At 68.9% G+C, this 57671-nt stretch carries 45 protein-coding genes (2 of these 45 cut by a window edge); 19 read left to right on the forward strand and 26 right to left on the reverse strand.

Annotated features, from left to right (window positions below; all coding sequences use genetic code 11):
• Positions 1-334 carry the 5' portion of an MBL fold metallo-hydrolase gene (locus D187_RS22830; protein ID WP_002625774.1) on the reverse strand. It extends 617 nt beyond the left edge of the window, so 334 of the gene's 951 nt are visible here — the first part of the coding sequence; it begins with the start codon at positions 332-334; the stop codon falls past the left edge of the window.
• 123 nt (positions 335-457) lie between these two features.
• On the opposite strand from D187_RS22830, the gene sthA reads away from it, so the two are divergent.
• Complete coding sequence (sthA, locus tag D187_RS22835) at positions 458-1861, forward strand: Si-specific NAD(P)(+) transhydrogenase (RefSeq protein WP_043431237.1); 1404 nt, start codon at positions 458-460, stop codon at positions 1859-1861.
• 169 nt (positions 1862-2030) lie between these two features.
• The gene (locus D187_RS22840; RefSeq protein WP_162159676.1) at positions 2031-3470 is read left to right on the forward strand and encodes a vWA domain-containing protein; all 1440 of its coding nucleotides are present in this window, start codon (positions 2031-2033) and stop codon (positions 3468-3470) included.
• 4 nt (positions 3471-3474) lie between these two features.
• On the opposite strand, the gene D187_RS22845 is transcribed toward D187_RS22840, so the two are convergent.
• From D187_RS22845 to D187_RS22865, 5 genes are all read right to left on the reverse strand, one after another.
• Positions 3475-4905, reverse strand: a complete 1431-nt coding sequence (locus tag D187_RS22845; protein WP_043431239.1) for an MATE family efflux transporter — start codon at positions 4903-4905, stop codon at positions 3475-3477.
• A 130-nt stretch (positions 4906-5035) separates the two neighbouring features.
• Entirely contained in the window at positions 5036-6259 is a 1224-nt protein-coding gene (locus D187_RS22850; protein WP_020918213.1) for a copper amine oxidase, read from the reverse strand.
• A 151-nt stretch (positions 6260-6410) separates the two neighbouring features.
• The gene (locus D187_RS22855) at positions 6411-8351 is read right to left on the reverse strand and encodes an ATP-binding response regulator (protein ID WP_002625769.1); all 1941 of its coding nucleotides are present in this window, start codon (positions 8349-8351) and stop codon (positions 6411-6413) included.
• Positions 8348-8806, reverse strand: a complete 459-nt coding sequence (locus D187_RS22860) for a response regulator (protein WP_002625768.1) — start codon at positions 8804-8806, stop codon at positions 8348-8350. Before D187_RS22860 ends, D187_RS22855 begins: the two co-directional genes overlap by 4 nt.
• Before the next feature lie 8 nt (positions 8807-8814).
• On the reverse strand, positions 8815-8997 hold the full coding sequence (locus tag D187_RS22865) for a hypothetical protein (RefSeq protein WP_002625767.1): 183 nt from the start codon (positions 8995-8997) through the stop codon (positions 8815-8817).
• A gap of 270 nt (positions 8998-9267) precedes the next feature.
• On the opposite strand from D187_RS22865, the gene D187_RS22870 reads away from it, so the two are divergent.
• Complete coding sequence (locus tag D187_RS22870) at positions 9268-10179, forward strand: hypothetical protein (RefSeq protein ID WP_002625766.1); 912 nt, start codon at positions 9268-9270, stop codon at positions 10177-10179.
• Positions 10180-10185: 6 nt separating this feature from the next.
• On the opposite strand, the gene D187_RS22875 is transcribed toward D187_RS22870, so the two are convergent.
• Complete coding sequence (locus D187_RS22875) at positions 10186-11004, reverse strand: SAM hydrolase/SAM-dependent halogenase family protein (RefSeq protein WP_162159678.1); 819 nt, start codon at positions 11002-11004, stop codon at positions 10186-10188.
• A 105-nt stretch (positions 11005-11109) separates the two neighbouring features.
• Here D187_RS22875 and D187_RS50240 point away from each other — a divergent pair, with 105 nt between their 5' ends.
• Complete coding sequence (locus D187_RS50240; protein ID WP_002625764.1) at positions 11110-12360, forward strand: glycoside hydrolase family 16 protein; 1251 nt, start codon at positions 11110-11112, stop codon at positions 12358-12360.
• 121 nt (positions 12361-12481) lie between these two features.
• Positions 12482-13060 (forward strand): hypothetical protein, encoded by a 579-nt coding sequence (locus tag D187_RS22885; RefSeq protein WP_155893521.1) that lies wholly within the window; start codon positions 12482-12484, stop codon positions 13058-13060.
• 51 nt (positions 13061-13111) lie between these two features.
• Here D187_RS22885 and D187_RS22890 read toward each other — a convergent pair whose 3' ends face one another.
• The 3 genes from D187_RS22890 to D187_RS22900 all read right to left on the reverse strand — a co-directional run bounded on the left by D187_RS22890 (position 13112) and on the right by D187_RS22900 (position 19725).
• Complete coding sequence (locus D187_RS22890) at positions 13112-15697, reverse strand: putative metal-binding motif-containing protein (protein ID WP_002625762.1); 2586 nt, start codon at positions 15695-15697, stop codon at positions 13112-13114.
• Between the two features lie 73 nt (positions 15698-15770).
• Complete coding sequence (locus D187_RS22895; RefSeq protein ID WP_155893522.1) at positions 15771-18362, reverse strand: putative metal-binding motif-containing protein; 2592 nt, start codon at positions 18360-18362, stop codon at positions 15771-15773.
• A 37-nt stretch (positions 18363-18399) separates the two neighbouring features.
• Positions 18400-19725, reverse strand: a complete 1326-nt coding sequence (locus D187_RS22900; protein WP_002625760.1) for an erythromycin esterase family protein — start codon at positions 19723-19725, stop codon at positions 18400-18402.
• Between the two features lie 291 nt (positions 19726-20016).
• Between D187_RS22900 and D187_RS22905 the strand changes: the two genes are divergently transcribed.
• Genes D187_RS22905 through D187_RS50245 form a run of 4 tightly spaced genes read left to right on the forward strand, consistent with a single transcriptional unit; the run spans position 20017 to position 23946 of the window.
• Positions 20017-21360, forward strand: a complete 1344-nt coding sequence (locus D187_RS22905; protein WP_081713813.1) for a B12-binding domain-containing radical SAM protein — start codon at positions 20017-20019, stop codon at positions 21358-21360.
• A complete protein-coding gene (locus tag D187_RS22910) occupies positions 21357-22409 on the forward strand; it encodes an arginase family protein (RefSeq protein ID WP_002625758.1) in 1053 nt (350 codons plus the stop codon). The genes D187_RS22905 and D187_RS22910 overlap by 4 nt, the downstream gene beginning before the upstream one ends.
• Positions 22406-23317, forward strand: a complete 912-nt coding sequence (locus D187_RS22915; protein WP_002625757.1) for a phosphotransferase family protein — start codon at positions 22406-22408, stop codon at positions 23315-23317. The genes D187_RS22910 and D187_RS22915 overlap by 4 nt, the downstream gene beginning before the upstream one ends.
• Positions 23314-23946 carry a histidine phosphatase family protein gene (locus tag D187_RS50245; RefSeq protein WP_002625756.1) on the forward strand — a complete coding sequence of 211 codons (633 nt, stop codon included), beginning with the start codon at positions 23314-23316 and terminating at the stop codon, positions 23944-23946. The genes D187_RS22915 and D187_RS50245 overlap by 4 nt, the downstream gene beginning before the upstream one ends.
• Positions 23947-23959: 13 nt before the next feature.
• Here D187_RS50245 and D187_RS22925 read toward each other — a convergent pair whose 3' ends face one another.
• A complete protein-coding gene (locus tag D187_RS22925) occupies positions 23960-24808 on the reverse strand; it encodes an SDR family NAD(P)-dependent oxidoreductase (RefSeq protein ID WP_081713814.1) in 849 nt (282 codons plus the stop codon).
• 57 nt (positions 24809-24865) lie between these two features.
• Between D187_RS22925 and D187_RS22930 the strand changes: the two genes are divergently transcribed.
• The 5 genes from D187_RS22930 (at position 24866) to D187_RS22950 (ending at position 31351) form a co-directional block, all read left to right on the forward strand.
• Positions 24866-25768 (forward strand): GNAT family N-acetyltransferase, encoded by a 903-nt coding sequence (locus tag D187_RS22930; RefSeq protein ID WP_002625753.1) that lies wholly within the window; start codon positions 24866-24868, stop codon positions 25766-25768.
• A gap of 89 nt (positions 25769-25857) precedes the next feature.
• Positions 25858-27063 carry an aspartate aminotransferase family protein gene (locus tag D187_RS22935; protein ID WP_002625751.1) on the forward strand — a complete coding sequence of 402 codons (1206 nt, stop codon included), beginning with the start codon at positions 25858-25860 and terminating at the stop codon, positions 27061-27063.
• 17 nt (positions 27064-27080) lie between these two features.
• On the forward strand, positions 27081-29471 hold the full coding sequence (locus D187_RS22940) for a lantibiotic dehydratase (RefSeq protein WP_155893523.1): 2391 nt from the start codon (positions 27081-27083) through the stop codon (positions 29469-29471).
• A gap of 71 nt (positions 29472-29542) precedes the next feature.
• Positions 29543-30625, forward strand: a complete 1083-nt coding sequence (locus D187_RS22945) for a Rieske 2Fe-2S domain-containing protein (protein WP_043431245.1) — start codon at positions 29543-29545, stop codon at positions 30623-30625.
• Between the two features lie 123 nt (positions 30626-30748).
• Complete coding sequence (locus tag D187_RS22950; RefSeq protein ID WP_002625746.1) at positions 30749-31351, forward strand: DUF2378 family protein; 603 nt, start codon at positions 30749-30751, stop codon at positions 31349-31351.
• A gap of 57 nt (positions 31352-31408) precedes the next feature.
• Here the strand turns inward: D187_RS22950 and D187_RS22955 are convergent, their stop codons facing one another.
• The gene (locus D187_RS22955; RefSeq protein ID WP_002625744.1) at positions 31409-32134 is read right to left on the reverse strand and encodes a PAS domain-containing protein; all 726 of its coding nucleotides are present in this window, start codon (positions 32132-32134) and stop codon (positions 31409-31411) included.
• A gap of 212 nt (positions 32135-32346) precedes the next feature.
• Between D187_RS22955 and D187_RS22960 the strand changes: the two genes are divergently transcribed.
• On the forward strand, positions 32347-36669 hold the full coding sequence (locus D187_RS22960) for a DEAD/DEAH box helicase (protein WP_002625742.1): 4323 nt from the start codon (positions 32347-32349) through the stop codon (positions 36667-36669).
• Between the two features lie 8 nt (positions 36670-36677).
• Here D187_RS22960 and D187_RS22965 read toward each other — a convergent pair whose 3' ends face one another.
• The gene (locus D187_RS22965) at positions 36678-38057 is read right to left on the reverse strand and encodes a cytochrome P450 (protein ID WP_002625741.1); all 1380 of its coding nucleotides are present in this window, start codon (positions 38055-38057) and stop codon (positions 36678-36680) included.
• 160 nt (positions 38058-38217) lie between these two features.
• Between D187_RS22965 and D187_RS22970 the strand changes: the two genes are divergently transcribed.
• Positions 38218-39522, forward strand: a complete 1305-nt coding sequence (locus D187_RS22970) for a PQQ-dependent sugar dehydrogenase (protein WP_002625739.1) — start codon at positions 38218-38220, stop codon at positions 39520-39522.
• A gap of 9 nt (positions 39523-39531) precedes the next feature.
• Here the strand turns inward: D187_RS22970 and D187_RS22975 are convergent, their stop codons facing one another.
• Positions 39532-40305 (reverse strand): SDR family oxidoreductase, encoded by a 774-nt coding sequence (locus tag D187_RS22975; RefSeq protein ID WP_002625737.1) that lies wholly within the window; start codon positions 40303-40305, stop codon positions 39532-39534.
• Positions 40306-40431: 126 nt separating this feature from the next.
• Between D187_RS22975 and D187_RS22980 the strand changes: the two genes are divergently transcribed.
• Positions 40432-40875: a winged helix-turn-helix transcriptional regulator gene (locus tag D187_RS22980; RefSeq protein WP_002625735.1), complete on the forward strand. Its 444-nt coding sequence runs from the start codon at positions 40432-40434 to the stop codon at positions 40873-40875.
• A 73-nt stretch (positions 40876-40948) separates the two neighbouring features.
• A complete protein-coding gene (locus tag D187_RS22985) occupies positions 40949-41839 on the forward strand; it encodes an EamA family transporter (protein ID WP_002625733.1) in 891 nt (296 codons plus the stop codon).
• A 36-nt stretch (positions 41840-41875) separates the two neighbouring features.
• Here D187_RS22985 and D187_RS22990 read toward each other — a convergent pair whose 3' ends face one another.
• Positions 41876-43192, reverse strand: a complete 1317-nt coding sequence (locus D187_RS22990; RefSeq protein WP_002625731.1) for a PQQ-dependent sugar dehydrogenase — start codon at positions 43190-43192, stop codon at positions 41876-41878.
• A 127-nt stretch (positions 43193-43319) separates the two neighbouring features.
• Positions 43320-44102, reverse strand: coding sequence for a hypothetical protein (locus tag D187_RS22995; protein WP_002625729.1), 783 nt, complete (start codon positions 44100-44102; stop codon positions 43320-43322).
• A 104-nt stretch (positions 44103-44206) separates the two neighbouring features.
• On the opposite strand from D187_RS22995, the gene D187_RS23000 reads away from it, so the two are divergent.
• Positions 44207-44929 (forward strand): hypothetical protein, encoded by a 723-nt coding sequence (locus D187_RS23000; RefSeq protein WP_155893524.1) that lies wholly within the window; start codon positions 44207-44209, stop codon positions 44927-44929.
• A gap of 18 nt (positions 44930-44947) precedes the next feature.
• Here D187_RS23000 and D187_RS23005 read toward each other — a convergent pair whose 3' ends face one another.
• The 10 genes from D187_RS23005 to D187_RS23050 all read right to left on the reverse strand — a co-directional run.
• Positions 44948-46207 carry a hypothetical protein gene (locus D187_RS23005; RefSeq protein WP_155893525.1) on the reverse strand — a complete coding sequence of 420 codons (1260 nt, stop codon included), beginning with the start codon at positions 46205-46207 and terminating at the stop codon, positions 44948-44950.
• A gap of 61 nt (positions 46208-46268) precedes the next feature.
• Positions 46269-46754 (reverse strand): hypothetical protein, encoded by a 486-nt coding sequence (locus D187_RS23010; RefSeq protein WP_002625723.1) that lies wholly within the window; start codon positions 46752-46754, stop codon positions 46269-46271.
• A 50-nt stretch (positions 46755-46804) separates the two neighbouring features.
• On the reverse strand, positions 46805-47662 hold the full coding sequence (locus D187_RS23015; RefSeq protein WP_155893538.1) for a dioxygenase family protein: 858 nt from the start codon (positions 47660-47662) through the stop codon (positions 46805-46807).
• A gap of 114 nt (positions 47663-47776) precedes the next feature.
• A complete protein-coding gene (gene galE, locus D187_RS23020) occupies positions 47777-48748 on the reverse strand; it encodes a UDP-glucose 4-epimerase GalE (RefSeq protein ID WP_043431253.1) in 972 nt (323 codons plus the stop codon).
• Entirely contained in the window at positions 48675-51026 is a 2352-nt protein-coding gene (locus D187_RS23025; protein WP_002625717.1) for a family 1 glycosylhydrolase, read from the reverse strand. Before D187_RS23025 ends, galE begins: the two co-directional genes overlap by 74 nt.
• Positions 51023-52156, reverse strand: coding sequence for a UDP-galactopyranose mutase (gene glf / locus D187_RS23030; RefSeq protein ID WP_002625715.1), 1134 nt, complete (start codon positions 52154-52156; stop codon positions 51023-51025). Before glf ends, D187_RS23025 begins: the two co-directional genes overlap by 4 nt.
• Before the next feature lie 20 nt (positions 52157-52176).
• Positions 52177-53376 (reverse strand): glycosyltransferase family 1 protein, encoded by a 1200-nt coding sequence (locus D187_RS23035; RefSeq protein WP_002625713.1) that lies wholly within the window; start codon positions 53374-53376, stop codon positions 52177-52179.
• A 123-nt stretch (positions 53377-53499) separates the two neighbouring features.
• On the reverse strand, positions 53500-54630 hold the full coding sequence (galK, locus tag D187_RS23040; protein ID WP_002625711.1) for a galactokinase: 1131 nt from the start codon (positions 54628-54630) through the stop codon (positions 53500-53502).
• 19 nt (positions 54631-54649) lie between these two features.
• Entirely contained in the window at positions 54650-56386 is a 1737-nt protein-coding gene (locus D187_RS23045) for a glycoside hydrolase family 2 protein (protein ID WP_002625709.1), read from the reverse strand.
• Positions 56387-56727: 341 nt separating this feature from the next.
• Positions 56728-57671 carry the 3' portion of a tannase/feruloyl esterase family alpha/beta hydrolase gene (locus D187_RS23050; protein ID WP_002625705.1) on the reverse strand. The gene runs 583 nt beyond the window's last position, so only the last 944 of its 1527 coding nucleotides appear in the window; its start codon lies beyond the right edge, outside the window; its stop codon occupies positions 56728-56730.

Here is a 57671-nt window from a genome sequence, read left to right on the forward strand (position 1 = left end):
CCTGGATGGGGGGCAGCTGGCCGGTCGGCACCCCGGGGGGCACGTTGCGGCGGATGAAGCCGGGAATGCTGTCGCGCAGCACGGGATCGATGAGCAGCGACACGCCCTCGAGCTGGACGAGCCAGCTCGCGTGACCCAGCCAGGTCAGGCGCGCGCCCTCACCGGGGGCGGGGGGCACGGCCAGGACGGCGAGGTCCGGCTCCACGCGACGCATGGCGCAGGTGGCCGCGCTCTTGCGGCGCCTGCCGGCCACCTTGTCCGCCACCGCCCACTGGAAGACGGTGGACATGGGATGGGGGCCACTGCCATCCAGGTTCTTGAAGCGCAACGCCATGGGGAAGGGTTCCTCGTGGGTGGGTGGAATGGGCGCACGCCCCGTCCTGTTCCGCCCTCATCCTAGCAAGCACGGGAATGATTTCTTCCCGATGCGCCGGGGGTGGAGAAGTATCCAGCCAATATGAGCGTGCGGCATTTCGACATCGTGGTGATCGGCTCGGGCCCCGGCGGGGAGGGCGCGGCCATGAAGGCGGCCAAGTCCGGCAAGCGGGTGTGCGTGGTGGAGCAGCGTCCGCTGGTGGGCGGAGCCTGCACCCATACGGCCACCATTCCCTCCAAGGCGCTCCGGCACGCCATCCAACGCCTCGTGGACGTACAGATGGACCACCCGGAGCTGCGCGTGGAGCTGGGCCATCGCTGGAAGTTCAAGGACATGATGCGCTCGGCGTCCACGGTGGTGTCGCGCCAGGTGCAGCTGCGCACCACCTTCTACGAGCGCAACCGGGTGGAGCTGGTGGTGGGGCGGGCGCGCTTCCTGGACGCCCACACGCTCGAGGTGGACGAGCCCAGGGGCGCGAGCGAGCAGCTGTCCGCCAAGTCCTTCGTGCTGGCCACGGGCTCGCGGCCCTATCACCCGCCGGACCTGGACTTCCAGCACCCGCGCGTCTTCGACTCGGACACCATCTTCACCCTGCGCGAGACGCCGATGACGATGATCATCTACGGCGCGGGCGTCATCGGGTGCGAGTACGCGTCCATGTTCCGGCAGCTGGGCGTGAAGGTGGACCTGGTGAACACGCGCGAGCGGCTGCTGTCCTTCCTGGACGATGAGATCTCCGACGCGCTGTCCTACCACCTGCGCGAGCAGGGCGTGCTCATCCGCCACCAGGAGCAGATGGAGCGCGTGGAGACGCGGGACGATGGGGTGGTGCTGCACCTCAAGAGCGGCAAGCGCCTGCGCGCGGACGTCTTCCTGTGGGCCAACGGGCGCACCGGCAACACCCAGGACATCGGGCTGGAGGCGCTGGGCATCCAACTGGACTCGCGCGGCAACATCCAGGTGAACGACGCCTACCAGACGGTGGTGCCGCACATCTACGCGGTGGGCGACGTGGTGGGCATTCCCTCGCTGGCGAGCGCCTCGTATGACCAGGGCCGCTTCGCCGCCACGCACATCGTCGAGGGACGGCTGGAGCACAAGCTGGTGAAGGACATCCCCAGCGGCATCTACACCAGCCCGGAGATCAGCAGCCTGGGCCGCAACGAGCAGGAGCTCACGCGTCAGGGCGTGCCCTACGAAGTGGGCCACGCGTTCTTCAAGAGCCTGGCGCGCGCTCAAATCACCGGCCGCACGGTGGGCATGCTCAAGCTGCTCTTCCACCGCGACACGCGGGAGATCCTCGGCATCCACTGCTTCGGGGACAACGCCTCGGAGATCATCCACATCGGCCAGGCCATCATGTCCCAGGACGGGCCGGGTAACTCCATCGACTACTTCATCAACACCACTTTCAACTACCCCACCATGGCCGAGGCCTACCGCGTGGCGGCGCTCAACGGACTCAACCGCCTGTTCGAGCACTGAAGGACTGGCGCCGCCGTCTCCCCGCCCGCGTCGACGTTCCCCTGGGAGCATGACACGGGTGTCAGGGTGAGGTGAGGCCCGGGGAGGGGAAGCGCCGCCCTCCGTCGGGCTCGTCCCTGGAACATGTCTTGCTTCGCGCCCGGGTCACCCCTTCACCCGGAGTATGTGCATGCGCAAGACGAGGCGGTTGTGGATCGCAGGGCTGGCGGTACTGACACTGGTGGGTTGTTCCGGGATGGACATCGGAGGTGGTGTTGGCGCTCCCGGTGGGGACATGGGAGGGACGCCTGGCGGAATCCAGGACATCGCGCTGGCGCGGCGGAAGATCGACGCGGGGCAGATTCCCTTCGCGGAAGACTTCATCGCCGAGGGGCTCTACGCGGAGCATGATCTTCCCCTGGAGGGCCCGCCCTGTGCGCAGGTGTTGTGTCTGCGCACGGCCACGGGCATCGCGACGGCCATCGACACGGACCGCCAGGAGGTGTTCGTGCAGGTGGGGTTCTCGTCCAACGTGGATCCCTCCACCTTCCGCCGCCAGCCGCTCGACGCGGCGCTGGTCATCGATCACTCCGGCTCCATGCAGGGCGAGCCGATGGAGGCCGTGAAGGAAGCGGCGCGCCGGTTGGTGGCGAAGCTGGACGAGAACGACACCCTCTCGCTGGTCATCTTCGATCACACCTCCCAGGTGCTGGTGAAGCAGGCCCCCGTGCGCGACCGCGAGGCCCTGCTGCGCGCCATCGGCACCATCCAGGTGGCCGGCTCGACGTGCATCGAGTGCGGACTGCGCGATGGCTACCAACAACTCGCCACGCGCGGGCTGGACGCGTCACGCTCCCGCCGCGTCTTCCTCTTCACGGATGCGATGCCCAACGTGGGCCAGACGCAGCAGAGCGAATTCATGACGCTGCTGCGCGACCACTCCCGCGAGGGCCGGGACCTGACCCTCTTCGGGGTGAACCTCGCGTTCGATCAGGCCTTCGTCACGGCCATCACCTCCGTGCGGGGCGCCAATGCCTTCTACCTGAGCGGCGCCGAGCGCACCCGGGCGGTTTTCGACGAGGACTTCGACTACCTGGTGACGCCCATCGCGTATGACTTGAAGATGGTGCTCACGCCCGCCCAGGGCTTCCGGGTGGAGGCGGTGTATGGAATTCCCGGGGTGGCGCCCGGCGCGAGCCTGGCCTCGCTGGAGCTCCCCACGGTCTTCCTCTCCCGGCGGCGCGGCGCCATCCTCGCGCGCCTCTCCCGGGAGGCGGACATCCAGCCCGCGCAGCGGATGCTGTCGGAGGAGTTCTCCTTCACGCCCGCTCGCGGCGAGGCGAGCCCGCCCACGCTCCTGACGGCGAGCTACGAGGGCAGCGAGCCGCTCTCGTCCACCGGCACGTGGTACTCCGAGGACACGGTGCGCAAGACGGCGGCCCTGACGAACTTCATCCTCGGCGCCCGGGCGGCGTGCACGTCCTGGCACGCGGGGGACAAGGCGCGGGCCCGGGAGCTGGCGGACCGGACGGTGGAGTTGCTGCGCACCCATGCGGAGCAACTGGACGACGCCGCGCTGCGCGCCGAGGTGGAGCTGGCGTCCAAGCTCGCCGCGCTGATGGTTCCCTGAACCCTCAGGCCTCGCCGGCCTCATTGGCGAAGACCTCGGCGGGGTCCGGCTTGGCCTGCTCAAGGACGGTCGGCTTGTGGTGGGCCACCGCCTTCTTCCAGCGCCCGGAGAAGTAGTAGGCCATGCTGCAGCCGAGCGAGACGAAGAAGCTGATGGCGATGGCGTACCAGATGCCCTTCACGTCGTGCATCTGGCGCGACAGCGTGTAGGCCAGGGGCACCCGGACCACCCAGAGGCTGAGCAGGGAGATGAGGGTGGTGATCATCGTGGAGCCGGCTCCGTTGATGATGCCGTTGCTCACGAAGGTGAGGCCGAACAGGACGTAGCAGGCGCCCACGATGTGCAGGTACGAGGTCCCCAGCTCGACGACGACGGGATCCCTGATGAACACCTTCAGGAGCGCCTCCGGGAAGAGGACGGCCATCGCGGAGATGACGAGGGTGATGGCCCCGCTGAAGGCACACCCCCACGCGAAGATCTGCCGGACGCGGGGCAGGTGGCCCGCCCCCAGGTTCTGTCCGGCGAGCGTCGAGATGGCCATGCCGAAGTTGATGGCCGGCATGAAGGCGATCTGATCGATGCGCGAGGCCGCGCCGAAGGCCGCCGTGGAGATCTCCCCGAAGCCGTTCACGATGCCGGTCACCATCACCATGCCGAGTGACACCAGGGACTGCTGGATGGAGGCGGGCACACCAATCCGGAAGGTCTGCCAGGTGGCCGGACCGAGGTGGCTCAGGCGCGGCCAGCCGGGTGCGACGGGAGACTTCTGGCGATGCAGCCAGACCACCAGCACGGTCAGCACGAGCACCTGGGAGACGATGGTGGCCCAGGCGGTGCCGTTGAGCCCCAGGCGCGGCAGGCCCAGGTGGCCGAAGATGAGGAGCGGATCCAACACCGTGGTGAGCACGACGGAGATGAGCTGGAAGTACAGGGGCGTCTTCGAGTCCCCCATTCCCTGCAACATGCTGCGCAGCGCGAACATGGCGAAGCTGGTGGGCATCGACAGCAGGAAGATGCGCAGGTAGTCCACCGAGGGTTGGAAGATGTCCTCCGGCGTGTCCATGGCGCGCAGGATGTGGGGCGTGAAGAACTCGCCCAGCAGGGTCAGCAGGATGCCCAGGCCGAGGATCAACACGGTGGAGCTGTCCACCACCCGCCGCAGCTCGTCGAAGCGTTTGGCTCCATAGCTCTGCGACACGAGGATGTTCGTCGCGAGCGTCATGCCCATCCCGATGCCGAAGAGGGTGAAGACGACGGGAAAGCTCACCGTGACGGTGGCCAGGGCCCCGGTGCCGAGGAACTGTCCCACCCAGATGGCGTTGATGAAGCTGTAGGCCGTCTGCAGCAGGCTGCCGATGAGCATCGGCAGGGAGAAGGTCACGATGTGCCGGGGGATGCTGCCCGTGGTCAAATCTGTCCCGAACTTCGGTTTCATGAGTCTGCCTTCTGCCGTGAGGGCTTCTTCACGGTCAGGTGCGGTATGCACCCGCGAAGGCGGGCGCGCCAGTCCCCCAGGTGGGTTTTCTCACCGGGTGGAAGCCGGGACGTGTCACGCCGTGGACGGCTCAGGGCTCGAGTGGGTTCTTGTGGTGGAAGCTCCTCGGCCTGATCTCGAAGGACAGCCAGCTCATGGGCATGTTGTCCTGGTCCTCGTCCCGAGGGACGTGCAGGTGCCGGTTGACGTACCACACCACCACGTCCTGCCCATCCACGGATTGCCCGTCCACCATGGCGCTGACGTTCGTTGGCGCGCTGCTGCAACTCGAGGCGATGTGCGGAGGGAAGTTGCCCACCGCGAGCATCTCGCACCCGTTGTAGCGGGTGACCCAGAACTCGTGCGCGGACCAGGGCTCCGTGGTGGAGACCTGGCCGGTCCACAGCCCCTCGATGTGCGGGACGAGCTCATAGCCCACGTTCCGCCCGTCACCGTTGGTGCGCGTCTTGTCGTAGACGACCCACGACGTATAGCTCTCCGGGGCGAGGTCCTGGGCGGCCTCGAGTGGGATGGGCGTCCTCACGTTCACCCCGCAGGTGCCTGGCGTGGCGCAGGCGCTTTCGGGAGAAGGGGACGTGGACGGCTGGAAGGTCATCTGCTCGACCGCGTCGTCCGCCGCTCCATCGATGTCGAAGTCCAGCCGGTAATAGATGTTGTGCAGGTGGGAGATTCCATAGACCGGCGTCTCGTTCGTCTCGGAGTCCATGCGGCTGCCGTAGGGCGCATAGCCCACGCCCGAGCGGACTTGCTGGAGCCGGCCCGACAGCCCCATTCGTGGCTCGATGGTCCCGTCATCATGGAACTCCCACTGGTTGATGTACGTGTACTGGCCGAGCTGCGAGGCCATGCTCACCGAGACGCTCTCTCCCCGCTGGAAGTTGTCCCTGAACTTCCAGGCGTAGCCGCGATCGTCGATGTTCTGGCAGATCTGGTTGTTGGCCAGCAGCGTCCCTCCCGCGCACTCCGCCTCGGTGAGCGTGAGGGCACTGGACCCCAACCCCGCGTCGGTGACGTCGAGGGGGCGGGGGGTGCCCATGACGTAGGGGACGTGGAGCTCCGCGATGCTCCCCTGGCCGAGCACCAGTCGCGACGTGCCTCCCACGGGCATGTAGCTGGCCCTCTGGATGACCAGCCCCTCACACGGGCAATTCATGACATTGAAGTTCCACCTCGAGCCCGAGGCGAAGGTGTGATCCACCTGGGTGGTGCCGGTGCAGGCCGCGGGGGAGCACCCTTGTGCCTGCGCGACGTGCGCGAAGCCAAGTCCCATCCCGATGGCCACGACCCTCTGCATGACGCGCTCCCAAGACATGTTCGCTCCCGCGGACGAAGGAACTGCGGAAGCGGGGGAGTTAGGGCCGAGGCCGTCGCAGTGGCTACGTACCCAGGGGCACTCCGTCGCCTGCGCACCGGGCCTGGAGGGGCGATACACCCTCGCGCGTTCGCTAGGCGTCCAGTGCGCGCGCCAGCACCGACTGGACCATGTCCCGAAGTTCCCGGGCGGAGAAGGGCTTGTCCACCCGGCGGTTGCCCACCTGCGCGAGGAACTCGCGGGCCTTGGGCGTGAAGGCGCCACCGGACAGGAAGATGAGCTGCTCGGCCAGGGCGGGCAGGTGCTGCGCGAGCTGCTGGTGCAGGTCCACCCCGCTCATCTCCGGCATCATCACGTCACACAGGATGACGTCGAAGTGCTCTCCGCTCATGAGCCGCGCGAAGGCCTCGCGCGCGCTCGTCAGCGTCACCACCTCGTGCTCCCGCTGGAGCGTGCGGCGGATGGCCGTGCCAATCATCGGCTCGTCATCCACGACGAGCACGCGGCCCTTGCGCGCGGCGGGGGCCGCCTCGGCGGGCGCTGGGGAGGCCTCCACCCGGGCCTCGGGGCTGATGGCGTCGAGGAGGAGCCAGAAGGTGCTGCCGTGTCCCTCGCGGCTCTCCACCCCCATCTGCCCGCCGAAGCTCGTCACGATGTCGTGGCAGATGGACAGGCCGAGCCCGGTGCCCACGCCCACGGGCTTGGTGGTGAAGAACGGCTCGAACATCCGCCCGAGGTGCTCCGGGGAGATGCCCACGCCCGTGTCGCGCACCTCGATGCGCACGCGCGCCCCCTCGCGCCGCGTGACGACGCGCACCTCGTTGTCCGCCGCGTTCCCCTCGGGAATGGCATGGGCCGCGTTGACGAGCAGGTTGAGGAACACCTGCCCGAGCCGGCCTTCGTTCGCCTGGACCTGGACCGGCTCCCCGTAGTCGCGCACCAGCCGCGTGCGGTGCTTGAGCTCGTTCACCGCCATGTCGATGGAGGACTCGAGCACCCGGTGCACGTCCACGGGCGCCAGTACCCCGTCCTCGTCCCCGCGCGAGAACATCTTCAACTGCCGCGCGATGTCGCGCACCCGGGTGATGCCGAGCCGGGTATCCGCCAGCAGCTCCTGCACCTCGCGTCGCTCGGTGCCGCACAAGCCCAGCCGGGGCAGCACCTGGTTCTCCAGGTGGTCCAGGTTGGTCATCGTGTAGGCGAGCGGGTTGTTGATCTCATGCGCGACTCCCGCGGCGAGCAACCCGAGTGAGCCCATGCGGTCCGCGCGCAGCAGCCGTCCCTCCATCTGCTTGCGCTCGGTCAGGTCCCGGACGATCCACACATGGGAGGGCGAGCCGTCGAACATCAGGGGGAGATGGACGAGGTCCACGGGAACGCGGCCGCCCCCGCGTGCCAGCAGCAGGACTTCCCGGGGCGGGATGGGCTCGCCCGTGGACTCCGCGCGCTGGACATCCTCCTGGAGCGGGACCCAATCCTCCGGACGGAGGAACTTCTGTCCCAGCTCCAGCAGGGTCTTGCCCAACAGCTCCGTCTGGGACGAGTAGCCCAGCAGGCGGACGTAGGTGGGGTTCATGTAGACGAGCCGCGTGTCGTGCATCACGCAGACGCCGTCGGGCAGCCGCTCGATGAGCTCGCGGAAGCTCTCCTGGGAGCGGCGCAGGGCCTCCATCGTGCGCGTGTGCTGGAGCCCATAGCGGATGGAGCGCTCCAGGAGCGTGGGGGTGAGCTGGGACTTCTCGATGAAGTCGGTGGCCCCGGCCTGCTGGGCCTGATGGTCGATGTCGTCGTCCTCCTGTCCGGTCAACAGGATGAACGGGCCCTCCCAGCCCCTGCTCCGCGCCTGCTGGAGCAGCTCGAGCCCCGTCATGGCTCCGAGCCGGTAGTCCACCAGACACACGTCATGGTTGCCGGACTCCAGCTCCTCCAGGGCCCGCTCGCAGGTCGCCACCCACTCGAGCACCACCCGCCGCGGGCCCAATTGCCGCAGGCAGTCCCGGGTCAGGACGTAATCATCCTCGTCGTCCTCGACGAGCAGGACGCGGATGGCGTGTGCATCGGCCGCACGGCTCATTCGGAGCTTGTTTCGGGAGGCAGTTCGACGATCTGCAGCCAGTGCCGGTTGAGGACCTTCACGACCTCGACGAGCCCCTCGAAGGTCACCGGCTTGGTGATGAAGCAGTTGGCCCCGAGGTTGTAGCTGCGCAGGATGTCCTCCTCGGCCTTGGACGTGGTCAGCACGACGATGGGGATGTTCTTGAGCGCCGGGTCGGATTTGATCTCCCGGAGCGCCTCGCGGCCATCCTTGCGCGGCATGTTCAGGTCCAGGAGGATCAACCCCGGTCGCGGGGAGTCCTTGGGGTTGGCGTAGCGGCCGAGGCGGCGCAGGTAGTTGATGAGCTCCTCGCCGTCCTCGACGAAGCGCAGCTCGTTGGCGAGCCGGCTCTCCTGCATGGCCGAGCGGGCGAAGTCCCGGTCATCCGGGTCGTCATCCGCCATCAGGATGGTGACAGCTCGTTTGGGCTCCATGGCTCTTTCTACCCGTGCAAGGGCTGCCGCGGGGACAGCGTGATGTGGAAAGCCGGTTCTGCGAGAGCTGGCGCATCTGGGGGGGGAGCCGCGTCGAACACGGGCAGCGGCTCGAGCGACACCTCCGCACGGGTCTGCTCGAGGGGCGCCTCGAGGTCCTCGCGCAACTCCTCGACGGTGGTGTCACTCACTGCGAAGGTCCTCGCTCGAACGCTGGCTGGACGTGGTGCGGGCTCCCCTGGAAAGCCGCCTCGAAACAATATGCGACACAAAGGGGAGGGTTGTATAGCACTCGACAACGAGGGCACTGGGGCCTTGATCTCGAGGCATGGACGGCCGGGCGGAGGGGCGCCCCCGACGAGTGCCTGCTTGAAGTGGGCCCGGGGAGCAGGCGAGACCACACGTCCAACCCCTTCACTCCGTGCGCCACGAGCGCGGGCGCCGAACTATGGTCCCGCCGCATGAACGCCAGGCATCTCTCCTTCGCTCTCACCACCGCTGTCTGCCTCCTCTCCTCCTCCGCCGTGTTGGCCAAGCCCTACCGGGCCATGGTGACGCGCACCGCGTCGACGACCCGGCCGGGCAACCTGGAGCTCGGTTTGCGCTACCAGGGCTTCTTCTCGCTCGAGCAGGGCAAGTCGCTGCCCTACCACCAGGTTTCCCCGAGCATCCGCTGGGGCATCGTCGACAACGTGGAGGCCAACGTCTACTTCGAGGTCCTGGGCATCGGCACGCCCGGGGAGAACAACTTCCAGGTGGCCTTCGGTGACATCCCGCTCGGCCTGCAGTGGACCTTCCTGGAAGCGGGCCCCCTGGCGCTGGGCGCCTACGGCCGCGTCACCTTCCCCACCGGGCCGAGCGACCAGGACGCCATCCAGCCGCTGCTGTCGGACGGAACGTGGGACATCGAGGGCACGCTCATCGCCGAGCTGCGGGTGACCAAGGACCTGCGCTTCATGCTCAACCCGAGCTACCTCCACCATGGGACGCGCGATCGCGGCTCCCGGGCGGACTTCGACGTTCCGGACGCGCTGCAGCTCGCCGTGGCGGGGACGTACAACATCAACGACCAGACCCTCGTGGGCCTGGAGGTCATCGGCCGCCGCTACTTCGAGCCCGCCATCACCCCGACGTGGACGAACAACGCCAACCAGGTGGAGATCATCCCCGTGGTGCGCCGCGAGCTCTTCCCGGGGCTGGTGCTCGAGGCCGTGGCGGGCATCGCGGTGACGCCGGACCTCTCCGACATCTACAACTTCCGCGTCCTGCTCGGCGGCACCTACGAGTTCGACCTCGCCTCCGGCCCGAACCTGCCCACGAAGAATCCGGTGAAGAAGCCCACCCCGCCGAAGAAGAAGCCCACCAAGCGCTAGAGCGGGCTAGCCGCGCGCGGCGATGTGCACCCGGGTGCCCCGGCCCACGCCGAGCACCCGCGCCGCGTCGCCGTCCCGCACGGACACCTCCAGCAGTCCCGTGCTGCCTCCCAGGGACAGGAGCTCCCCGGGAGCGACGGCCTGATAGTGGGCGTGGGGCGCGTCCGGGATGAGGCGGTCGCCGACCTGGACGTCGAAGCGGGCCGGCAGCCGCGCCACGGGCAGATTGGTGATGAGGTTGCCGTAGGTATCCACGTGGAGCACCTCGCCCACGAGCGCGCCGCCTCCGCCTTCCACCTGGGGCTCGGGGAAGGTGAAGGGCGCCTCCAGTTGCTCCAGGCGCCGGCCGAGCTTCTCGAGTGGCACGCCGGCCGCGAGGTGGCCCACCACGGGGGCGAACAAATCCCTGCCATGAAAGGTCCGCGAGCGACGGGGTCCCCACCAGGCGGGGTCGTTCAGCTCGATGGCGTCGGCCAGTCCGCCGAGCAGTGAGAGCGCGGGGACCAGCAGGCCGTTGTCCGGGCCCACCAGCACGTCGCCCCGGTGGCTTCTCACGGCCACGGCCCGCCGCGCGGAGCCCACGCCGGGATCCACCACCGCGAGGTGCAGCGAGCCCTCGGCGAAGGCTTCCACCGCGCTCCACAGCAGGAAGGCGCCCGCCCTCACGTCCTGCGCGGGCACCGCGTGCGTGAGATCCACGAGGCGCGCGTGGGGAGCGATACGCAGGAGCGCCGCCTTCATCTGGCCCACGTAGGTGTCCGTCAGGCCGAAGTCGGTGAGCAGGCTGATCAGGGGCGGAGGCATGGTGCCGGGAATGATAGTCACCCTCCGCTCCGCCCGGAGCACGTGCACACTGGACCATTCTTCCCAGCTTGTTGGAAAAAACGTAGAAGGAGGCTTAAACAGTTTTTGCTGGGATGAGGTGTTTCGATGGAGCGAGGCTTCGTGGGACGAGGACAGGGGCGGCGTGGGTGGCTGGCCTGCGTGGTGGGCCTGAGCGGGGTGCTGGGGCTGGGCTGTGAACCGGAGCAGGTCCAGGAGGGTGCGCCGGACGAATTGCAGTCGAGCACGGCGGCCGCGACGGGCAATCTGTTCGCCAACGGCGGCTTCGAGACGGATCTGCAAGGCTGGAAGACGTGGCAGGCGAGCCTGTCGCGGGTCTCCCTGTCCACGGGCGCGCCCGAGGGTGGCCATGTGGTGAAGGTCACGCCCACGGCCGGGACGAGTGGAGGGTATTCACTCGAGGCCTCGTCGAGCGTGGCGTCTCCCGCCGCATTGGGCACGTACTCGGTGAGCGCCTCGGTCGCCGCCGCGAGCACGAGCGCGGTGGGCAAGACGGTGATCCTCGCGCTGCGCGAGACGGACGCCAACGGAGTCGTCCGGGTGTGGGAGCAGACGGCGACGCTGACGCAGGCCTTCCAGCGCATCACCGTCTCGGCCACGGTCGAGCAGACGGGCCGGAGCCTGGCCTTCTACATCTTCCAGACGGGCAGTGGGGCGAGCGATGCCTTCTACGCGGATGACCTTCTCGCCACCGCGCCGGGCACGCCCGCGGGCTGGCGGCTCGTCTTCCAGGATGACTTCTCGGGGAGCGCGGTCGATACCACGCAGTGGGGCATGTACGACTCGCCCGGGCATGACGGCAATGGCTTGCGCCGTCCGAGCGCGTTCAGCGTGGCCAACGGCCTGTTGACGGTCACCGCGCAGATGGTCAACGGCACGCTCGTGTCGGGTGGCATGGCGCACAGGTCGAACTACAAGTATGGCCGCTTCGAGTTCCGCGTGCGCACCGAGCCGGACCCCAGCGGCGCGACCAGTGGCGTGGTGCTCACCTGGCCCCAGACTGGCAACTGGCCCACGGATGGGGAGAACGACATCTACGAGACGGGCACCGGCACGAGCCGCGCCAGCTTCAGCACGTTCATCCACTACGGCGCGGACAATCGTCAGTACTATTACAAGCACGCCGTGGACGCGACCCAATGGCATATCGTCGCGATGGAGTGGGAGGCCAATGCCCTGCGCATCTACCGTGACGGGGCGCTGGTCTGGACGCTCACGGATGCCAATGCCATTCCCGACGTGGCGCATCACCTGTGCATCCAGCTCGACGCCTTCCGCACCACCATGGGGGCTCCGGTGAAGATGTACGTGGACTGGGCGAAGATCTACCAGCGCTGAGGCCCTCAGCCCGGGTGGAGACCTCCCGCCTCGGGAAATGAGCGCTGGTGTGGTATGACAATGAAAACGGGCTTCCAGCCGGTTGGCCAGGAACAGAACGCGTCGCACGGGAGAGGTGCACTTGAGAAGGTTGTTTGTCTTTTTCGCGGTGATGGGAGTCGTGGCGCTCGCGCGATGCGGGGGCATCTCTTCCAGGGGGCACGATGCGGGGCCCGTGGGCAACCAGACGGATGGCGGCGCGCCGGATGCGTCCGTGGATGGGGGGGACGTCGCGGACGCGGGCGGTGGCACGGAGGGGGACGGTGGTTCCCCGGATGCGTCCGTGGATGCGGGGGAGCCCGTGGACGCGGGGGCGCCCACGGATGGCGGTGACACGGTTCCCGATGCGGGCGTTCCGGGTGGCGGCTCGCGGAGCGCGTGCACGCTCAACAGCGACTGCCCGGCGGACGAGCGCTGCGAGTGCGACGAGTCGGAGGGTTGTCTGTGCCTCACCGGGCCGCGTGGGACCGGGCGCTCGGGGGTAGACGCCTGTGTGAGCGGCAATGACTGCGAGAGTTCGCTCTGCGCCGAGGGCTGGGGCGGCTTCTTCTGCTCGGGGCCGTGCGCTTCCGACTCGGACTGCGGGCCCCGGTTGCCGCTCTGTGCCTACATCACCTTCGTTGGCGACATGTGCATCCGCCAACCCGACGGGGGCCCCTGACCCGGGCCCCGGGCGGGGCGTCCGCCCCGCACCGGTGTGAGCCGTGGCGGCTCAGGGCTCGAACTGGATGGCGTAGGCCGTCCATCTCGTGCTCCCGTTGGGAGCATCCCTGGTCACCGAGAGCTGGTTGCCGGTGAGGGACAGTCTGCCGGTGGCCACGCCCAGGATGTCGTTCGCGCCGAACGAGGTCTCGCCAGCGCCCTGTCCGCCCGCCTGGGAACTGGTGAGCAGCAGCGTCCGGGTCGCATCCACTGGCGTGGCGAGGGGGGCGCTGTTGCTCGCCGCGCCATCATTCACCGTCAACACGTGCGTCTGGACGAGTGTGCCCGTGGGGAAGGTAATGCGTTCCCAGGAGATTTGGGGAATGTCGGCGGTGGTGATGGCGGTACCGTCCCCTCGACGGAAGAGCAACTGGGTGGTGTTCGATTGATCGATCTCCCCCCGGACCATCCGTTTGTAGATGTCCGCGCCCGCGCTGCTGACCTGCCAGGTGGACAGCAAGATGGAACGGGTGAGGTCCGTGGTGGGCAGACCTGTCACCGTCAGCGCTCCGCTATTGGCAGGCATCGCGTCCGTGAGGTCTCGCTGCACGTCGCTGCCGGTGAATTCGACCACTTGGAAGGTGAAGAGGTGGTTCGTGTTGCAGTCATCGGCTATCAATGCGCCGACATTGTTGTTGCCACCAGCGCTGGCGAGCCGGACCACAGGGAAGTCGTTAGAGTCCACCTCGGCCCCATCTTGGGAAGAACTGAAGAGCACGAAGTTCTTCGAGATGTCGACTGACGTGGAGAGGCGGGGAGGGGGCTGGGTGCACGCTATATTTTGCAGATGCTGGACAGCCAGGCCTTCGTGGAGCTCCACCACCTGCCAGTCGATAGTCGCTGCTCCCGTGTTGCCGTTCCGTTTGCAGGTGATGTTGGCGGTCCCCAGCGAGCACCGGACGAAGGAGTTGATGGGCTCCTCGTTGTTGGTGGTGGCCTGGAAGACGAGGAAGCTGCGAGACAGGTTGACGGGGACCGTCGTGTTGCTGGGGCTACTGATGGGGCAGTTCTCTTCCTTCTTACCCTCCGCCATCTGGCACGAGCCGCGCCTCACCACGGGGACGATGGTGTGGGTTTGCTTCGCCTCTCCCACCGCCGCCCCGCTCAGCTTGAGTTCCACCGGGCCACCCGTCTTGATCTTGAAAGACATGGACCCCTCCGCGGTTCCTCGAGGGTCGAACTCCTTGTCCAGTTTCTTTGAACCCTCACATCCCGCATCCCAGAACACCTCGAAGCTCGCGGCGGGAGTGGTGGACAAGGAGAGCAACTGGCCCGCGGGGAGGGACGAGAGGTTATCGTATTTGTCGGTGATGCGGAAGTTGACTGGGGCGGAGCATTGCCCGGCCAACAGGGTTTGTCCGCCCGAGGGCGACAAGGTGAGCTTCGAGGCGGGCAGGGGTTTCACGGTCCGGACCTCTTGCACTGGCTGGGACGTCCCGTTGAGCTTGGCCGCGAGGGTGAAGGTGGTCGCGCGGGTGCCTCGGAAATACAACGAGGAGATGGCTGGGAGCTGGGCGCCGAGGTTCAGGGCCTGGGTGCAGCCCGCATCCTGGTAGAGCGCGGCTTCCGCGGTGTTGGTGGGCGTCGGGCTGATGGAGAGGCTGAGGTTGGCGAGTGTTCCGGAAGTGAGGTTGTCGAACGCATCGCGCCACTCGAGGGAGACGGGAGAACAGTCCCCCGCCTGGTTGGTGGTGCTCGGGGTGGTGAAGGCGAGCTTCGTCGCAGGCCCGGGAAGTAGGGTATGGGTCAGGGTCGCCTGCCGCGGCAGTGCGGAAGAGCTGGCCCTCAGCTCTCCCGTGCCGATCGTGGTGCTGCGCACGAAGAAGGTGACGCTGCTTTTGCCCGCGGGAATGGAGGAGGGAGGCGACGAGGTGCAAGTGGGGTCCGAGTGGAAGGTCACGCCGGGGCCAAACGTGCTCGCCAGGGTGATGGGCGTGGAGAAGCCGGCTTGGGCGGGTATCCCATCGGCGTAGTGACGCTCCACGGTTACCGAGGCCGAGCACTGACCCGCTATCGTCGTCAGCTCCGGTGAGCTGAAGACGAGCGAGGTGGGGGCCCGGCTACACGTCTTGCCCGAGCAGGTGCTGTCGTCACAGCCGCGCCAGCCATCGCAGTTGAGGTCGTCGCTCGCGTCGCACAGTTCCTGGACCTGGGGCCGACGCTTCGCCTCCTTGTCATCGCAGTCCGCCCCACCCAGCTCGGCCGCGACGAAGCCATCGCGATCCTCGTCCTCGGAGTCGCTCGGCGGCGACAGGGTCAGCGTGACGGTTTGGGCCTCCGGCTCGAAGTGCACGTCGACCGGCTCGCTGCGCCCATTGTAGAACGGCTTTTCGTCACAGCCGTTTTTCCCCCAGAGAGCACGCGCCTGAAGCTGCACGTTCGCCGGAAGGCCCTTCCGGATGACCACCACGCGCAGCTCTTGATCCTCCGGGCGGGCCAAGGGTCTGGACTCGACGATCTTCCCCTCGGGAGTGTGCACTTCGAGGAAGATGCAGCTCGCGGACAGCGCGGGGTCGAGTTGGATGATGGCCTGGACGGCTTCTTCTCGTGTGCAGCCGGCGACTACGAAGAGCAGCAGGAGGACAGCTCGGTTCATGCCCCCATACTAGTGTCCGAGCACCGGACGCGGGGCGAGGATGTCTCCGCGCGCCGGTGTGGACCGTGGCCGCTCAGGGGTCGAACTGGATGGCGTAGGCTGTCCATCTCGTGCTCCCGTTGGGCGCGTCCCTGGTCACCGAGAGCTGGTTGCCACTCAGGGACAATCTTCCGGTGGCCACACCCAGGATGTCGTTCGCGCCGTACGAGGTCTCGCCCGCCCCCTGTCCGCCCGCCTGGGAACTGGTGAGCAGCAGCGTCCGGGTCGCATCCACTGGCGTGGCGAGAGTGGCGCTGGTGTTCGTTACGTTATCATTCACCGCCAACACGTGCGTCTGCACGAGCGTGCCCGTGGGGAAGGTGATGCGTTCCCAGGAGATTTGGGGAATGTCGGCGGTGGTGATGGCGGTACCGTCCCCTCGACGGAAGAGCAACTGGGTGGTGTTCGATTGATCGATCTCCCCCCGGACCATCCGTTTGTATATGTCCTGGCCCTCGGTGCTGACCTGCCAGGTGGAGAGCACGATGGAACGAGTGAGGTCAGTGGTGGGCAAGCCGGGCACCGTCAGCGTTCCGCTATTGGAAGGCATTGCTCCCGTGAGGCTTCGCTGCACGTCGCTGCCGGTGAATTGGACCACTTGGAAGTTGAAGAGCTGGCTCGCGGCGCAGGCGTTGAACAGGAAGGCCCTGACGTTAGTGTTGTTACCATTGTTGGTGAGTTCGACTGAAGGGAAGTCGTTATAGCCCAGGACACTCCCATCTTGGGAGGAGCTGAAGAGCACGAAGTTCTTCGAGAGGTCGACTGTCGTGGGGAGGCGGGGAGGGGCCTGGGTGCACGCTATGTTTTGCAGATGCTGGACGGACAGGCCTTGGTGGAGTTCCACCACCTGCCAGTCGATAGTCGCTGCTCCCGTGGTGCCGTTACGCTTGCAGGTGATGGTGGAGGTCCCCAGCGAGCACCGGACGAAGGAGTTGGTGGGCTCCTCGTTGTTGGTGGTGGCCTGGAAGACGAGGAAGCTGCGAGCCAGGGTGACGGGGACCGTCGTGTTGCTGGCGCTGCTGATAGGGCAGTTCTCCTCCTTGTCTCCATTATCCATCCGGCACGATCCGCGCCTCACCACGGGGACGATGGTGTGGGTCTGCTTCGCCTCTACCAACGCGGTCCCGCTCAGCTTGAGTTCCACCGGGCCACCCGTCTTGATCTTGAAAGACATGGGCCCCTCCGTGGTTCCTTGAGGGTCGAATGGCGTGGTCAGTTTCTTGGAACCCTCGCACCCCGCTCCCCAAAACGCCTCGAAACTCGTCGCCGGTGTGGTGGACAGGGTGAGCAACTGGCCCGCAGTGAGGGGCGAGAGGTTGTCGTATTGGTCCGTGATGCGGACGTTGACCGGAGCGGAGCACTCTCCCGCCAACAGGGTTTGTCCGCCCGAGGGCGACAAGGTGAGCTTCGAGGCGGGCAGGGGTTTCACGGTCCGGACCTCTTGCACTGGCTGGGACGTCCCGTTGAGCTTGGCCGCGAGGGTGAAGGTGGTCGCGCGGGTGCCTCGGAAATACAACGAGGAGGCGGCTGGGAGTTGGGCGCCGAGGTTCAGGGCCTGTTTGCAGCCCGCATCCTGGTAGAGCGCCGCTTCCTCGGTGTTGGCGGGCGTCGGGCTGATGGAGAGGCTGCTGAGGTTGGAGAGTGTTCCGGAGGCGGGATTGTCGAACGCATCGCGCCACTCGAGGGAGACGGGAACGCAGTCACCCGCCTGGCTGGTGGTGTTCAGGGAGGCGAGGGCGACCTTGGTCACGGGCCCGGGGCGCAGGGTATGCGCCAAGGTCGCCTGCTGCGACAGCGCGGAAGAGCTAGCGCTTAGCGGGCCCGTGCCGATCGTGGTGCTGCGCACATAGAAGGTGACGCTGCTTTTGCCCGCGGTAATGGCGGAGGGAGGCGACGAGTTGCAACCCGGGTCTGAGTGGAAGGTCACGCCGGAGCCGAACGTGCTCGCCAGGGTGATGGGGGTGGGGAAGCCAGCCAAGGAGGGTTTCCCGTCGGACTCGCGGCGCTCCACGATCACCGGCGCCGAGCACTGACCCGCGATGGTCGTCAGCTCCGAGGGGCTGAAGACGAGCGAGGTGGGGGCCCGGCTACACGTCTTGCCCGAGCAGGCACTGTCTTCACAGCCACGCTGGCCATTGCAGTTGAGGTCGTCGCTCGCGTCGCACACTTCCTGGGCCTGGGGCTGGCGCTTGGACTCCTTGTCATCGCAGTCCGCCCCCCCCAACTCGGACGCGACGAAGCCATCGCGATCTTCGTCCTCGGCGGCGTTCGGCAGGGACAGGGTCAGCGTGACGTCCTTGCTCCCTGGCTCGAAGTGCACGGCGACCGGCTCGCTGCGCCCATTGTAGAACGGCGAGTCCTCACACTTCTCGCCTCCCCAGAGGGCACGCGCCTGGAGATGGACGTCCGCGGGGAGATCCTTGCGGAAGACGGCCAGCCGTAGCTCTTGATCCTCCGGGCGGGTGAGGGGCGTGGATTCCGTACGGAGCTCTCCCTCCGGGGTGCGGACTTCCAGGACGACACAGCTCGCTTTCAGCGCGGGGTCGAGTTGGATGATGGCCTGCACGGCTTCACCCCGGTTGCAGCCGGCGAGCACGAGGAACAGGAAGAGGACAGCTCGGTTCATGGGGCCCATTCTACTGGAGTCTCCTTCCGGAGACCCTTTACATTCCCGTGGGCCAGGTGTCCGCCGCGTCCTCCTCCTCGTGGCCCGCGTCCCGGTCGAGCGGCTGCACGGCGCTCGTGGTGTCGTAGTGCAGGACCGCGTCGAACTGCGCGGGGAGGTCGGCGAAGAAATAATGGCTGTGACGTTCGCTGTGGGGGGCGTAGATGACGCCAATGGCCCGCTCCAGGCGCCGCTCGCGCAGGGCGGAGCCCGCCTCGCCCAGGTCCTCCATCCTCAACAGGAAGGCGGGCAGGCCCACCTCGTGGAAGAGCGCCTCGTAGCTGCCCGGCAGGGCGGGCCGTACCCGCCGTCGGCGGCCCGGGGTGTCCCACTCGCGCGCGGCGAGGACCGTGCCCGTGTAGGTGGTGAATCCCACATTGAACGTCTCCCGCCCATGCCGCTCGCGCAGGAGCTGGCCCAGGTTCAGCTCCCCCTGGTCCCCCATCTGCGTGGCGCGGGCATCGCCCAGGTGCGAGTTGTGGGCCCAGATGACCAGGCGCGCGGGCGCCCCGCGGCGCCGGCCGAGGTACTCGGACAGGGCATCCGCGGTGTCCGCCATGTGGGTGTCGCGCAGGTTCCACGACTCATCCCGTCCGGCGAACATGACCCGGTAGTACGCCTCCGCGTCCCTCGCCAGCCGAGCGTTCTGTTCCGCGTGGAAGTGCGCGTCCTGCTCGCTCGCTCCCTCCTGAACCCGGCGCTCGCGCAGCTCCCTCAACTGCGCCAGCACCGCCTCCTCGCAGCTGTCCGCGTAGCCGTAGGTGGTGGCGTGCCCATAGGACTGGGCGTCCTCGCCGAAGCGGTCGAAGCACGCGTACCGGTCCCGGGCACGCGCCGCCGCCACGGGGTCGCGCGCTTCCAGGTAGCGCACCACCTCGCGCATGGAGGCGTGCAGGCTGTAGAGATCCAATCCGTAGACGCCCGCCCGCTCCCCCTCCGGCCGGGAGGCGTTGTGCGCGCGCAGCCATTCCACGAGCGCTCGTATCTCGGCGTTGCGCCACATCCACCGGGGAAAGCGCTGGAAGTCGTCCAGGGCCTCTTCCACCCGGGTGTCCCGTGTTTCGCCCCGGACGTATTGATTGAGCCTCAGTGCATCCGGCCAGTCAGCCTCCAGCGCCACCGCGCTGAAGCCCCGCTCGGCGATGAGCCGGCGGGTGAGCACGGCGCGCGCTTGGTAGAACTCATGCGTGCCATGCGTGGCCTCGCCCAGCAGCACGAAGCGCGCGTCCCTGATGCTCTCCAGTAGCGCGTCGAAGTCCGTTTCCTCCCCTTTCAGCTCCAAAGCGGCGGTGCGCACTCCATCAATCAATCCGGACGATTTCATACATTGTCAAAAGTATGGTCACACGCGCCCGTCCGCCCGGATTGGAAAACTAGACTGGCGGGACGGCGGGCGGAAAGACACGCCTCCCTTTCCGTGGATTTCGTCCAGGTAGAAAGGCAAGCAGGATGGCGAGGCAGCAGCTAGCACAGGGCGAGTAGGCCAATGACCCCGTGGTGTACAGGTTGGTCACGGCGCCGTGCGCCCACTCACGCTTACAGCTCTGTCCAAGAAAACGGAATTTACATTCCTGCATCTCCTTGAGATGGTGGGTGCCGCCAAGCCGGAGAAGCCATGAGTCAGACATCAAGACCGTGTGTGCACATCGTGCAGCTTCCCTTTCCCTCGTTGAGCGAGCCTCACGAGGCCGTGCGTGACTACTACCGGGATTACAGCGCCAGGTTCGCGAGCGAGCTGGCCGGGTATTTCATTCCCGAAGGAGCGCTCTGGGAGCTGCCGCTCTGGGTGGCCCACATCGCGGGAATGCTCAAGGAGATTGGCTATGAGATGAGCCTGGCCGACATGTCCACGGTACCGGCGGAGGCGGAGGCGTGTGCCCGGTTCCTGCTGGAGCAGACGCGGCCCGGAAGCGTCTTGATGATGTCGCCGTTGGCCCAGAACTTCGATCTGGCGCTGTCGGTGTCCCGGATGCTGATGGCGGAGGGCCGTCAGACGGTGCTCGGGGGGAACATGGCCACGCTGGCCGGGCCCAAGGATGCCTCGCACGTGCATCGCGGACAGGTCTCCGCGCGGGTGCTCGCGGAGATCCTCCAGAAGAAGCTGCCGGGACTCACGGAGGTGCCCGGCCTCAAGGGTGGTATTGGCCGGCTCGACTCCAAGCCCGACTACACGCTGCTGACCGGGTACAAGGGGCGGGTGCCCCTGCTGCGCCTCAACGCCAGCCATGGCTGCCTCTACGCGTGCAGCTTCTGTGGGGACGCCTGGTCGCGGCAGTTGCACGTGGTGGACCCGGCGGTGCTCGAGCACGAGGTCCAGCAGTTCGAGCGGCTCTTCCCCGAGGCGCGCCTCATCTACATCGGGGACAAGACCTTCGGTCAGTCCCAAGACGCCGTGAAGAACCTGCTGGCGGTCTTCGCGAACCGTCCCCACTACAAGTTCATCGTCCAGACGCACGTGCTGAACGTGAACGAGACGGTCATCGAGGCCATGCGCAGGCTGGGCGTGGTGGTGGTGGAGATGGGCTTCGAGACGGCCGACTCCGAGGTGCTCAAGGAGTCGAGCAAGCCGAACCTCGACGTGGACATCTACGCCAGGCGCATCCAGGCGCTCACCGCGGCGGGGATGAAGGTCGTGCTCAACGTGCTGGGAGGTCTGCCCCAGGAGCGGGCCGCCTCGCACGAGCTGACGATGCGCTTCCTCCAGGACTCGCGCAACGAGGCGTGGCTGTACAACCTCTACAACTTCGTGCCCTATCCCCTGACGCCGCTCTTCCCGGTGCTCCGCGAGCGCATCCATGACTGGAACTTCGCCCACTGGCGCGAGGACGGACCGCCGGTCTTCCAGCCCTATCACCAGACGGTGGAGCAGAGCTGGAATCAGTTCCTGGAGAAGGTCCACGTGGCCCACTCGCTGATCAGCCGCCCCGGCGTTTCCTCGTCCATGGAGGCCGTGTCATGAGCAATCCCTATCTCGAGCTGCTCGAGCAGGTCAGCCCCGCGACCTTCGCCCGGGATCCGAAGCCGGGCTGGGCGGGCCCGGGCACGCTCTTCGGCTGCCGGGCGGTGGACCTCTCCGAGGTGCCAGCGGGGTGTCAGTACGTCGCGGCGGGCATCCCTTTCGATGGGACGGCCAGCTCCCGGCCCGGCGCCTCGGAGGGCCCCCGTGCCATCCGCCAGGCGAGTCTCGTCTTCTCGTCGTACCTGGACAGCCTGGGTGAGCACGAGATGCTCGACACGCGGACCGGCTCCGTCTTCCGCTACGCCAAGGCCAACGTGGTGGACGCGGGGGATCTGCACGTGTACCCCACCGACACCCGGCGCAACTTCCAGGCCGTGGCCACCGAGGTCGAGCTCCTGGCCCGCTCCGGCGCCACGCCCGTGTTGCTCGGGGGGGATCACTCGATTGGCTTCGCCACCTTCGTCGGCGTGCAGCGCGCCCTGAGCGCCCGGCAGCCGCAGTCTCGGCTGGGGCTCATCCAGATCGATCACCACTTCGACTTCGGCGCGAACAGCACCATCCACGGGCCGCTCTATCACGGCTCCAACGCTCGGCGGATCAGTGAGCTGCCCTCCATGCAGCCGGACCGCATGGCCTTCGTGGGCGTCGGGAGCATCACCCGCAAGGGACAGTTCGATGGGTTGTTGAAGGCTGGCAGCCACATCGTCCCCGCCCGGGAGATGCGCGCCCGCGGGGTGGCCGCCGCGCTCGAGCCGGTGGTCGCCGCCTTTCGCCGCAACTGCACCGCGGTTCACCTCTCCATCGACATCGACGTCCTCGACTGCTCCGTCGCCCCCGGTACTGGCAATGTCACTATCGGCGGACTCTCCGGTGGCGAGCTGATGGATGCCGTGGAGGTCATCCGGCAGCTCCCGCTGGCGGGCATCGAGATCGTGGAGGTGTCGCCCCGCTACGATCCCACCGGGCGCACGCCGCAGATCGCCGCCCAGCTTCTCTTCGAACTCCTCTTCCGCGAATATCGCAAGCCGGAGGCCTCGGCGATCCCATGACATGGAGTTCCAACGAGGCGCGGGTGGCGCTCGCCGAGCGGCTCCGGCACGACCACCCCGAATGGGAGGCCGACGAGCCCGTGCTCGTGGGGGGCGGGCTGGAGTTCTTCGTGTTCCGCGTCCAGTCGGCGCGGCAGGGCCCTCTGGCCATCAAGGTGCCGCGCGCGCCGGTCTTCATCAACGACAACGATCCGCGCGTCGTCGCGCGCGATCTGCTGGAACAGGAGTCCGCCCTCATTTCCCGCGCCGCGCGGGGCGGGATACCGGTGCCGCGGCTGGTGGCGCTGGAGCTGGGACGCGAGCCCCTCGACTACATCGTCCTCGAGTACGTCGAGCACGACGGCGGTGAGCCCACGCCCCTGGCGCTGGGCGAGCTGGTGCGCCGCCTGCACTCGCTCCCGGAGATGCCTTCCCGGCCCCTGGTGGCGCAGCAAGGGCGTCCACTGGCCGAGCTGCTGGCGGAGCGTATCCACCGGCGCGCGCGCGTGGTGGAGCGGCTCGCGGGCGTCCGTCTGGCGTTGCCCGGGCCCGAGTGGCTGGCCGACGCGCTGCACGGCTCCGAGCGACCGCGCGCGGTGCTGCACATGGACGTGCGTCCCGCGAATGTGCTGGCCCGTGGCGGCCAGGTGCTCGCGTTGCTGGACTGGTCCAATGCACTGGTGGGAGATCCCGCGCTGGAGCTGGCGCGGATCGCCGAATACGGACTCGCCGGACCGGAGTTCCTCGCCGCGTACCACGGCCTTGCTCCCGTCCCACCCCCACCGGCCCGGCTGGAGTGGCTCTACCGGATCGACACGGCGGTGATGTTGGCGGTCGTCTTCCTCTCCGAGCAGCCAGATGCCGAGAAGGCGCGGCCCCAGGTGGCCCGGGTGGTGGAGTTGTGTGGACGGCTGGAGGGCATGCGATGACAGACATCCGTCCCGCCGTGGTGCTCTTGGTGCGTCATGCGGACGTGTACAACCCGCGGCGGGTTTTCTATGGGCGGCTGCCTGGTTTCCGCCTGAGCGACCTGGGTTGGAAACAAGCGGACTTCCTCGCGGAACATCTGGCCTCCGAGCCCATCCGCGCCTTCTACACCAGCCCCATGCTCCGGGCGCGGCAGACCGCGGCCGTGCTCGCGCGAAGGCACCGGGGGGTGGCGATCCACCGGATCATGGGCCTGCAGGAGGTCCGCACGAGCTGGATGGGCGTGCCCGATCACGAGCTTCCCCTCTTCGTGAACCTGTACGAGCCGCCCCGCGATCCGGGTGATGAGACCATTGCCCAGTTGGCCGAGCGCGTGTCCCAGACCCTGCTGCGCATCGCGCGCAAGCACCCCGGTCAGGTCGTCTGCTGCGTCAGCCATGGAGATCCCATCTCCAGCGCGTGCTCGTTGTTCCGGGGGCTGGCTCCGGAACTGGTGAGCATCCGCGGCCAATACAGCGCGCAGCAGTGCTCGGTGACCCGGCTCACCTTCACGCCGCCCTCCGAGCAGCCCGTGCTGGAGTACCGCGACGTGATTGCCGAGCTGGCTCCGGAGCTCAAGGCGCGTCGCTGACCGCGCTCGCGGCTCAGAAGCGCAGCCGCAACGCGTAGAGATCGTCCTGCTCGATCTGCTCGGCGCGGGTGATGAGCGCCTCCAGGTCGTCGCGGACGGCATGCACGTAGCGCCCGGTCAGCCCGTCCCCCCGGCCCGAGGCGAGCAGCACCACGGCCCGAGCGGCCACCTCCGGCTCGGCCCATGCCTCGGCCGGCCACTGGCCAGACTGCCAGGTGTGCTCCGTCATCCGGGTGTGCACCATGCCTGGGCTCAGTGCGAAGACAGACACGCCCTGGGGCCGGGCCGCCTGCGCCAGACAGTCCGTCAACCGCAGCAACGCCGCCTTCGCGACGGCATAGCCGATGTTGCGGTGCGTGGGCCGCGCCGCCACGTCACTGCCGATGTTGATGATCCGTCCCCGGCCGCGAGCGACCATGCCGGCGAGCACCAGCCGCGAACAGAGCGAGGCGCCGCGCAGGTTGACCTCCACCACGCGCCAGAAGTCGTCTGGATCCGCTTCCCAGAACGCGCCGGGAGGACCGCTGACCCCCGCGTTGTTGATGAGCAGATCGATGGGCCCCAGCTCCCGCTCCACGCGGGCCACCACCTCTTCCATCTGCGCGCGCTCGACCACGTCCCCCACGAGCGCCAGGGCCCGTCCGCCCGCGGCCGTGAGCTCCCGCGCCGTCTCCTCCACCTCCGGGCTCGAGCGTGCCACTACCGCCACGGCGGCACCCTCCGCTGAGAGTGCTCGTGCGAAGGCTCGTCCGAGACCGCGTCCCCCACCCGTCACAAGCGCCACCTGTCCCTCGAGCGCGTGTTGCTGTGTGGTCATTTTCTGGTCTCCCATGGTTTGCTTGACGCTCCTGGCGTCAATCATTAGTGTCCGAGCCGCAATAGTACACGTCGTCGTCCTCCGCGTGGCCGAGGAGCGAGCATGAATGGGGCGCACGAGCCCGAGTCCGATGCGTTTCCAACGGTGCGCAGGGCCCAACCCGAGGATTGCCCCGCCATCCTCGAGCTCATGCGTTCTGTGTATGGGGACTACAACCCCTACTTCGATGAGTTGGATGCCTGGCTGGCGGACGAGGTGGGCCAGCTCGGCGTCGCGGTGCTCGACGACAAGGTGGTGGGGTTTGGCAAGCTGACCTGTCTGGCGCCCGGCGAGTGGTGGATTGAGAGCATCGCCGTGGATAAGGCATACCGGCGCCGGGGCGTGGCCAGGACCCTCGGCTTCTATGGTCTCTCCCTCTGGCATGAGAGGGGTTCCGGGAGCCTGCGGGCACTGATCGCGGGCTACAACGATCCGAGCTTCAGCTATGGCGAAGCCTTTCAATTCCACCGTTCGGCCCGGTATGTCCATCTGCTCGCCTCCCCGGAGGGCACGACCCATGGCTTCCGCCCGTTGACCGCGGCGGATCGGGATTGGGCGCATGAGCGGCTCACCCGCTCGGCCCTCTGGCAGCACACCGCGGGGCTCGTCGAGTGCCGCTGGAAATGGCAATCCCTCACCCCGGAGTTCCTCTCCAAGTTGATCGACGCGGGAGAGGCCTTCGCCTGGCGGGGTGGGGAGGGAGTGGCTTGCATGTGGCGCCGTCGGGGCGTGAAGGAGCCCGAGCTGCGCGTCTGGTTCGCGGGTGCTCCGGGGAACCTCGGGGAGATGGCGCGAGAGTTCCGCGCGTTCGCGGCCACGCAGCTGCGCGACTTCGGACCGGAGCCCTCCGTCATCCACTGGCGGGTCCCCGACGTGCCCGAGCTCATTCCCACGCTCGAGGCCAGCGGCTTCCGCAAGCGTGAGAGCTTCGAGAACACCTTCTACCTAGTGGAGTACCAGAAATGAGCGCTCGGCTGGGCGCTCGGTGGAAGTAATGCATCAGGCCAGCGGGTTGTCCTCGCTGGCGGCCAGTGGGCCCGGAGACAGGCAAACCCATGACGATGACCCGACTTGACCCCTCCGAGCCGAGGAACGCCGAGCGCGCGTTCCACATGAATACCTATCCGCGTGCGCCCATCACCGTGGTGCGCGGAGAGGGGCTCCGGGTGTGGGATGACCAGGGGCGCGAGTTCCTGGATTTTACCTCCGGCCTGTGCGTCAACACGCTCGGGCACTGCCACCCGGTGGTGGTGGAAGCCGTGCGCGCGCAGGTGGGCACGCTCATTCACGCCACCAATGGCGTGTACACGCTTCCCCAGCTGGAGCTGGCCCGGCTGCTGGTGGAGCACTCGGCGCTGGACAAGGTCTTCTTCTGCAACAGTGGCGCCGAGGCCAACGAGTGCGCCATCAAGCTGGCGCGCAAGTGGGGCCGCACGCGCAAGGGCGGCGCCTACGAGATCATCACCGCCAACACCGGCTTCCACGGGCGCACCCTGGGGACGATGGCCGCCACCGGGCACCGCCACGTGCAGCAGGACTTCGAGCCGCTCCCCGAGGGCTTCACGCAGGTGGAGTTCAACGATCTGGCGGCGCTTCGGGACGCCATCACGGAGCGGACGGCCGCCGTGCTGCTCGAGCCCATCCAGGGCGTCAACGGCGTGGAGCTGGCCACCCAGGAGTACCTCCGGGGGGTGCGCGCGCTGTGTGACGAGAAGGGCGTGTTGCTGATGCTCGATGAGATCCAGTCCGGTGTCGGGCGGACCGGCACGCTCTGGGCCTATGAGGGGTACGGAATCGAGCCGGACGTGATGACGGTGGCCAAGGGCCTGGGCGGTGGGGTGGCCATCGGCGCCTGTCTGGCCAAGGACGCCGTCGCCGTCTTCCAGCCCGGAGATCACGCCTCGACGTTCGGTGGCAACCCGCTGGCCTGCGCCGCCGGCCGGGCCGTGCTCCAGGAAGTCATCGCGAGGGATCTGCCCGGCCACGCGCGGCGCCTGGGCGAGCGGCTGCGGGCGGGACTGGGGGAGATCCAGGCGGAGCCGGGACACGGCATCACCGCGGTGCGTGGCGCCGGGCTGTGGTTCGGGATCGAGTTCGGCGAGGGCGGGGCGAACACCGTCTGGGAGCGCTGCCTCCGGCGGGGCATGCTGTTGGTGCGCTCGGGGACCGGGCGCGCCCTGCGCGTCTCGCCCTCGCTCACCGTCACGGAGCAGGAGTGTGATCGTTTCCTCGAGGTGTTCCGCCAGGCCGTCCGAAGCTGATGGAGTGGGAGGGTGAGATGAGCGAGCGGCAGTCGTCGAGTGGGTGGACCGAGCACCTGGCCCCGTTGACTCCAGGCTGGTCCGTGTGGCGGCAGATAGCGGTGCGCGGGGCGGGTTTCCCGGCGGCCCTGGCGGAGCAGGTGCGGCAGCCGGAGAGTGCCCAGGCCGTGGACGCGCTGCTGCGGCGGGAGGCGGACCTGCGCTCCCAGCGGCTCAAGGCCTCCGAGGTGCGGGAGGCGTTGGCGCCGGAGCGTGCCCGACTGGAGGAGCGGCTCGCGGCGGAGGCCGTGCGCGTGGGCCAGGCGCTGCGTGACGTGGCCCGCATGCCCGAGTTCCGCGAGGCCGTGGTCTGGCAGAACCGCCAGGCGCTGGCGAGCGCCCTGGATGTCCTGCTGCGGCGGGATGTCACCGAGCGCGATAGCCGCACCCGCCAGAAGGAGGAGCTGGTCTCCAAGTACCTGCTGCGCTACTGCCTCAAGAACGACACCATTGGCTTCTTCGGTCCGCTGGGCTGGGGGCGCATCGAGCCCGAGGCGGAGGGGTTCGAGCTCCAGCCCGGTCCGGAGCTGCTCAGCCGTCGGCAGACGCTCTTCGAGCACTGGTGCATCGACACCCTGGCCGAGCGGCTCTCGGCGGACGCGCGGCTGCGCCCGTGGATCGCGCCGCGCGCGCTTCCCGTGGTGCGGCTGGAGGGGACGCGTGCCGTGCCGATGATGGGTGAGCCGGTGGAGCTCAGCGCCGTCGCTGCTCGCGCCCTCGCGCTGTGTGACGGCGAGCGGACGGCCCGGGAGATCGCCTCGCTGCTGCGGCGGGAGTTCCCGCTCGAGGTGCCAGGCGAGGCCGAGGCCTGGGCTCTCCTGGAGGAGCACCGGCAGCAGGCGTGGATCCTCTGGACGCTGGAGCTGCCCAACATCGAGTCGCACCCCGAGCGCGCCCTGCGGCGGCTGCTGGAGCGGATCGACGACACGGCGCTGCGCGCGGAGGTGCTCGCGCCGCTGGACGAGCTGGACGCCCATCGGGAGCAGGTGGCGCGCAGCGTGGGAAACGCCGAGGCGCTCGCGCGCGCGCTCGATGCGCTCAATGACGCGTTCACCGCCCGCACGGGCGAGAAGGCACAGCGCCGCGAGGGCCAGACGTACGCGGGCCGCACGCTGCTCTACCAGGACTGCAACCGGGACATGACGCTCACGCTCGGCCCCGCGCTGCTCCAGCGCCTGGGCCCTCCGCTCGGGCTGCTGCTGGACAGCGCGCGCTGGTTCACCTTCCAGGTCGGTGCGCGCTACCTGGCCTCCTTCGAGCGCGTGTTCGACGAGCTGAGGGCCGACGCCCCCACGGTGGACTTCCTGATGTTCCACCTGGGCGTGAGCGAGTTCTTCCCCTTCATCTCCCACCGCTCGGGTCCCTACCTCAAGCCGGACGTGGCCAAGGATCTGATCGCCGAGTTGCAAGCGCGCTGGACCCGGCTGCTCAACGTGAAGCCTGGGGAGCAGCGCATCCAGCGCTCCTCCGCGGAGCTGGCCGCGGCGGCGCGGGATCTGTTCGCCGCGCCCGGGCCGGGTTGGCCCGGGGCCCGTTACCATGCACCGGACCTGATGATCTCCGCCTCGAGCCCGGAGGCGCTGCGGCGCGGGGAGTTCTTCGCCGTGTTGGGCGAGCTGCACATCGCCCTCAACACGTTGGAGTCCCCCGTCTTCTTCTTCCAGCACCCCCGGCCGGAGGAGTTGGTGCGCGCGCTGGAGCAGGACATCCCTGGCCCGCGCATCTCCCCGGCGGTCCCCAAGGATCGCGCCACCCGCGCGGCCATCGTGCCCTTCAACCGCAACGCGTTGGAGTTCGTCTTCGACACGACCCGCTCGTGGCGTCCATCCTCCCAGGTGCTGTCGGTGGGCACGCTGGTGGTGGAGCGGGTGGAGGGGCAGCTCCAGGTGCGCACGCGCGATGGGAGCTGGCGGTGCCACGTGCTGGAGTTCTATGACTGGCTGCTCAGCATCCAGTTCGCGGGGGAGATGCACCTGTTGCCCCCCCAGACCCACTCCCCGCGGGTGACCATCGACGACATGGTGGTGAGCCGGGAGACGTGGCACTTCACCACCGCGCGGCTGCCCTTCCTGCGGCTCCACGATCCAACGACGCGGTTCCTGGAAGCGCGGCGCTGGGCCCAGCAGCACGGCCTGCCGGATCGGGTCTTCTACAAGACGACCAACGAGCGCAAGCCCTTCTTCCTGGACCTCACCAGCCCCCTGTCGCTCAAGTCCTTCGTCACGATGGCCCGGGCTTCCGAGGACGTGGTCATCACCGAGATGCTGCCGACCACGGAGCAGCTCTGGCTCACGGACGCGCGGGGGCAGTCCTATACGAGCGAGCTGCGCATGGTCATGGTGGACGGACAGCCCTGGCGCCCAGGTTAGGCACGGGACGCGCTCCGCGTCCCCTCGACATCGAGCCCCCTACGGCGGGCCGCCTCCATTAGATTGGCCCCATGGGTTCTTCTCGTGAGGAAGCGCGGGGGTCGGCCGCGCCATCGGGGCTCGTATCGGTGGTGCGCCTGCCCCATAGCTGGTTCATCCTCTGCACCTCGAGCGAGCTGGGCGACAAGCCCCTCGCGCGCATGTTGCAGGGCTCGCCGCTCGTCCTCTTCCGCACCGCGGAGGGCAAGCCCGCGGCGCTCGCGGACCGCTGTCCCCACCGCAACGTGCCCCTGTCCCTCGGCCGCGTGGTGAAGGGCCAGCTCCAGTGCGGCTATCACGGCTGGCGCTTCGACTCCTCGGGCCAGTGCCGCGCCGTCCCCGGCCTCATCGGTGAGCCCGAGGCGAAGAGCCGCTGCGCCACCTGGCACGCCACGCGCGAGCAGGAGGGCTTCGTCTGGGTGTACTCCACCCCCGGCGTCGAGCCCTCGCACGAGCCCTACCGCTTCCCCCTGCTGGACGCCCCGGGCTACAGCACCGTGCGCCGCACCCTGCGCGCCGGCGGCTCGCTCCATGCCCTGCTGGAGAACACGCTCGACGTGCCCCACACCTCCTTCCTCCACGGCGGGCTGTTCCGCACCGAGAAGCAACGCCATGAAATCGACGTGGTGGTGCGCCGGAGCGCCCACCAGGTGGAGGCCGAGTACATCGGCGAGCCCCGGCCCGAGGGGCTCGTGGGCCGCCTGCTCGCTCCGGGCGGCGGGGTGTTGCAGCACTTCGACCGCTTCCTCATGCCCTCCATCGCCCAGGTGGAGTACCGCCTGGGCGCCGACAGCCACCTGATGGTCACCTCGGCCATGACGCCCGTCGACGACTGGGACACCCTCGTGTACGCCGTCGTCACCTTCCGCCTGCCCCTACCGCACTGGCTCATCAAGCCCTTCATCACCCCCGTCGCCCTCCACATCTTCAAGCAGGACGCCCGCATCCTCGAGCGCCAGACGGAGACCATCCGCCGCTTCGGCTCGGAGACCTTCGCCTCCACCGAAGTGGACGTGCTCGGCCCCTCCATCCTCCGCCTCATGCGCCAGGCCGGGCGCGAACAGCCTCCCGGTTCATTGGAGGTCCAAGAGACCCGGTTGAAAATGCAGGTGTGACGCGGGGCGGCTGTCGGGTGACGGACAGTCGTCTCGCCTTCAGGAAGGACGGATTTTTCACCAGCACACAGAAGCGGGGGGCGGGGATGGCCGCCTGCCAGGGTGAATGGTCACCCTGAGGACATGCCGCCCTCGCTTTCGCCTGAAAAGCGCGTTCTCGCGCAGTCCGTGGATGCCTTGTTCATCCGTGCCCTGGGGCCGCACCTGTCGCGGGAAGGGCGGCGTCGGCTCAAGGACGCGGGCCTGGATCTGAGCGAGCCCCTGCGGCCGTCGTACTCGCTGGAGCAGTGGAAGGCGTTCCTGCGCGTGGCGGCCAAGGACGTCTTCCCGGGGCAGTCCGAGCGCGAGGCCTGGTCCTCCCTGGGCGAGCGCTACCTGCAGGGCTTCCGGCTGACGGCACAGGGGCGCGCGAGCATGTCGCTCGTCACGCGGCTGGGCCCCCGGCATACGCTCGAGCGCGTGCCGCACAACATCCGGGCCGGCAACAACTTCAACGAGGTGCGCGTCGAGGAGCTGGGCACCCACGCCGCCACGCTGTGGATGAAGGACATGGCCGCGGACAATCCCTACTTCGCCTGTGGCTTCCTCGCGGAGACGCTGCGCGCCGCGGGGGCCGGGGACATCCAGGTGGAGCCGGTGGCCTGTGACGGTACGTCCGCCACCTTCCGACTCACCTGGACGCACGCCGCCACCCGCCCGGTGGCCAGCCGCTCGATGGGGCTCTGAAAGGGGCTCTGAAAGGGGCTCTGAAAGGGGCTCTGAAAGGGGCTGCGAGAGGCCGCCTCAGCCGTGGCCGTGCTCTCGTACCCGCTTCAGGTCCGTGACGTCGCGCAAATAGACGAGCACGCCCCTGTCCATGGGCACCGCCGTCGCCTGGAAGGTCCGGCCGTGGAAGTGCTCCTCGGAGTCCACGGGAAGGCTCGTGGTCAGCACCCGCCGCACCTGGGCGTGTATCCGTGAGCCGGGCACCTCGAGGTACTCCTGCGCCAGGAGGCGCCCCATGAGCGCCTGGCGCCGCTTTCCCAGCAGCCGCTCCGTGGCCCTGTTGACGTAGAAGAAACGGCACTCCTCGTCGAGCGCGAAGAAGGGGTCCGGCATGCACTCCACGAAGGAGAGCATCCGCTCCTCGAAGTCGGCCGTGTCCCGGACGAAGCGCTCGGTCTCCGTCACGTCCGACAGCCACACCACCAGCAGTCCCTTCTCCACCCGCGCTGCCCGGGCCCGTACCTGCCGCGTCACCGGCCCATGCATCGTCTCCAGGACACACGTGTGCGCCGCGCCCGTGGCCAGCACCTGCCCCCAGGCCAGCCCCACCCGGGCCAGCTCCGGACGTGTGGCGAACAAGCGCTTGCCGGGCAGGTGCTCTTCCAGGAGCGCCTCGGCCGCCGGATTCGCGTACTCGCAGAGGAAGTCCTCGGGAGCCAGGTACGGTTCCCCCTCCTGACGGAGTGCGAGGAACCCGTCCGGGTTGAGGGACTCCAGGAGGTAGGGGTTGCTCGGTGAGACCATGCGGGACTCCTCCGCGCGCATGTAAACACGGGCCTTCCGCTCCCCATGACGCACGGCGTCTGCCACCGCGAGTGAATGGCGGCGAAACAACAGTCGTGGGAGGCCGGGCGTGGCGTGCCAGACGGGTGTCCAGCCCTTGTCCGGGGATGGGACTCCAGGGGCATGCGTTGACGCCCGACCGCAACCGATGTTCAGTCCCGAGGGAGCACCCCATGGCCCCACAGATCGCCCTCGCCTTCACTCCCGCCGTGACCGCGCACCCGGCGCTCGGCTCCTTCCACCCGGTGGTCCAGGCGTGGTTCGCCGAGCGGCTGGGCGAGCCCTCGCGTCCCCAGGTGGAGGGCTGGCCGCTCATCCAGGCCTGGGAGGACGTGCTCATCGCCGCGCCCACCGGCAGCGGCAAGACGCTCACCGCCTTCCTCGCCGCGTTGGATCGGCTCTTCCGCCTGGCGCTGGAGGGGGCGCTGCCGGAGCGCACGCAGGTGCTGTACGTGTCGCCCCTCAAGGCGCTGGGCAACGACGTGCAGAAGAACCTGCTCCAGCCGCTGGAGGAGCTGCTGCGGCGCGCGCGGGGCGCGGGCTATTCGCCCCAGGACTTGAGGGTGGAGGTGCGCACCGGGGACACGTCGGCGGCGGATCGCGCGCGCATGGTGCGCCGGCCTCCGCACATCCTCATCACCACGCCCGAGTCGCTCTACCTCTACCTCACGGCGGAGCGCGCGCGGGCCACGCTGCGCGGCGTGCGCACCGTCATCGTGGATGAGATCCACGCCCTGGCGCGTGACAAGCGGGGCAGCCACTTCGCCCTGTCGCTCGAGCGGCTCAAGGCCATCACCGAGGTGCGCCCCCAGCTCATCGGCCTGTCGGCGACGCAGAAGCCGCTGGAGGCCATCGCCGCCTTCCTCACGGGCGAGCGCGCCGAGACGTGCCGGCTCGTCCAGGTGGGGCACCAGCGGCCGTGGGACCTGCGGGTGGAGATTCCCGACGCGGAGCTGGGCTCGCTGGCCACGCACGAGATGTGGGGCCAGGTGTATGACCGGCTGGTGGCGCTGGCGGGGGAGCACCGCACGACGCTCGTCTTCGTGAACACGCGCAAGCTGGCCGAGCGCGTGGCGCATGACCTGTCCGAGCGCCTGGGGCAGGACAAGGTGGCGGCGCACCACGGCAGCATGTCGCGGGAGATGCGGCTGTCGGCCGAGGAGCGGCTCAAGGCGGGCCAGCTCTCGGTGATGGTGGCCACGGCGTCGTTGGAGCTGGGCATCGACGTGGGCAACGTGGACCTGGTGGTGCAACTGGGCAGCACGCGCTCCATCTCGGTGCTGTTGCAGCGGGTGGGCCGCGCGGGCCACTACAAGGGCGGGGTGTCCAAGGGCGTGCTCATCGCCATGACGCGCGATGAGTTGATGGAGTGCGTGGCGCTGCTGCACGCCGTGTACGAGGGAGACCTGGACGCGGTGCGCATGCCGCAGAAGCCCCTGGACGTGCTGGCGCAGCAGGTGGTGGCGGCGTGCGCGTGCGAGGAGTGGGACGAGCGCGCCCTCTACGGTCTGTTCCGCCGGGCCTGGCCCTACCGCGACCTCACCTGGGAGGAGTACGAGAAGGTGCTGGAGACGCTCTCGGAGGGCGTGTCGCTGCGGCGCGGGCGCGCGGGCGTGCACCTGCACCGCGACCGGGTGAACCAGCGGCTCAAGGCGCGCCGGGGCGTGCGCATCACCGCGCTCACCAATGGCGGTGCCATTCCGGACACCTTCACCTTCAACGTGGTGGCCGAGCCCGAGGGCAAGACGGTGGGCACGCTGGACGAGGACTTCGCGGTGGAGTCCTCGCCCGGAGACATCTTCCTCCTGGGCACGACGGCGTGGCGCATCCAGCGGGTGATGGGCTCGTCGGTGATGGTGGAGAACGCGCACGGCCAGCCACCCACGGTGCCCTTCTGGCGGGGCGAGGCCCCGGGCCGCACGGACGAGCTGAGCGTGCACGTGGGCAGGCTGCGCGAGGACCTGCTCAAGCGTGACGACGCGGCGCGCTTCCTGGAGAAGGAGCTGAAGCTGACGCCGCCCGCGGTGGACGCGCTGATGGCGTACCTGCGCGCGGGGCTCCAGGTGCTCGGCGTGGTGCCGAGCCACCGCACCATCGTGGCCGAGCGCTTCTTCGACGAGGCGGGCGGCATGCAGCTCATCCTCCACGCGCCCTTCGGCAGCCGCGTCAACCGGGCGTGGGGACTCGCGCTGCGCAAGCGCTTCTGCCGCACCTTCGACTTCGAATTGCAGGCGGCGGCCACCGAGGACGGTCTGCTCTTGTCCCTGGGCGAGCAGCACTCCTTCCCCCTGGAGGACATCTTCTCCTTCCTCACCCCGGACAACGTGGAGGAGGTGCTGGTGCAGGCGGTGCTCCAGGCGCCGTTGTTCGGCACGCGCTTCCGGTGGAACGCCACGCGGGCGCTGTCCCTGTCGCGCTTCTCCGCGGGCAAGCGCGTGGCGCCCAACCTCCAACGCGCCCGGAGCGAGGATCTGCTCGCGGCGGTGTTCCCCGCGCAGGTGGGGTGCCAGGACAACCACGGCGGCGCGGACGTGGAGCTGCCGGACCATCCGCTCGTGAATCAGACGATGCAGGACTGCCTGCGCGAGGCCATGGACATCGACGGCCTGCGCGAGGTGCTGCGGGGGGTGAAGGAGGGCCGCATCCAGCTCGTCGCCCGGGACGTGCCCGAGCCGAGCGTGTTCGCCCACCAGATGGTGAACAGCCAGCCCTACACCTTCCTGGACGACGCGCCGGCCGAGGAGCGCCGGGTGCGCAACGTGGTGCTGCGCCGCACGCTGCCCGCGGAGGACTCGGCGGCCTTCGGCGCGCTGGACGCGAGCGCCATCGAGCAGGTGGTGCGCGACGCGGCCCCGCCCATGCGCGACGAGGACGAGCTGCACGACGCGCTCCTGCAACTGGTCCTCCTGCCCGAGGCGCGGGTGCCGGGGGGCTTCGTCAGGAGCCTCATGGCGCAGCGGCGGGTGGCGTGGATGGAGGTGGGAGACGCGCGCTACCTCGTGCCCGCCGAGCGGCTGCGTGCCCTGCGCGCCCTGTTCCCCGACGTGCTCCTGCAACCGGCGCTGGAGCCCCTGGTGGGGGACAAGCCGGTGGAGCGCGACGCGGCGATGGCCCTGGTGGTGCGCGGTTGGATGGAGCTGCTGGGCCCCACGACGGCGGCGGAGCTGGGGGAGATCCTCTCCCTGGACGAGTCCGAGGTGAACATCGCGCTGCATCAGCTCGAGGCCGCGGGAGGCATCCTCCGGGGCCGTTTCCGGCCCGACGCCCCTTCCGGCGTGGTGGAGTGGTGCGACCGGCGCCTGTTGCAGCGCATCCACCGGCTGACGGTGGGACGGCTGCGCAAGGAGATCGAGCCGCTGAGCGCCCAGGACTTCATGCGCTTCCTCTTCCGGTGGCACCACCTGGAGGAACTGGACGCGCTGCGCGGCTCCACGGGCCTGTCCAAGGCCATTGGCCTGTTGCAGGGCTACGAGGCGCCCGCATCGGCCTGGGAGCGCTTCCTCCTGCCCGCGCGGATGAAGAACTACCTGGGCGATCTGCTGGAGCGGGCGTGCTACTCGGGCGAGGTGGCCTGGGGCCGGCTCACGCAGAAGGAGGCGAAGCCGGTGCCCGGCCCGCGCCGGGGCGCTCCCGCGACCCCCGCCGAGCCCGAGCCCCCGCGCTCCCGGGCGGCGTCACCCAACCGCAACGCGAGCCTGTCCTTCGTGCGGCGCGAGGACCTGGACTGGATGCTCTCCGCGGCGCGGCCCAACGCGGTGCTGGCCGATGGCGGCATCCTCGTGCCGCCGGACCTGTCCGGACCGGCGAAGGACGTGGTGACGGTGCTCGAGCAGCGCGGCGCGTGCTTCTTCACGGACCTGTGCTCGCGCTCGCGGCGGCTGCCCTCGGAGGTGGAGGACGCGCTGTGGGAGCTCGTCGCCCGGGGGCTCGTCACGGCGGACGCGGTGCAGAACCTGCGGGTGTTGCAGAGCCCGGCCCAGCGCAAGCGGCAGAAGCAGTTGCAGCGCGGGGGCCCGGGCCGCTGGAGCCTGCTGGTGCCCTCGGAGCCCAAGGGCGAGGACGAGGTGCGCGAGTCGCTCGCGCGGCTCTTCCTCCAGCGCTACGGGATTGTGTGGCGCGATCTGGTGATGCGCGAGGCGCTGGCGCCCTCGTGGCGCGAGCTGCTCTACGTGTACCGGCGCATGGAGGCGCGCGGGGAGATTCGCGGAGGCCGCTTCGTGGCGGGCTTCGTGGGGGAGCAGTTCGCCCTGCCCGACGCGGTGGACGTGGCGCGAGCGGTCCGCCGGCAGGCGCCCTCGGGCGTGCGCGTGCAGCTCTCCGCGGTGGATCCGCTCAACCTCACGGGCGTGGTGACGCCGGGGCCGCGTGTGCCCGCCACGGTGGGCAACGTCGTCACCTACGTGGACGGCGTGCCCCAGGGCTTCGACGACCAGGGCGACGAGGTCGAGGAAGAGGAGAGCGAGTCGGACGCGGGCGCCGCGGCGCGGGCGAACTGAGGGGCGGCTCAGCGCGGGGTGATGCGCACGGGCAGGTGGCCGGAGGGCCTCAGGGTGATGACGGGCTCGGGCCTTGGCGTGTAGCCCTCCACCAGCCTTGGCCGGTGGTGCTGCGCGAGCGTCGCCAGGATCAACGTCCCCTCCATCAGCGCGAAGTTGTTGCCGATGCACTGCCGCGGGCCGCCGAGGAAGGGGAAGTAGGCGTACCGCGGCCGCGCGGCGACCTTCTCGGGCGTGAAGCGGTCCGGATCGAAGCGCTCGGGGTCCGGCCAGAACTCCGGCAGGCGGTGCGTCAGGTACGCGCTCATGTCGACCGACGAGCCGCCGCGAACCTGGTAGCCGCAGATGACGTCGTCCTCCACCACCTTGCGGCTCAGCGCGTAGGCGGGTGGGTAGAGGCGCAGCGTCTCGTCCAGCACCCGGCGCGTGTACACGAGGCGGGGGAAGTCCTCCGCCGTCGGCGGGCGGCCACCGAGCACGGCATCCAGCTCCGCGTGCAGCGTGCGCTCCGCTTCCGAGTTCTGGGCGAGCAGGGCCCAGCTCCACGAGAGTGCGTTCGCGGTGGTCTCATGGCCCGCGAGCAGCATGGTGAGCACCTCGTCCTGCAGGTGCGTGTCATCCATCCGCTCGCCGGTCTCCTCGTCCTGGGCGAGCATGAACATGGAGAGCAGGTCGCCCCGGTCCTCCGTGTGGGCGCGGCGCTCCGCGATGACCCGGGTCACCACCTGCCGCAGGGAGCGGTTGGCGTCACGGAAGGCCCGGTCATAGGCCGTGGGCAGCACGGGGGGGATGAACCGCAGCGAGCGGAAGCGCTCGACGGTCTGTTCGCTGATGACGGTGAAGGAATGGCCCACGGCCTCGGTGTCCGCGCGGACGTCGGCGCCCAGCAGCGCCTCGCCGACGATGCGCAGGGTGAGCGACATCATGTCCACCGCTCCGAGGCGGGACTCTCCCGTTCGTTGGGCCTCGGCCCACTGCTCGGACAGCTCCACGGTGGCGCGCACCATCTGGTCCGCCATGGCCGTGATGCGGGCCCGGTGGAAGGCGGGCTGCGCGAGCCTGCGCTGCTTCATCCACGTCTCGCCCTGGCTCGTGAGCAGACCATCCCCGACGACGCGGCGGACCATGGCGTAGCTGAAGTGGTCCTTGGTGTAGTTCTTCACGTTGTCCTGCAGCACGTGCTTGATGCCGTCCGGGTGGCTCACGAGGTAGGAGCGCCCGAGACCGAACCGGTACTGGGCCACGGGCCCATGCTCGGCCGCCGTCCGCAGGAACCAGCCCAGGATGTCCTTCCGGGCGTCGCGAACGACGCCGATGAGGGGCAGGCCCCGGGGGCCGGTGGGGATACGGGGCGCTGGGGCGCGTGGAGCCGCGGACATGTCGGTCATGAGGCGATTCTAACGGTGGCGCGGCCCTGGGTTCTGTCGATGCTGGATCAGCCGCATACCGGGCAGGGCGGCGAGCCTCGCGTGTCATGGTGTTCCACCCCGCCGCGGCGACACATCCTTGTCCTGCTTCGCCATCTCTCGAGCCCCGTGGAGAGGCCCCATGCGCACCTTCGTGAAGACCGTCGTCCTGGCCGTCCTGTTGCCTGGTTTGGGGCAGGTGGCCCATGGCCAGGGTTCCCGCCAGCCCTCGGACCAGAGCGGGAATCTGGCTCCTGACCGCGCGGGAGACAGCCAGCAGTCGATGCCATGGCAGGGGCCCATTCCCAAGGGCGCCCCGGTCGAGACGGCGCCTCCCAACGTGCCCGAGTTCAAACCGGCCTACTCCGGTCAGACGCGCGCTCCCGCCGTCCAGACGAAGACGGCCTTCCAGGTCACCACGATTGCCTCGGGCTTCAGGAATCCCTGGGCCATCGCCTTCCTGCCCGACGGGCGCATGCTGGTGACCGAGAAGCCCACTGGCGCCCTCTACATCGTCACGCCCGAGGGCGAGAAGTCCCCCGCGGTCTCGGGTCTGCCGCCCGTGGATGGCCGCAACCAGGGGGGTCTGCTCGACGTGGAGGTCAGTCCCGACCACGCCCAGAGCGGCCTCATCTACTGGACCTATTACGAGCCGCGCGAGGGCGGCAACGGCCTGGCGGTGGCGCGCGCGAAGCTCGTGGACGGGGAGAAGCCGTGCGTGGAGAACGTGCAGATCATCTTCCGCATGATGCCCACGCTCGAGTCGACCCTGCACGCGGGGGGCCGGCTCGTGTTCACCCCCGACGGCAAGCTGTTCGTCACGTTGGGTGAACGCTCCGTCCTCGAGGGCCGGAAGCAGGCGCGCGACGTGAAGAGCCACTTCGGCAAGGTGGTCCGCATCAACCCCGACGGCACGGTGCCCCAGGACAACCCGTACCTGAGCAACCCGGAGGCCAGGCCGGAGCTCTGGTCGGTGGGGCACCGCAACATCCTGTCGGCGGCGCTCGACAGCCAGAAGCGGCTGTGGATCGTGGAGATGGGGCCGCGCGGAGGCGACGAACTCAACCGCCCCGAGGCGGGCAAGGACTATGGCTGGCCCACCATCGGCTATGGCGAGGAGTACTCCGGCGAGCCCATCCACCAGCGCACCCAGGCCCCGGGCATGGAGCAGCCCGTGTACTACTGGGATCCGGTGATTTCGCCCTCGGGGATGACCATCTACTCCGGGGACCTCTTCCCCGAGTGGCGCGACAACATCTTCATCGGAGGACTGTCCAGCGAGGCGTTGGTGCGGCTCGTCATGAAGGACGACCGCGTGGTGGGAGAGGAGCGGCTGCTCACGGACTTGAACGCGCGCATCCGCGAGGTGGTGCAGGGCCCCGAGGGAGCGCTCTACCTGCTCACCGACGCCACCGACGGCAAGCTGCTCAAGCTCACGCCGCGCTGAGCGGGTGGCTCACGTGCGGTAGATGGGCGCGCCCATCGGTGAGCCCGTGGTGCCTCCATCGACGAAGAACTCGGCGGCCTGGATGTTCGACGCATCATCCGAGGCGAGGAACAATACGGTCTTCGCCACCTCGTCGGCCTCGCCCATGCGCCCGAGTGGAATACCCCGGGCGAGGCGCTTCTCCATCGCGGCGTAGGCGTCGGGGGTAGACGCCTGCGCGGACCAGATGGGTGTATGGGACGCACCGGGCGACACCACGTTGACCCGGATGCCACGTGGAGACAGCTCCGAGGCCAGCACGCGCGCCATGGACCGCACCCCCGCCTTGCTCGCCGCGTAGGCCGCGTACCCGGGCGCTCCCAACACGCTGTGCACGGAGCCATTGAGAATCACCGACGCGCCCTTGTTCAGGTGGGGGGCCGCCGCCTGGACGGTGAAGAACACCGACGTGAGGTTCACCCTCAGCACCTCCTCGAAGGCCGCCAGGGACGTCTTGCCCAGCGGCGTGTTTCCCCCGATACCCGCGTTGGCGAACACGATATCCAGTGCGCCGAAGCGCTCGGCCGCCCGGGCCACCGCCCGCTCCGTCGCCGCCACGTCCTTCACGTCCGCCTGGAGGGCGAGCACGTCCGGGCCCAGCTCCCTCGCCGCGGCGTCGAGCGTCTCCCGGTTGCGCCCGGTGATGGCGACCCGAGCCCCCTCGGCCAGGAACAACCGCGCCGTGGCCAGACCGATGCCGCTGTTTCCACCCGTGATGAACGCCACCTTGTTCTCGAGTCGCATCCGCGCCTCCCGTGTTCTGGTTTCATCATGAAACCACCGTGGCTTTATTACGGAGGGTGGTTTTATTATGCAACCACAAAGCGCGGACGACGCATGGCGCGGGAAGGACATGAGGAGGACGAGAGGGTGAAGCGCACGAGCCTTGAATCAGCGCGGTGTCCCATCGCGAGATCGTTGGACGTCATTGGGGACTGGTGGTCCCTGCTCATCATCCGCGACGCGGTGCTGGGCAAGCGTCGCTTCGGTGAGTTCCAGAAGAGCCTGGGCCTGGCGAAGAACATCCTGGCGGTGCGCCTGCGCACGCTGGTGGGCCACGGCATCCTGGAGATGGCGCCCGCGTCGGATGGCAGTGCCTATCAGGAGTACGTCTTGACGGAGAAGGGGCGCGGCTTGTTTCACGTCCTCGTGGCGCTCCGGCAGTGGGGCGACACGTACTGCTTCGAGCCCGGAGCGTCCCCCTCGGAGTTGGTGGACCGGGAGCGCGGCCGGCCCGTGCGGATGTTGGAACTGCGCTCGGAGGATGGGCGGCTCCTGGGGCCGGACAACACCGAGGTGCGTCGGCTCGACTGAACTCCTCCCCGAGGGCCCGTGGGGCCGAATCGAGCCGTGAGCGGAGCTTCGGCCGTGTGATAGGGGGCGGGTCATGCACGAGGCACCCGCTGGCCGTTCTGGTTGGACCCTGCCCCCGATTCCGGCGGTGTTGCTCGCCGTCGTGAGTGTCCAGGGGGGCGCGGCGCTCGCGAAGGGCTTGTTTCCGGTGCTCGGCGCGGCGGGGACCGCGGGGCTGCGCGTCGTGTTGGCCACGCTCATCCTGCTCGTGGTCTTCCGTCCCCCCTTCACGCGCTTGACCCGGGCCCAGTGGGGCGCGGCCATTCCGTATGGCCTGGTGCTCGGCACGATGAACCTCAGCTTCTACCTGGCCTTGAGCCGCATTCCCCTGGGGCTGGGCGTCACGCTGGAGTTCATCGGTCCGCTCGTGCTCGCGGTCGCCGGGTCGCGGCGGGCCCTGGACTTCCTGTGGGTGGTGCTCGCCGCGCTCGGCATCGTCCTCATCACGCCCTGGAGCGCCAGGCCGGGAGCGCTGGATCTGGTGGGCGTGCTGCTCGCGCTCTTCGCGGGGGCGTGCTGGGCGGCGTACATCGTGCTGGGCGGGCGGCTGTCCCGGGTGCTGCCCGGGGGGGCGGGGGTCGCGGTGGGGATGGTGTTCTCGAGCCTCGCGATCCTGCCCTTCGCCCTCGCGTCCGGCGTGGTGGCGAAGCTGAATCCAATGCTGCTCGCGGCGGGCCTGGGGGTGGCGCTGTTGTCGGGCGCGCTGCCCTACACGTTGGAGCTGATGGCCTTGCGTGTCCTGCCGAGCCGCACCTTCGGCATCCTGATGAGCATGGAGCCCGCGGTGGCGACCCTCATGGGGCTCGTGTTCCTGAGCGAGCACCTCTCCCTGGTGCAGTGGCTCGCGGTGCTCCTGGTGAGCACCGCCTCCGCGGGGGCCACGCTCACGGCGCGCCGCGCTCCTCCGCCGCCCGTCGAGGCTTGAGCGGCTCGGGCGCGCCGTGAACGGTGACGTGGGACGTCAGCGCGGCGTGAGCTTGAGCAGCTTGCCGTCGGTGGCGTCGGTGAGCAGGTAGAGCGCTCCCTCCGGGCCTTGCACCACCTCGCGGATGCGCGCGTTCAAGTCCGTGACCAGCCGCTCCTCGCCCACCACGAGGTCATTCCTCAGCATGAGCCGCACCAGCGCCTTGCTGGCCAGGCCGCCGATGAAGACGTTGTTCTTCCACTCGGGGAAGAGGTCCCCGGTGTAGATGGTCATCCCCGAGGGGGCGATCACCGGATCCCAGTAGTACACGGGCTGCTCCATGCCCGGAGCCTGGGTGCGCTGGTGGATGGGCGCGCCCGAATACTCCTCACCGTAGCCGATGGTGGGCCAGCCGTAGTCCTTGCCGGCCTCGGGACGGTTGAGCTCGTCACCCCCTTGCGGCCCCATCTCCACGATCCACAGCCGCTTCTGGCCGTCGAGCGCCGCCGACAGGATGTTGCGGTGGCCCACCGACCAGAGCTCCGGCTTGGCCTCCGGGTTGCTCAAGTACGGGTTGTCCTGGGGCACCGAGCCATCGGGGTTGATGCGGACCACCTTGCCGAAGTGGCTCTTCACGTCTTGCGCCTGCTTCCGGCCCTCGAGGATGGAGCGCTCACCCAGGGTGACGAACAGCTTGTTGTCGGGGGTGAACACGAGCCGTCCGCCCGCGTGCAGGGTCGACTCGAGCGTGGGCATCATGCGGAAGATGACCTGCACGTTCTCCACGCTTGGCTTCTCCCCGTCCACGAGCTTCGCGCGCGCCACCGCCAGGCCATTGCCGCCCTGGCGCGGCTCGTAATAGGTCCAGTAGATGAGGCCGCTCTGGGCGTAGTCGGGACCGACCTCCACGTCGAGCAGACCGCCCTGGTTGCGGGCATCCACGGCCGGCAGACCCGAGACGGCGGGGGACTTCTCGCCCTCGGGCGTGACGATGTAGAGGGCGCCGGGCTTCTCCGTCACCAGCATGCGCTTGTCGGGCAGGAAGGCGATGGCCCAGGGGTTCTTGAAGCCCGAGGCAATCGTGGTGACCTGGACGGCCGTCTTCGACTTGACCTCCGGGGCGCGCGTCTGCTGGGGGAAGGCCGGTTTGAACTCGGGCACGTTGGGGGAACCCGTCGGGACCGGGGGTCCGCTGGGAAGGGGTTCCTCGGGCGGGAGGCCCGCGTCGGTGGTGCCCGCGTCGGTGGGCTCCTGCCCCGCGTCGGTGGGCTCCTGGGGCGTGACGCCCGCGTCATCAGGGGTTTTGTCGGGGGGCTGGTTGCCGCAGCCCGCCAGAAGGGCGGCGATGATGAAGGTCATCGACAAGGTTCGCATGTGACTCTCTCCACGACGGTGATGGGTCAGCACAGGAGCGGTGAACGATGCGGGTTCAGCGTCCATGCGGGGGCATGATCGTATGCCTCCTTGCTGATCAAATAACCATGGGTGACACGTTTCGCCATCAAGCCACCTGGCGGGCGCGCTCCAGGAGGAAGTTCACGAGGGCGGGCCAGGATTCGCGCAGCTTGTCGGTCGAGGCCTCGCCGAACACGGTGATGGGGTCCACGTAGCGGTGCTCGCCGGAGAGCTTCTCCACGCTCCAGGAGAGGAGGGCGTCGCGCAGCCCGCGCAGGGGGCCGCCGAGCACGTGGGTCGCGGGCCCCTCGAGCAGCGCGCGGGTCTGGGCCCAGTCCTCGCGCCGGCAGGCGATGACGGCCTGGGTGACGACGAGGAGGGGATCCTCGGCGTCCAGGGCCCTGGCCTCCGCGAGCCGCTTCTCCGCGACGCCCAGGGCGCCCTGGAGCGCGGAGATCAGGGCGAGCCGCACGGGGATGTGCTTGCGGATGGAGGCGGGCAGCTCCTTGATGTCCTGGGCGGTGGTGAAGTCCCGCTCGGCCGCGTCCAGGTGCCACAGCCCGAGGTGGCACACGCCGACGTTGAAGGGGATGACGCCCTGTCCCTGGTTCTTGAGCAGGGGACGCGCGAGCTCGAACTTCTCGAGCGCGGCGGCGATGCGCCCGCGGGAGAGGAGATCACTGCCCTCCGCGTTCAAGCGCCATCCCTTCTGGACCCGATTGCCGAGGAAGAGGCCGACCCCGATGGCGCCTGCCACCAGGAGGGCCACGGGAATCCAGCCCGACAGATCCGGGAGCGGCTCGCCGGGTTGCCGGAAGAAGGCATAGAAGGCGACGTACAGCACGATGAGCAGCACCCACAGCGCGATGGTCCGCATCCAGCTTGGCATCGGCCCTCCGTAGCATGGGGGGCGCGGGGCCAGCAGCGTCTCTCTTCCGGGATGGATGGGCGGTTTGACGGGCCCGTGCCGGGGGCGAATACGATGCGCGCCTCATGAGATTCCACGGGGTGGCCCTGATGGGCCTGCTGTTGCTGGGCAGTGGCTGCATGGAGCAGGTACGCGCGAGCAGCCGCTCCAAGCTGACGGAGAAACAATCCAAGGTCGTCCTCGCGGGGACCGCGGACGATGCGGCGCGCCGGCTCACGGAGCTGTTCTCGCGGCGGAAGTTCCTGCTGGCGGATCGCCAGGTGCGCAAGGACGGAGCGTCCCTCTACCTCTTCAAGGGCCAGCGCTCGGAGCTCACGAGCGTGTCGGGTTACGGTTACGGTTACGGTCTGTCCGGTGACACGTACACGGTGGGGTCCGCGTTCTTCGCCCGGCTGACGCCCCAGACGGACGGCACCACGCAGGTGGAGCTGTTCGGCAAACCCACGCTCGATGGTCACGTGGTGTGCGGCGAGCAGGACCCGGCCTGGGTGCCTCGCTGCGAGCAGGAGGTCCTCGCCGGCGGCACGTGGAATGGCCTCGAGCTGATGACGGGTCGCGAGGAGGCGGAGACCATCCGCGGCCTGTTGGTGGAGATGGAGCTGGAGAACTCCGGCGGGCCCGGCTCCCGGGTGGTCACGGCCGGGTCCGACGAGCCGGCGAAGCCCTCCTGTGTCGCCTCGGAGCTGCCCGAGTGGCGGACGAGCAATGCCCTCGAGAAGAAGCGGCTGCTCGAGAAGTGCCGCGCGCCGGACTCGGAGGAGGGCCCCCGGGTGGGAGAGTCCCGGTAGCCCACCGGGTGGCACGTCTTATGGCGTGCTGGCTTCAGGTGCGCGGAAGGCGCGCATGAGCGCCACTTCGTCGCGTACGGCGGATTCGAACATCTCTGTTCGTAGCGAGGGCAGGGGCCAGAGGTGGGGATCCGCTGCTTGCCAGGCCGTATAGATGGCTTGTCCCTCGGCCCTCCACTCCGTGGCCTGCCGCAGGCGCTCCTCGTCTCCCAGCGCGGTGGCCGCCTTCTTCATGAGATTCAGCCCCACGAGCCGCTCGAGGATGGAGGACTCGTCGGAGAGGCGCGAGCCGACGCGCCACATGGCCTCGCCCAGGCGCTGGCGCTCGGCGGGAGTGAGCGTGTCCCACGAGACCTCGGCGCGTGTTTGGAGCAGCCAGGGCGCGGTGCCGGCCAGCGCGAGGACGGAGACCGTGTACGCATGGTTGTCCGCGGGGGACACGCCGATGGCCTCGAATTGACGCAGGGTGGATTGGTAGAGCGAGTGGAAATCGCTCTGGCGCCAGTCGGGCAACTGGGAGAGAGCCTCGAGTTCTTGAATCTCTCGGGCCGTGAGGGGTGCCTTGTCGCTGGTCCCCTCCAGCAGGAGCAGGGCGCGCAGTTGCATGGACTCCGGATGCTCGGCGGAGAGCGTGGCGAGGCGGGTACGCAGGGCGGCTCGGAGCTGGTCGCGCAGCGGCGCGGGCAGACGGTCGCTCTTGATGTCCTCGGCGATGGGGTTGAGCAGCTCGAGGGTGGTGAGCTTGGGGAGGTAGGCGATGAGGGCCCGGGCCTGCTCGGCATCAACGGGTTGCATGGCGAGCGCGAGCAGGAAGCGCTGTTCGGCCGAAAGTTCCTGCTTCCAGATCTTCTCGAGGCTGGAAGTCGCGGTGAACAGATCTGGCTCCTGCTGCTTCTCCGGCAGGAGCGGGGAGTCCCTGAAGTCGGGCCGGCCGATGCCATTCCAGGCCTGGAGGTAGGCCTCACGCCAGCCCAGGGAAGGCCGGGTGCGCCGGAGCGCGAGGAGAGACTCCAGCAGGCGCGGCTCGGGGCTCTCGGGAAGGGTCTGGCGCAAGGTGAGGATGTGGCCCGCCGCGCCGTCCAGGTCTCCGGCCTCGAGGGCAGCACAGGCGCGGGTGAGGAGTTCGGAGGGCGAGGGGGTCTGGGCGAAGACCCTGGCCGGAGCGGGGGCCGCCGCCGCTTCGAGGCACCAGGGCCCCAGGGTGAGGGCGAGCAGGGCGGGGCCCAGCTGGCAGGCCTGGAGCCAGGAGCGGTGGCGGAACGATCGGACGGGTGTCATGGGCCCGATCATAGCCGGGCCCGTGCTCCCGCGAATCCCGGCCTCCGAGTCGGTCAACACTTCACCTGGCGACGATCGGTGCCTCCGCCTGGAACAGGACCTGGTCGCGCGGGATGCCGAGTGTGTCGAGCCTGGCCTGGGCGGACTCGAGGGCCTCCACCTCGACGAGGCCCACCCGGAGGTAGCCTGTCGTCTCGTCGAAATCGAGCGTCCCGACGCCCGGCACGCCCAGGACGTTCCGGGCGGCCTCCTTCATCTGCTCGGAGGCACTTCCGCGGGGGGCGCGCACCCGCACGGAGATGTGGGCGGCGTCCTCCTGGAAGATGTCTCGCAGCCGGGCCTCCGCGCTCTCTCGCTGCTCGGGATCGAGCAGCGAGACGACCCATGCACCGTCCTCGCGCGTGACGCCGCCGAAGGCGGGGACTTCCTTCGTCACGCGGATGAACTGCCGGGTGAGCGCACTCTGCTCCTGCTCATTCCCGGGTTCGGGGGCGTTGCAGCCAAAGGAAAGAAGGACACACAGCAGCAGGGTGGCTCGGTTCGACATGCGGGTTCCCCCCAGGGAGATAGGTGTTCGGTCCCGCAGTATAGAAGGTCCTACGGGAAGCCGGGCGGGAAGGTGCTGGCGTCGTTGGGATCGACGCCGGAGTTGATCAGATCCTTCATGGTCTGGCTGTTGGCCTCGCACAGGGGAGTGCCGGTCGACGAGCGGACGATGAGGGTCTTCCAGGCCAGCAGCGCGCCATCCGTCATCTTCCGGGTCTGGAGGGTGAAATCGCCGAGCTGGCCCTGGTCGACGATGTTGTCGGCCGTGTTGCGCGTGTCTCGCTCACCGCGCGTGTTGTAGATCGCCTGGGTGTTGAGGATGTCGTCGTTGAGCGAGTCCTCGAAGTAGAGCTGGGACGTCACGGACGCGGTGTCGCCGATGCGGATGATGAAGTGGATGTGGATGGCCCGGCCCGAGTACCAGCCCGGGAAGCAGGTATCGAAGTCCACCCGGCCGTCGGCATCCGTCGTCTGCACGCCGCGGAACCACCGCCCGGCGCGGGCCTCGGCGCTGTCGGGATTGCAGAACGGGTGCTGGTCCTCGCCCGAGTAGACGCCCGCCGGTCCGGCATGCCAGATGTCCACGGTCGCGCCCGGGATGGGCTTGCAGGACTCATCCAACACGCGCAGCGCGAGGCGCACGGGCAAGCCCTTCTGCCCCTCGCTGATGTCCTTGCGCACCAACGTGGCGCCGTAGCAGGGGCCCTGGATCTGCTCGCACGTGAGCTTGCACACCGCGCTTGAATCCGAGGCGAACGGGTTGGGATAGGAACTGGCGCCCGTCATCGCGGCGGTGCCCTCGGTCGCCCAGGCGGTTTCCGTCGCCCCGCCACCGCAGGCCAGGAGCTGGCCGAGGGGAACGGCCATCATCGTCAAGCCGAGGCCCTCGAGGACCTGCCGACGCGTCATGTTCTTGGTCATGTTCGAGGAAGTAGCCCGTTCCCCCAACGGGCCACTAGCCCTCGCGCGAGCAACGCTGTGTTCCCAGACGGGAACGCCCTCGCCTTGCCCGGGGCGCGTGCGTCAGCGTTTGTTCTGCATGAAGCGCCAGGCGGACTCCACGATGGCGTCGAGCTTCTGGTGCGCGGGGCGCCAGCCGAGCTCGCGCATGATGCGCGCCGAGCTGGCGATGAGCACCGCGGGATCCCCGGGCCGCCGCGGCCCCTTGCGCACGGGAATGTCCCGTCCGGTGACGCGGCGGGCGCAGTCGATGACCTGCTTCACGCTGTAGCCCTCCCCGCCGCAGCCCAGGTTGTAGATGGCGCTCTCGTGTCCCTCCGCCAGCGCGTGCAGGGCGCGCACGTGCGCCTGCGCCAGGTCCACCACGTGGATGTAGTCGCGCACGCAGGTGCCATCCGGGGTGGGGTAGTCGTCACCGAAGACGGTGACCTCGGGGAGCTGCCCCACCGCCGCCTGGAGCACGAGCGGGATGAGGTGCGTCTCGGGCGAGTGGCGCTCGCCACAACGCTCCGTGGCGCCAGCCGCGTTGAAGTAGCGCAGGCTCACGTAGCGCAGCCCATAGGCCCCGTCGTACCAGCGCAGGGCGCGCTCGAAGGCGAGCTTCGTCTCGCCGTAGGGGTTGGTGGGCTGGGTGGGATCGCTCTCCTCGATGGGCTGCTTGGCCGGCTCGCCATAGACCGCGGCGGTGGAGGAGAAGACGAGGTACTTCACCTCCGCCTCGCGCATGGCGTCCAGCAGGCTGAGCCCCCCGAGGACGTTGTTGCGGTAGTACTTCGCCGGGGCCTTCACCGACTCGCCCACCAGCGAATCGGCCGCCATGTGCACCACCGCTTCCACCTTGTGTTGGATGAGCGTGCCGCGCAGCAGCTCGGTGTCGAGCAGATCGCCCTTCACGAAGCTGGCGCCCTCCACCACCGCCTCCCGGTGGCCCTTGTAGAGGCTGTCGTAGACGACGACCTCGTCACCCCCCCGCAGCAACTCCTCCGTCACCACGCTCCCGATGTAGCCGGCACCGCCCGTCACCATGACTTTCATCGACTGACCCTCCACAGACCGCACAGGCCGACCGGCCCCCTCCGGCTGGCCTTCGCGCGGGCTTGATTTCGTCGTCCATGAGGTAGCGCTCCAGGGCCTGGGTGAGGGGTGGCATGAGCTGGGCGCGCTCGCTCGCCAGGGCACTGTAGCGCGGCCGGGGTGCCACCCACCCGAAGGATTCCAGGGGACGGGCCTCCACCCGGCTCGGATTCAGCCCGGCCACGCGGGCCGCCTGCGTGGCGAGCTCCGCCCACGTCACCTCGCCCGCGTTGGTGAGGTGCCAGACGCCGCTGGCCTCGTCGAGCAGCAGATCCAGGCAGGTGTGTACGAGGTCCGGCACATACGTGGGCGAGACGACCACGTCATCCACCGCCGCGAACCGCTCTCCGCGCGCGAGCGTCCCGAGCGCGAGGGTGACGAAGTTGTAGGTGTCCCAGGGGCCGAAGAAGGCTCCCGTGCGCACCACCAGCGCGTCGGGCATCCGCTCCAGCACCCGGCGCTCGGCCTCCGCCTTGCTGCGGCCATACTGGTTGAGCGGTTGGACCTTGTTGCTCTCCAGGTAGGCCGAGCGCTGCTCTCCGCCGAAGACGAGGTCCGAGGAGAAGGTGACCAGCCGCACGTCGCGCGCGCGGCAGGCGGCGGCGAGGATCTCCGGGCCGAGCGCGTTCTCCCGGAAGCACCGCTCGGCGTCCTCCTCGGCGTCATCCACGCGCACGTAGCCCGCGGCGTTGATGATGGCCCAGGGCCGGTGTCGCTCGATCGCGCTCTCCACCGACTGGGGTGAGGCGATGTCCATCTCCTGGCGCGAGAGCAGACGGAAGGCGATGCCCCGGGTCGTGCACAGCCGGGCGAAGGCCCGCCCCAGCGTTCCCGTCGCCCCCGAGATGAGGACGGGCCGGGGCTGCTCGGCGCCCGCGTGCCGGGGCGGCACATACGTCTTGTAGGGCGCCGGGCCGTCCCCGTGGAGACTCGCGGCGAAGTTGGGCTCGGCCCGCTCGTCGCGCCGCCACCAGCCGGGCGAGGCGAGCACCGGGTGCTCGTAGTGCCCGCGTCTGGCCAGGCCGTGCGTCATCCAGGCCAGCGCGGTGGGGCGCGGTTGGGACGCGCGCATGTCGAAGACGCCCGGCTCGTAGAAGCCGCGGTCGGCTGTCACCAGGGTGTTCCAGTCGTAGGCGCCCAGGAGGCTCCACACGGTGAGGGCACGCACGTCCACGCCCTCCGCGCGCAGCGAGCACACGGCGTCCCACGCCTCACCCAGCCAGCGCAGCTGATCCTCCCGGGTGCAGCCCAGGTGCACCTCGGTGAAGGCCACGGGCAGCTTGTAGCGCTCCCACGCCCAGGCAAGCACGTCCCGGTGTCCGGAGATGGCGTCCTTCCACACCCCGGCCACGTGCACGTCCGCGTAGCGGTCGCGCTCGTTGCCGCCGTGCGACCACTCCGGGTAGTGCTCCATCCGCTCGTCGAGCAGCCGGTCGCTGGTGATGTAGTAGTTCATGCCCACCACGTCCGGAGGCATGGGGTTGTCGAGGAACCATGACAGCTCCGCCTCGGAGCAACCCCAGTCCAGCAGGTGGGACCAGAGCGGGTGCTGGCGATCGACGCGCCCGCAGAGCAGGTCCAGGCTCAGCCAGCGCCGGTGGTTCTCGAACTCCGCCTGGTAGGCGAGGTGCGGCGTGCTGTAGGTGCGCCCCATGTCCTCCGTCTGGATGAGGCGGGCCCGGGGATTCACCTCGCGGATGGCGCGCATCGCCTCCACGATGGCGCGGCACTGCACCATCAGCGTGCGCGCGAAGGTGGGGTGGTCCTTGCCGTGTGGATACCAGTGGCCGTACAGCCCGCTGAAGCGCCCGGTGGTCAGCGGCTCGTTCACCGGGGTGTAGTCCTCCACCCACGGGTAGCGCTCCGCCACGGCCCGCGCGTACCGCGCGAGCTCGAGGGGGAAGGCCGGGTCCACCAGGCTGGTGTGCCTCGGCCCGCTGCCGTGGTGCACGAGCCCCACGATGGGCCGCACGCCCAACTGCCTCAGGCGCGCGAGCCGCGCGTCCGGCCACGTCCAGTCCGCCCGGTGGGGGCCGTTGGGCGCCACGTGCTCCCACAGCACCGGGTAGCGCAGCGCCTGGATGCCCAGCGAGGCGATGAGCTCCAGGTCCTCGCTGCGCTCCCAGTGGCCGCTTCTGCGCATCTGATCGAAGTACCGGTCCCCCACCCGGTTGACCGTGCTCTCGATGCCTCCCCAGAGCTCGGGGAGGCCCGCGGGTCTCGCGGAGGTGTCGCTCACGCGTGCCCCTCCACCTGCATGTCGAGCAGCTCCCGGCGGCGCATGCCCATGATCTTCGTGCACAGGGTGAGCGCCTGCGCCACCACCTGATCCATGTTGTAGTACTTGTACGTGGCCAGCCGGCCCACGAAGAGCACTCCCGGCGTGTCCTTCGCGAGCTGCTCGTACTTGCGGTACAGCTCGGCGTTCTCCGGACGGGGCACCGGGTAGTACGGATCTCCCTCGGCGGTGGGGTACTCGTAGACGACGCTCGTCTTCGGGTGCTCCTGGCCGGTGAGGTACTTGAACTCGGTGCAGCGCGTGTACGGGTACTCGTTGGGGAAGTTCACCACCGGCGCTTGCTGGAAGCGGGCCGTGCTGTGCGTCTCGTGGCGGAAGTTGAGCGAGCGGTAGGGCAGCTTGCCGAAGCAGAAGTCGAAGTACTCGTCCACCGGGCCGGTGAAGATCATCTCCCGGTAGGGGATGATGTCCTTCACCTCGTGGTAGTCGGTGTTGAGCATCACCTTGATGTTGGGATGATCCAGCATCCGCTCGAACATCCGCGTGTACCCGTGCAGCGGCATGACCTGGTACTTGTCGCTGAAGTAGCGGTCATCGCGGTTGGAGCGCACCGGGATGCGGGCGATGACCGTGGAGTCCAGCTCGCTCGGATCCAGGCCCCACTGCTTGCGCGTGTAGTTGCGGAAGAACTTCTCGTACAGCTCCTTGCCCACCTTGCTGATGATGACGTCCTCGGAGGTGCGGATGGTGTCGCGCTTCTCCGCGAGCGTCTTGAGGAACTCCTCCACCTGGAAGGCCGTGAGGTTGAGCCCGAAGTACTGGTTGATGGTGGTGAGGTTGATGGGGATGGGCATCAACTGTCCATCCACGCTCGCCAGCACCCGGTGCTGGTAGGGCCGCCACTGGGTGAAGCGGCTGAGGTAGTCGAAGACGTCCTGCGAGTTGGTGTGGAAGATGTGGGGGCCGTACTTGTGCACGAGCACCCCGTCATCGTCGTAGTGATCGTAGGCGTTGCCGCCGATGTGCGGCCGCTTCTCCACGATGAGGACCTTCTTGCCATGGACACTCGCGAGCCGTTCGGCCATCACGCTTCCCGCGAACCCCGCCCCCACCACCATGTAGTCGAACATGTCGTTGACCTCACTGCTCGTCAGGTTGTCTGTTCGCTCAACGCTTCCAGTCGAACCGGGATCTCCTCGCGCCACTGCTGGGTGGCCGCGTCGAGCAGGGCCTTCATCCGGGACCAGGTGCTGTCCCAGGACATCGTCGCCAGGTGCGCGTCCACCCGGGGCAGCCACGTGGCGCGCTGCTCGGTCAGGGCCTCCTGGCAGGCGCGCACGAAGTCCTCGGGCGTGTCCGCGATGCGCACCAGTCCCATCTCCCCGTAGGGGCGCACCACGTCGCGGATGGACGTGGACACCACTGGCTTGCCCGCCGCGAGGTACTCGGGCGTCTTGGTGGGCGAGATGAAGCGCGTGGACTCGTTGCGCGCGAAGGGCAACAGCGCCACGTCCCAACCGGCCAGATACGTGGGCAGCTCCTTGTAGTTCTTGCCGCCCAGGAAATGCAGGTTGGGCCGGCGCGGCAGGGTGGCCGGGTCGATCTTCACCACCGGGCCGATGATGACGAGCTGCCAGTCGGGGCGGGCGTCGGCCACGGCCGCGAGCAGCTCCAGGTCCATGCGCTCGTCCACCACGCCGAAGAAGCCGAGCCGCGGATGGGGAATGGACGCCTGGTCCGCCGGCTCCTGGACGTTGCCGCGCGCGGTGGCGAAGTGCGGCACGTCCACGCTGCTGGGGAAGGCGTGCACGTTCGGGTGCCGGTCCCGCTTGGCCTCGTAGAGGCTCTGGCCGCCGGTGAAGACCACGTCCGCGCGCATGAGCAGCTCGGCCTCGCGGTGCAGCAGCGCGGGAGGCGCGCCCCGGAAGGCGGACAGCTCGTCCATGCAGTCGTAGATCACGGCCACCGGCTCGAGGTGGCGCGAGAACGCCATGGCCATCGGCGTGTAGTACCAGCTCACGTAGTGCTTCACGGCGTGGCGCGTGAGCAGCTCGTCCAGCAAGAGCTGCTGCATGGCCATGGCCCGTTGCTCGTCGAGTCCCTCGGGCAGGTGTGGCACGGCCACCCAGACACCCTCGGGCGAGCGGGTGACGTGGAGCTGGGGCTCCTGGCTGTCGTGGAGGGGCTCCTCGAAGAAGAACACCCGGCGCTCACGCGCGAAGCGGCTGAGCAGGTGTTGCGGCCGTTGGAAGACGAAGTTCCAGCGCAGGTGCGACAGGCACACGAGAGCCGGCAGTTGTTGGCTGCCGACCACGCTGTCCATCCCATCTGTGTTCCACTTGAACGTCATTCGCCCCTCCCCGCACCAATCACCAGTCGGTTCATGCGGGAGACAGTGGGCACTCCACTTCGGCACACCTACTGTCCATGAGAACGAGGGGCGTTCGCCCTCTTGCCTGGCGTTTTTCGCGGATCAGCGACCGGACGAGGCCTCCGGGACGAGCACGGTCGCTTGGTGTTTGGATTGCTTCGCGTACTGGGTGGCGATGCGGGCCGCTGCGTCAGCTCCCGTGCCCGTGCGCGCCAGCATCACCACCGAGCCGCCGAAGCCACCCCCCGTCAGCCGGGCCCCGAGCACGTCGGGCTCGGCGCGGGCGAGATCCACCAACAGGTCGATCTCCGGCACGGAGACCTCGTAGTCGTCGCGCTGCGAGGCATGGGAGGCGTACAGCAGGGGTCCCAGCGAGGCCAGGTCTCCTTCCCGCAGGGCCCGCACGGTCTGAAGCACGCGCGCGTTCTCGGTGAGCACGTGGCGCACGCGCCGGCCGAGGGGCTCGGGCAGGGCGAGGGCGCGGGGCAGCTCCGCGTCGGGCAGGTCGCGCAGTTGCTCCACGCCGAGCAGCTTCGCGGCGCGCTCGCACTCGGCGCGGCGCACCCGGTAGTCGCCGCCCGAGTGGCTGTGCGTCACGCCCGAGTTGATGACGATGGGCTCCACCTGAGTGGGCAGTGGCACGCGCTCGTACTTCAGGCTCCGGGTGTCGAGGAAGAGCGCCGCGCCCGTGTCCGCGAGGCTGGAGGCCATCTGATCCATCACCCCCACGGGGGCGCCGACGAAGTCGCATTCCACCTTCTGTCCCAGCAGGGCGAGCTGGACGTCGTCCAGTCGCAGGCCGAAGGCCTCGCGCAGCCCGCGCAGCAGCGCCACCTCGAGGGCGGCGCTCGAGGACAGGCCACTGCCCACGGGGACGTCCGAGCGCAGCCACAGATCGAAGCCCCCGGGGACGTGGCCCTCCGCGCGCAGCACGTGGGTGACGCCCTGCACGTAGTCGAGCCAGCCCCGGCCACGCTTCTCCTGTCCGAGCTCGTACGCGTCCACCTGGCCCTGGGCGCCGAGGTTGGCGCTGAAGGCGCGCACCGTGTGGCCCTCGCGCGGGGCCAGGTGCACCTCGGTGTGCTGGGGGATGGCCATGGGCAGCACGAAGCCGCCGTTGTAGTCGGTGTGCTCGCCAATGAGGTTCACCCGGCCGGGGGCGCGGACCTGGACCTTGGGCGGCCGGCCGAAGAGGGACTCGAAGCGGGGGGCATCAGCCTGGGGGGTTTTCATCGCCGTTCCTCTCGTGGGCTCAGGCTCCGGCGGGCTCGCCCGGCTCGGTGGTGGGGCGGGGGCGCCCGGACGGGGCGGGGGGCATGGGGATGTCGCTCGAGAAGCGCGGGCCCCGCGTGGCGGCGGCGATCCGCTCCAGGGGGAACTTGGGCGTGCGGTCCGAGTAGAGCAGCCCGTTGGCCTCCTGGTAGGTGTCGGCGAATTGCGTGTAGCAGAAGCCCGCGAAGAGGTTGAGCGAGCGCACCACGCCGAGCAGCGCGGTGTAGCGCTGCTCGAGCTCCTCGGGCCCCCGGCACTGGGTGTAGCCCCACTCGCGCTGGTCACCCCGCGCCATCGAGATGCCGCCGAACTCGGAGAGCACGAGCGGATGGTCCGCGTGCGGATGGTCGTTGAGGAGGATCACCCGTCCGCCGGGACGCTCGCGCCGGAACAGGTGCGGACGCACCTCGTGCGAGTGGTAGCGCTGGGCGATCTGCTCCGGATCGGAGTCATAGTCGTGGATGCCGATGATGTCGGTGGCCACGCTCTCCCAGCCGTCGTTGCCGATGACGGGGCGGGTGGAGTCCAGGGTGCGGGTGAGGTGGAAGAGCGCCTGGACGTAGTGCCGCTCGGCGACGTTGTCCGGCAGGTTGGGCACGCCCCAGGACTCGTTGAGCGGCACCCACGCCACGATGCACGGGTGGCTGTAGTCGCGCGCGAGCACCTCGAGCCACTCGCGCGTGACGCGCTCGACGGACTGGCGGGTGAAGCGGTAGGCGCTGGGCATCTCCCCCCAGACGATGAGCCCCAGCCGGTCCGCCCAGTAGAGGTAGCGCGGATCCTCGATCTTCTGGTGCTTGCGCACGCCATTGAAGCCCATGGCCCGGGCGAGCTCCACGTCGCGCCGCAGCGCCGCGTCGTCCGGAGCGGTGATGCCCGTGCCGTCCCAGTAGCCTTGATCGAGCACCAGCCGCATGGGGTAGGGCCGCCCGTTGAGCACGAAGCGGTCCCCCTGCACGGACATGGCGCGCAGGGCCGTGTAGCTGTCCACCGCGTCGATGAGCTGGCCGTGGGCACCGCGCAGCTCGAGACGGGCGTCGATGAGCGTGGGCGAGGTGGGGCTCCACAGCAGCTCGTTGCGGAAGTCGTCGATGCCGGGGTCGGACAGGGCGATGCGGCGGTACACCTCGCCGAGCACCACGGTGTACGAGTCCCGGGCGAGCAGGGTGTCCCCCACGCTCAGCTTCACGTCCAGCCGCAGCCCATGGGGGCGTGTGCCCTCGATGTGCACCTCGAGTCCCAGCTCCCAGCGGGCGAGGTTGGGCGTCCAGCGCAGGCCTTCGATGCGGGTGGTAGGGACGCGCTCGAGCCACACCGTCTGCCAGATGCCGGTGGTGCGCGGGTACCAGATGGAGTGGGGCTCGAGCTGCCAGTCCTGCTTGCCCCGGGGCTTGGCGAGGTCGGCCGGATCATCCTCCGCGCGCACGACGATCTCCTGGGGGCCGTCGCGGTGGAGCAGATCGGTGATGTCGACCTTGAAGGGCGTATAGCCGCCCTCGTGGTGCGCGCAGCGCGAACCGTTGATCCAGACGGTGGCCGCGTGGTCCACCGCGCCGAAGTGCAGCACCAGCCGCTCCTGGGCGCCGAGCGTGGGGGGCTCGAAAGAACGGCGGTACCAGCAGGCGCGGTAGAAGCCGGTGTCGCCCACGCCGCTGCGCTCGGTCTCCGGTGCGAAGGGCACGCGGATGCGCGCGTTCCAGCTCACCTCCGAGGACACGGTCCAGCGCCCGAGTGGATCGATCGCGAAGTCCCAGGTGCCATTGAGGGGGCACCATGCCGCGCGCCTCAGTTGAGGGCGGGGATGGCCCCGGAGGGGAGTGGCCCCTTCCTCCGCCGTTCCCGCCCATGGCTCGGGAGGGGGGGTGGCCTCCGGTACAATGGCCCCCGGTCCAGGGGCGGTGGTCGCGGTACGCGTCGAGTCCTGGCTACCCATGCGGCAAGGGTAGGCACCTCGTGTTGACGGGGAGTCACTCCGCGCTCCCGCCCGGTCGCGAAGCAACCCGGCGGGAGCGGGGCCTCCTCAGGAGGAGAGCGGAGGAGCGAGCGCGGGCTCCTCTTCTAGGGCGTGGCGCACGTGAAGCTCGCCGCGGAGGCGGGGTCTCCCTCTCCTTTGTAGCGGGGATAGAGGGGGTACTTGCACAGGGGTCGGGCGAGGAGCTGTGCACCGTTCTGGCGGTTCACCTTCGTCGCCACGAGGTTCGCGCTGGAGGGCGCGATGCCCTTCTCCACCCAGTTCTCCAGCGCGGGGAGCAGGTTCACGGTGTCCGCGCCAGCGCCGCCCTCGCAGTGGTTGACGCCGGGGGCGGGGAAGTACTCGACGAAGGAGTCCGCCGCGGCCTGTCCGCCGGAGGCCTGGACGACCCGCTGGTAGTAGGCGGCCGTGCCGTTCAGGGAGATGGCCGCGTCGGTGCCACCGTGCCAGAGGATGAGCTTGCCGCCCCGGGCGCGGAAGCGCTCGAGGTTGGCGTTGTTGGCGGACACCTGCGCGGAGACCTCGGCGATGCGCGACAGCCACGCCTGGGGATCGAAGGCCAGGGGGTCGTAGTTGGGGTCCCGGGTGATGAAGTAGCGGACGATTTCGCGTCCGAAGATGCCGCCGGCCGAGAGGGAGGCGTTGCCCTCGCCCGTCATCCACGGGGCCCACCCTCCGGGGTCCGCCTCGCCGCCAGCGGGCCAGCCCTCGTTGCTGACGGCGCCGTTGAGCCGCATGGGGGAATAGAGGGTGCGGGCCGAGGCGACCTGCTCCGCCGTCAGACAGGTGTCCTGGTCCGCGCCGGTGCATTGGAGGGTGCCGGGGTCGAACTGGCAGGTGGCCGGGTGGGAGATGATGCCGTCGGCGAGGCCGTCCTTGTCGTCACAGGCGTCGAGCACGGCCTTGCCCAGGGTGGCGAGCTTGGCGGTGGAGAGGTTGGCGCCGGGCTTCGAGAACTGCTGGAAGTTCCGGTTGAAGGCGATCATCAGCTCCACGAAGTTGTAGGCGGGGGCGCGGGCGATGATGCCGT

Origin of the sequence: Cystobacter fuscus DSM 2262, assembly GCF_000335475.2 — a bacterium.
GTDB lineage: Bacteria > Myxococcota > Myxococcia > Myxococcales > Myxococcaceae > Cystobacter > Cystobacter fuscus.

Coding starts and splice junctions, on each gene's coding strand:
- D187_RS23010 (WP_002625723.1), bottom strand. CDS start 46,754: ATGTCGAACCGAGCCACCCTGCTGCTGTGTGTCCTTCTTTCCTTTGGC.
- D187_RS22860 (WP_002625768.1), bottom strand. CDS start 8,806: ATGGAGCCCAAACGAGCTGTCACCATCCTGATGGCGGATGACGACCCG.
- D187_RS22890 (WP_002625762.1), bottom strand. CDS start 15,697: ATGAACCGAGCTGTCCTCCTGCTGCTCTTCGTAGTCGCCGGCTGCACA.
- D187_RS23015 (WP_155893538.1), bottom strand. CDS start 47,662: ATGACGCGTCGGCAGGTCCTCGAGGGCCTCGGCTTGACGATGATGGCC.
- D187_RS22870 (WP_002625766.1), top strand. CDS start 9,268: ATGAACGCCAGGCATCTCTCCTTCGCTCTCACCACCGCTGTCTGCCTC.
- D187_RS50245 (WP_002625756.1), top strand. CDS start 23,314: ATGACAGACATCCGTCCCGCCGTGGTGCTCTTGGTGCGTCATGCGGAC.
- D187_RS22855 (WP_002625769.1), bottom strand. CDS start 8,351: ATGAGCCGTGCGGCCGATGCACACGCCATCCGCGTCCTGCTCGTCGAG.
- D187_RS22955 (WP_002625744.1), bottom strand. CDS start 32,134: ATGGTCTCACCGAGCAACCCCTACCTCCTGGAGTCCCTCAACCCGGAC.
- D187_RS22915 (WP_002625757.1), top strand. CDS start 22,406: ATGACATGGAGTTCCAACGAGGCGCGGGTGGCGCTCGCCGAGCGGCTC.
- D187_RS22930 (WP_002625753.1), top strand. CDS start 24,866: ATGAATGGGGCGCACGAGCCCGAGTCCGATGCGTTTCCAACGGTGCGC.
- galE (WP_043431253.1), bottom strand. CDS start 48,748: ATGAAAGTCATGGTGACGGGCGGTGCCGGCTACATCGGGAGCGTGGTG.
- sthA (WP_043431237.1), top strand. CDS start 458: ATGAGCGTGCGGCATTTCGACATCGTGGTGATCGGCTCGGGCCCCGGC.
- D187_RS22900 (WP_002625760.1), bottom strand. CDS start 19,725: ATGAAATCGTCCGGATTGATTGATGGAGTGCGCACCGCCGCTTTGGAG.
- D187_RS22840 (WP_162159676.1), top strand. CDS start 2,031: ATGCGCAAGACGAGGCGGTTGTGGATCGCAGGGCTGGCGGTACTGACA.
- D187_RS22910 (WP_002625758.1), top strand. CDS start 21,357: ATGAGCAATCCCTATCTCGAGCTGCTCGAGCAGGTCAGCCCCGCGACC.
- D187_RS23000 (WP_155893524.1), top strand. CDS start 44,207: ATGAGATTCCACGGGGTGGCCCTGATGGGCCTGCTGTTGCTGGGCAGT.
- D187_RS22995 (WP_002625729.1), bottom strand. CDS start 44,102: ATGCCAAGCTGGATGCGGACCATCGCGCTGTGGGTGCTGCTCATCGTG.
- D187_RS22960 (WP_002625742.1), top strand. CDS start 32,347: ATGGCCCCACAGATCGCCCTCGCCTTCACTCCCGCCGTGACCGCGCAC.
- D187_RS22850 (WP_020918213.1), bottom strand. CDS start 6,259: ATGCAGAGGGTCGTGGCCATCGGGATGGGACTTGGCTTCGCGCACGTC.
- D187_RS22970 (WP_002625739.1), top strand. CDS start 38,218: ATGCGCACCTTCGTGAAGACCGTCGTCCTGGCCGTCCTGTTGCCTGGT.
- D187_RS23005 (WP_155893525.1), bottom strand. CDS start 46,207: ATGACACCCGTCCGATCGTTCCGCCACCGCTCCTGGCTCCAGGCCTGC.
- D187_RS22895 (WP_155893522.1), bottom strand. CDS start 18,362: ATGAACCGAGCTGTCCTCTTCCTGTTCCTCGTGCTCGCCGGCTGCAAC.
- D187_RS22985 (WP_002625733.1), top strand. CDS start 40,949: ATGCACGAGGCACCCGCTGGCCGTTCTGGTTGGACCCTGCCCCCGATT.
- D187_RS22990 (WP_002625731.1), bottom strand. CDS start 43,192: ATGCGAACCTTGTCGATGACCTTCATCATCGCCGCCCTTCTGGCGGGC.
- D187_RS23035 (WP_002625713.1), bottom strand. CDS start 53,376: ATGACGTTCAAGTGGAACACAGATGGGATGGACAGCGTGGTCGGCAGC.
- D187_RS22935 (WP_002625751.1), top strand. CDS start 25,858: ATGACGATGACCCGACTTGACCCCTCCGAGCCGAGGAACGCCGAGCGC.
- D187_RS22975 (WP_002625737.1), bottom strand. CDS start 40,305: ATGCGACTCGAGAACAAGGTGGCGTTCATCACGGGTGGAAACAGCGGC.
- D187_RS22945 (WP_043431245.1), top strand. CDS start 29,543: ATGGGTTCTTCTCGTGAGGAAGCGCGGGGGTCGGCCGCGCCATCGGGG.
- galK (WP_002625711.1), bottom strand. CDS start 54,630: ATGAAAACCCCCCAGGCTGATGCCCCCCGCTTCGAGTCCCTCTTCGGC.
- glf (WP_002625715.1), bottom strand. CDS start 52,156: ATGTTCGACTACATGGTGGTGGGGGCGGGGTTCGCGGGAAGCGTGATG.
- D187_RS50240 (WP_002625764.1), top strand. CDS start 11,110: ATGGAGCGAGGCTTCGTGGGACGAGGACAGGGGCGGCGTGGGTGGCTG.
- D187_RS22940 (WP_155893523.1), top strand. CDS start 27,081: ATGAGCGAGCGGCAGTCGTCGAGTGGGTGGACCGAGCACCTGGCCCCG.
- D187_RS22925 (WP_081713814.1), bottom strand. CDS start 24,808: ATGATTGACGCCAGGAGCGTCAAGCAAACCATGGGAGACCAGAAAATG.
- D187_RS22950 (WP_002625746.1), top strand. CDS start 30,749: ATGCCGCCCTCGCTTTCGCCTGAAAAGCGCGTTCTCGCGCAGTCCGTG.
- D187_RS22845 (WP_043431239.1), bottom strand. CDS start 4,905: ATGAAACCGAAGTTCGGGACAGATTTGACCACGGGCAGCATCCCCCGG.
- D187_RS22965 (WP_002625741.1), bottom strand. CDS start 38,057: ATGACCGACATGTCCGCGGCTCCACGCGCCCCAGCGCCCCGTATCCCC.
- D187_RS22905 (WP_081713813.1), top strand. CDS start 20,017: ATGAGTCAGACATCAAGACCGTGTGTGCACATCGTGCAGCTTCCCTTT.